At 68.8% G+C, this 57671-nt stretch carries 50 protein-coding genes and 1 riboswitch (2 of these 51 running past the window's edge); of the genes, 19 read left to right on the top strand and 31 right to left on the bottom strand.

Annotated features, from left to right (window positions below; genetic code table 11):
- The 4 genes from G3I71_RS16905 to mnmA form a co-directional block, all read right to left on the bottom strand.
- Window positions 1–1213 carry the 5' end (the start) of a class I SAM-dependent DNA methyltransferase gene (locus G3I71_RS16905; RefSeq protein ID WP_164315580.1) on the bottom strand. It extends 1403 nt beyond the left edge of the window, so only the first 1213 of its 2616 coding nucleotides appear in the window; its start codon is at window positions 1211–1213; its stop codon lies beyond the left edge, outside the window.
- Between the two features lie 120 nt (window positions 1214–1333).
- Window positions 1334–2101: an RloB family protein gene (locus tag G3I71_RS16900; RefSeq protein ID WP_164315579.1), complete on the bottom strand. Its 768-nt coding sequence runs from the start codon at window positions 2099–2101 to the stop codon at window positions 1334–1336.
- Between the two features lie 22 nt (window positions 2102–2123).
- Window positions 2124–3413 (bottom strand): ATP-binding protein, encoded by a 1290-nt coding sequence (locus tag G3I71_RS16895; protein WP_164315578.1) that lies wholly within the window; start codon window positions 3411–3413, stop codon window positions 2124–2126.
- 119 nt (window positions 3414–3532) lie between these two features.
- Window positions 3533–4660, bottom strand: coding sequence for a tRNA 2-thiouridine(34) synthase MnmA (gene mnmA, locus G3I71_RS16890; RefSeq protein WP_164315577.1), 1128 nt, complete (start codon window positions 4658–4660; stop codon window positions 3533–3535).
- Window positions 4661–4720: 60 nt separating this feature from the next.
- On the opposite strand from mnmA, the gene G3I71_RS16885 reads away from it, so the two are divergent.
- Window positions 4721–5386, top strand: coding sequence for an N-acetylmuramoyl-L-alanine amidase (locus G3I71_RS16885; protein WP_164315576.1), 666 nt, complete (start codon window positions 4721–4723; stop codon window positions 5384–5386).
- Window positions 5387–5610: 224 nt separating this feature from the next.
- Window positions 5611–7086 (top strand): multicopper oxidase family protein, encoded by a 1476-nt coding sequence (locus G3I71_RS16880; RefSeq protein WP_164315575.1) that lies wholly within the window; start codon window positions 5611–5613, stop codon window positions 7084–7086.
- Window positions 7087–7231: 145 nt separating this feature from the next.
- Here G3I71_RS16880 and G3I71_RS16875 read toward each other — a convergent pair whose 3' ends face one another.
- The 3 genes from G3I71_RS16875 to G3I71_RS50350 all read right to left on the bottom strand — a co-directional run bounded on the left by G3I71_RS16875 (window position 7232) and on the right by G3I71_RS50350 (window position 9058).
- Window positions 7232–8395: a cysteine desulfurase family protein gene (locus G3I71_RS16875; RefSeq protein ID WP_164315574.1), complete on the bottom strand. Its 1164-nt coding sequence runs from the start codon at window positions 8393–8395 to the stop codon at window positions 7232–7234.
- Window positions 8396–8624: 229 nt separating this feature from the next.
- Window positions 8625–8900 (bottom strand): DUF4190 domain-containing protein, encoded by a 276-nt coding sequence (locus G3I71_RS16870; RefSeq protein WP_164315573.1) that lies wholly within the window; start codon window positions 8898–8900, stop codon window positions 8625–8627.
- Window positions 8901–8905: 5 nt separating this feature from the next.
- Window positions 8906–9058, bottom strand: a complete 153-nt coding sequence (locus G3I71_RS50350) for a hypothetical protein (protein WP_203730513.1) — start codon at window positions 9056–9058, stop codon at window positions 8906–8908.
- 125 nt (window positions 9059–9183) lie between these two features.
- Here G3I71_RS50350 and G3I71_RS16865 point away from each other — a divergent pair, with 125 nt between their 5' ends.
- The gene (locus tag G3I71_RS16865) at window positions 9184–9810 is read left to right on the top strand and encodes a TetR family transcriptional regulator (protein ID WP_164315572.1); all 627 of its coding nucleotides are present in this window, start codon (window positions 9184–9186) and stop codon (window positions 9808–9810) included.
- 95 nt (window positions 9811–9905) lie between these two features.
- Here G3I71_RS16865 and G3I71_RS50345 read toward each other — a convergent pair whose 3' ends face one another.
- The gene (locus tag G3I71_RS50345; protein WP_203730511.1) at window positions 9906–10277 is read right to left on the bottom strand and encodes a hypothetical protein; all 372 of its coding nucleotides are present in this window, start codon (window positions 10275–10277) and stop codon (window positions 9906–9908) included.
- 200 nt (window positions 10278–10477) lie between these two features.
- Window positions 10478–11365 (bottom strand): thioesterase family protein, encoded by an 888-nt coding sequence (locus tag G3I71_RS16855; protein WP_164315570.1) that lies wholly within the window; start codon window positions 11363–11365, stop codon window positions 10478–10480.
- A gap of 144 nt (window positions 11366–11509) precedes the next feature.
- Between G3I71_RS16855 and G3I71_RS16850 the strand changes: the two genes are divergently transcribed.
- On the top strand, window positions 11510–12769 hold the full coding sequence (locus G3I71_RS16850; RefSeq protein WP_164315568.1) for an esterase family protein: 1260 nt from the start codon (window positions 11510–11512) through the stop codon (window positions 12767–12769).
- Here the strand turns inward: G3I71_RS16850 and G3I71_RS16845 are convergent.
- The 10 genes from G3I71_RS16845 to G3I71_RS16800 form a co-directional block, all read right to left on the bottom strand.
- Window positions 12666–13334, bottom strand: coding sequence for a trimeric intracellular cation channel family protein (locus G3I71_RS16845; protein WP_164315566.1), 669 nt, complete (start codon window positions 13332–13334; stop codon window positions 12666–12668). The genes G3I71_RS16850 and G3I71_RS16845 overlap by 104 nt on opposite strands.
- Before the next feature lie 63 nt (window positions 13335–13397).
- Window positions 13398–14789 (bottom strand): M1 family metallopeptidase, encoded by a 1392-nt coding sequence (locus G3I71_RS16840; RefSeq protein WP_164315564.1) that lies wholly within the window; start codon window positions 14787–14789, stop codon window positions 13398–13400.
- 101 nt (window positions 14790–14890) lie between these two features.
- A complete protein-coding gene (locus G3I71_RS16835; protein ID WP_343242978.1) occupies window positions 14891–16090 on the bottom strand; it encodes a dipeptide ABC transporter ATP-binding protein in 1200 nt (399 codons plus the stop codon).
- The gene (locus tag G3I71_RS16830; RefSeq protein WP_164315562.1) at window positions 16087–17178 is read right to left on the bottom strand and encodes an ABC transporter ATP-binding protein; all 1092 of its coding nucleotides are present in this window, start codon (window positions 17176–17178) and stop codon (window positions 16087–16089) included. Before G3I71_RS16830 ends, G3I71_RS16835 begins: the two co-directional genes overlap by 4 nt.
- Window positions 17175–18182, bottom strand: coding sequence for an ABC transporter permease (locus tag G3I71_RS16825; protein WP_164315560.1), 1008 nt, complete (start codon window positions 18180–18182; stop codon window positions 17175–17177). The genes G3I71_RS16830 and G3I71_RS16825 overlap by 4 nt, the downstream gene beginning before the upstream one ends.
- A gap of 71 nt (window positions 18183–18253) precedes the next feature.
- Window positions 18254–20005, bottom strand: a complete 1752-nt coding sequence (locus G3I71_RS16820; protein WP_239149176.1) for an ABC transporter substrate-binding protein — start codon at window positions 20003–20005, stop codon at window positions 18254–18256.
- A 56-nt stretch (window positions 20006–20061) separates the two neighbouring features.
- Entirely contained in the window at window positions 20062–21060 is a 999-nt protein-coding gene (locus G3I71_RS16815) for an ABC transporter permease (RefSeq protein ID WP_164315556.1), read from the bottom strand.
- A gap of 422 nt (window positions 21061–21482) precedes the next feature.
- Window positions 21483–22295, bottom strand: a complete 813-nt coding sequence (locus G3I71_RS16810) for an enhanced serine sensitivity protein SseB C-terminal domain-containing protein (protein ID WP_164315611.1) — start codon at window positions 22293–22295, stop codon at window positions 21483–21485.
- A gap of 208 nt (window positions 22296–22503) precedes the next feature.
- On the bottom strand, window positions 22504–23304 hold the full coding sequence (locus tag G3I71_RS16805) for an enhanced serine sensitivity protein SseB (protein WP_164315554.1): 801 nt from the start codon (window positions 23302–23304) through the stop codon (window positions 22504–22506).
- Window positions 23305–23397: 93 nt separating this feature from the next.
- On the bottom strand, window positions 23398–24084 hold the full coding sequence (locus G3I71_RS16800) for an AAA family ATPase (RefSeq protein WP_164315610.1): 687 nt from the start codon (window positions 24082–24084) through the stop codon (window positions 23398–23400).
- A 213-nt stretch (window positions 24085–24297) separates the two neighbouring features.
- A riboswitch (glycine riboswitch) is annotated at window positions 24298–24398 on the top strand.
- Window positions 24399–24560: 162 nt separating this feature from the next.
- Here G3I71_RS16800 and gcvT point away from each other — a divergent pair.
- From gcvT to G3I71_RS16770, 6 genes are all read left to right on the top strand, one after another.
- The gene (gene gcvT / locus G3I71_RS16795; protein WP_164315552.1) at window positions 24561–25679 is read left to right on the top strand and encodes a glycine cleavage system aminomethyltransferase GcvT; all 1119 of its coding nucleotides are present in this window, start codon (window positions 24561–24563) and stop codon (window positions 25677–25679) included.
- Between the two features lie 113 nt (window positions 25680–25792).
- On the top strand, window positions 25793–26170 hold the full coding sequence (gene gcvH, locus G3I71_RS16790) for a glycine cleavage system protein GcvH (RefSeq protein WP_164315550.1): 378 nt from the start codon (window positions 25793–25795) through the stop codon (window positions 26168–26170).
- A 64-nt stretch (window positions 26171–26234) separates the two neighbouring features.
- Entirely contained in the window at window positions 26235–27497 is a 1263-nt protein-coding gene (glyA, locus tag G3I71_RS16785; protein ID WP_164315548.1) for a serine hydroxymethyltransferase, read from the top strand.
- 64 nt (window positions 27498–27561) lie between these two features.
- Window positions 27562–28929 (top strand): L-serine ammonia-lyase, encoded by a 1368-nt coding sequence (locus G3I71_RS16780; protein WP_164315546.1) that lies wholly within the window; start codon window positions 27562–27564, stop codon window positions 28927–28929.
- A 245-nt stretch (window positions 28930–29174) separates the two neighbouring features.
- Entirely contained in the window at window positions 29175–29567 is a 393-nt protein-coding gene (locus tag G3I71_RS16775) for a CPCC family cysteine-rich protein (RefSeq protein WP_164315544.1), read from the top strand.
- Between the two features lie 28 nt (window positions 29568–29595).
- Window positions 29596–30321, top strand: a complete 726-nt coding sequence (locus tag G3I71_RS16770) for a HEAT repeat domain-containing protein (protein ID WP_164315541.1) — start codon at window positions 29596–29598, stop codon at window positions 30319–30321.
- 64 nt (window positions 30322–30385) lie between these two features.
- Here the strand turns inward: G3I71_RS16770 and G3I71_RS16765 are convergent, their stop codons facing one another.
- Together G3I71_RS16765 and G3I71_RS16760 are read right to left on the bottom strand one after the other, a co-directional pair.
- Complete coding sequence (locus G3I71_RS16765) at window positions 30386–32425, bottom strand: PE-PGRS family protein (protein WP_164315540.1); 2040 nt, start codon at window positions 32423–32425, stop codon at window positions 30386–30388.
- 420 nt (window positions 32426–32845) lie between these two features.
- On the bottom strand, window positions 32846–33535 hold the full coding sequence (locus G3I71_RS16760) for a serine protease (RefSeq protein ID WP_164315538.1): 690 nt from the start codon (window positions 33533–33535) through the stop codon (window positions 32846–32848).
- Window positions 33536–33975: 440 nt separating this feature from the next.
- Here G3I71_RS16760 and G3I71_RS16755 point away from each other — a divergent pair, with 440 nt between their 5' ends.
- Both G3I71_RS16755 and G3I71_RS16750 read left to right on the top strand, forming a co-directional pair.
- Window positions 33976–35184, top strand: coding sequence for a phospholipase D-like domain-containing protein (locus G3I71_RS16755; RefSeq protein WP_164315529.1), 1209 nt, complete (start codon window positions 33976–33978; stop codon window positions 35182–35184).
- Window positions 35185–35226: 42 nt separating this feature from the next.
- A complete protein-coding gene (locus tag G3I71_RS16750) occupies window positions 35227–36291 on the top strand; it encodes an MFS transporter (RefSeq protein WP_343242977.1) in 1065 nt (354 codons plus the stop codon).
- A gap of 266 nt (window positions 36292–36557) precedes the next feature.
- Here G3I71_RS16750 and G3I71_RS16745 read toward each other — a convergent pair whose 3' ends face one another.
- Entirely contained in the window at window positions 36558–37916 is a 1359-nt protein-coding gene (locus tag G3I71_RS16745) for an MFS transporter (RefSeq protein WP_164315526.1), read from the bottom strand.
- A 654-nt stretch (window positions 37917–38570) separates the two neighbouring features.
- Here G3I71_RS16745 and G3I71_RS16740 point away from each other — a divergent pair.
- Complete coding sequence (locus tag G3I71_RS16740; protein ID WP_164315524.1) at window positions 38571–39323, top strand: thioesterase II family protein; 753 nt, start codon at window positions 38571–38573, stop codon at window positions 39321–39323.
- A gap of 32 nt (window positions 39324–39355) precedes the next feature.
- On the opposite strand, the gene G3I71_RS16735 is transcribed toward G3I71_RS16740, so the two are convergent.
- Genes G3I71_RS16735 through G3I71_RS16705 form a run of 7 tightly spaced genes read right to left on the bottom strand, consistent with a single transcriptional unit; the run spans window position 39356 to window position 44961 of the window.
- On the bottom strand, window positions 39356–40213 hold the full coding sequence (locus G3I71_RS16735; RefSeq protein WP_164315522.1) for a PhzF family phenazine biosynthesis protein: 858 nt from the start codon (window positions 40211–40213) through the stop codon (window positions 39356–39358).
- On the bottom strand, window positions 40210–40497 hold the full coding sequence (locus tag G3I71_RS16730) for a DUF1330 domain-containing protein (protein WP_164315520.1): 288 nt from the start codon (window positions 40495–40497) through the stop codon (window positions 40210–40212). Before G3I71_RS16730 ends, G3I71_RS16735 begins: the two co-directional genes overlap by 4 nt.
- A gap of 43 nt (window positions 40498–40540) precedes the next feature.
- Window positions 40541–41530, bottom strand: coding sequence for an ornithine cyclodeaminase family protein (locus G3I71_RS16725; protein ID WP_164315519.1), 990 nt, complete (start codon window positions 41528–41530; stop codon window positions 40541–40543).
- Between the two features lie 37 nt (window positions 41531–41567).
- Complete coding sequence (locus G3I71_RS50340; RefSeq protein WP_203730492.1) at window positions 41568–42167, bottom strand: hypothetical protein; 600 nt, start codon at window positions 42165–42167, stop codon at window positions 41568–41570.
- Complete coding sequence (locus G3I71_RS16715; RefSeq protein WP_164315517.1) at window positions 42164–43210, bottom strand: aminotransferase class IV; 1047 nt, start codon at window positions 43208–43210, stop codon at window positions 42164–42166. Before G3I71_RS16715 ends, G3I71_RS50340 begins: the two co-directional genes overlap by 4 nt.
- A complete protein-coding gene (locus G3I71_RS16710; RefSeq protein ID WP_164315515.1) occupies window positions 43207–44628 on the bottom strand; it encodes a phenylacetate--CoA ligase family protein in 1422 nt (473 codons plus the stop codon). Before G3I71_RS16710 ends, G3I71_RS16715 begins: the two co-directional genes overlap by 4 nt.
- A gap of 36 nt (window positions 44629–44664) precedes the next feature.
- Entirely contained in the window at window positions 44665–44961 is a 297-nt protein-coding gene (locus G3I71_RS16705) for a Dabb family protein (RefSeq protein ID WP_164315514.1), read from the bottom strand.
- Between the two features lie 586 nt (window positions 44962–45547).
- Between G3I71_RS16705 and prcB the strand changes: the two genes are divergently transcribed.
- Together prcB and G3I71_RS16695 are read left to right on the top strand one after the other, a co-directional pair.
- A complete protein-coding gene (prcB, locus tag G3I71_RS16700; RefSeq protein WP_164315512.1) occupies window positions 45548–46399 on the top strand; it encodes a proteasome subunit beta in 852 nt (283 codons plus the stop codon).
- 555 nt (window positions 46400–46954) lie between these two features.
- Window positions 46955–48022 carry a ketoacyl-ACP synthase III gene (locus tag G3I71_RS16695; protein ID WP_343242976.1) on the top strand — a complete coding sequence of 356 codons (1068 nt, stop codon included), beginning with the start codon at window positions 46955–46957 and terminating at the stop codon, window positions 48020–48022.
- A gap of 189 nt (window positions 48023–48211) precedes the next feature.
- Here the strand turns inward: G3I71_RS16695 and G3I71_RS16690 are convergent, their stop codons facing one another.
- Entirely contained in the window at window positions 48212–50005 is a 1794-nt protein-coding gene (locus G3I71_RS16690; RefSeq protein WP_203730491.1) for a 3-hydroxyacyl-CoA dehydrogenase family protein, read from the bottom strand.
- Between the two features lie 9 nt (window positions 50006–50014).
- On the bottom strand, window positions 50015–51358 hold the full coding sequence (ccrA, locus tag G3I71_RS16685) for a crotonyl-CoA carboxylase/reductase (RefSeq protein ID WP_164315510.1): 1344 nt from the start codon (window positions 51356–51358) through the stop codon (window positions 50015–50017).
- Window positions 51359–52085: 727 nt separating this feature from the next.
- Between ccrA and G3I71_RS16680 the strand changes: the two genes are divergently transcribed.
- From G3I71_RS16680 to G3I71_RS16665, 4 genes are all read left to right on the top strand, one after another.
- Entirely contained in the window at window positions 52086–53963 is a 1878-nt protein-coding gene (locus G3I71_RS16680) for a non-ribosomal peptide synthetase (RefSeq protein ID WP_343242975.1), read from the top strand.
- Between the two features lie 279 nt (window positions 53964–54242).
- Window positions 54243–55547, top strand: a complete 1305-nt coding sequence (locus G3I71_RS16675; protein WP_164315508.1) for a cytochrome P450 — start codon at window positions 54243–54245, stop codon at window positions 55545–55547.
- Window positions 55544–55738, top strand: coding sequence for an MbtH family NRPS accessory protein (locus G3I71_RS16670; protein WP_164315506.1), 195 nt, complete (start codon window positions 55544–55546; stop codon window positions 55736–55738). The genes G3I71_RS16675 and G3I71_RS16670 overlap by 4 nt, the downstream gene beginning before the upstream one ends.
- 58 nt (window positions 55739–55796) lie before the next feature.
- Window positions 55797–57671, top strand: partial view of a type I polyketide synthase gene (locus tag G3I71_RS16665; protein ID WP_164315504.1) — the 5' portion only. 4098 nt of this gene lie beyond the right edge of the window; 1875 of the gene's 5973 nt are visible here — the first part of the coding sequence; its start codon is at window positions 55797–55799; the stop codon falls past the right edge of the window.

Here is a 57671-nt window from a genome sequence, read left to right as displayed (position 1 = left end):
CCGCGCCGTAGAACAGGTTCGGGCCGAGGCCGATGACGGCCTCGACGCAGTCGTCCTCCAGCATCCCGATACGGATCTCGCGTTCCTTGCCGCCCCGGAAAAGCACCCCGTACGGCATGACGACGGCCGCCCGTCCGCCGTCCTCCTCCAGAACCGACACCATGTGCTGGACGAACATCAGGTCGGCCTTCTTGCCGCTGCCGGGCGTCCAGCCCCAGTGCATCCGCTTGCCGTGGTCCTCGTCGGCCTCGGCGACGGCGTCCTCGTCGTACGGGAGCGAGAACGGAGGGTTGGACAAGATCGCCGAGAACTTGCGCAGCCGCCCGTTCTCGTCGAGGTGGAGCGGCTCGGCGAGCGTGTCACCGTGCTGGAGGTCGAAGGTGTGGATGCCGTGCAGGACCATGTTCATGCTGGCCATGGACCAGGACGGGCCGTTCTTGTCCTGCCCGTTGACCGACAGTTCCTCAGGGTCGCCGCCGTGTTCCTCGACGTGCTCGCGGGCCGCGACCAGCATGCCGCCGGAGCCCGCGCACGGGTCGTACACCGACTCCCCGGGCCGCGGGTCGACCAGGCGCACCATCATCCGTACCACCGAACGCGGCGTGAAGAACTCGCCGCCGCGCTGGCCGGCCGTGTCCGCGAACCGGCCGAGAAGGTACTCGTAGGCCGCACCCAGCATGTCGGGGAACTCGAAGTCCTCGTTGCGCAGCCGGTAGAGGCTGAAGTGCCGGACCAGTGAACGGAGTTCGGGATCGGTGAAGCGCGGCTTGGTGCCGACCACCTCGTTGAAGCTGATGTGCGAGGCGATGCCCGCGAGCAGGTCGTTGCCCTCCTGCAGCGCCACCAGAGCCTCGTCGAGGCCCTGGCCGACCTTCTCGGTGAGGGCCATGATGCCGGGCGCCGGGCTCTGCGGCGTCTCCGGGTCGTGGTGCGGTCCACGCCACCAGCGCGCTCGCGGCGGCACATAGAAGACGCGCGGATAGGCGGCCGGGTTGTTCGCCTTGGCCAGCGCCTTCTCCTCGTCGCCGCCGGTCTGCGCGAGCCGCTCCTCGTACACCCGCTTCCACTCCGGCTCGAACTCGTCCGAGGCCCGCTTCAGGAAGAGCATCCCGAAGATGAAGTCGCGGTACTCGGAAGCGTCCATCCGACCGCGCAGGATGTCGGCGGCCGAGAAGAGATGGCGTTCGAGCTCGGGCAGGGTGATTCTGGCCACGCGCTGATCCTTCGTAAGGAAATGGAGGTGCTACGGCAGATTAGACGGCCCGCCGGTGCGGGAGTTAACCCGCGCGGAACCGGACAACCGCCGCTGTACACCGAGGCGCACGACCGTCGCTCAGACCTCGACTATGCCCAGACTCACCAGGAGTCGCCACACGTCCGTGGACGGGTCGCGGGTCAGGACCTCGCAGCTCTTGGCGTGCCCCGAGCGGGCGGCCCGTTCCTTGTCCGAGCGACCGTACTTCGGAGCCTCGAACGTGGCGTTGGCGGGCTTGCACGAACCGTGCTCACACTGACCGACCAAGGCTCGCGCGTGCTGCACCGCCGCCGCCTCATTGTCCTTCAGCGCCTTGGTGCGGGCGTCGCCCAACCCCTTGTCGGGCTTGTCGAACCGCTTGTACGCGGGGTCGGCCTTGCGCAGCTTCTCCAGGACGTACGTGTTCTTCGCAGCGCCCTGGGCGCCACCGAACGGCTGGAAGTGCAGCAGCAGCCACAGCTCGAACGAGGGGTGGGAGAAGCAGACCTCGGTGTCCGAGTCCGCTGCGGCCTCGAACGCCTCGGGGATGTCGTGGTGGCTGTCCCGGTCGAAGAGCACCCAGGTCTCGTCCTCCCCCTGCGCGGCCTCGACCACCGCCTTGACGGTACGGGACGGGATCAGGCCGTCGGCCTTGCGGACCGGCTTGATGGTGAAGGCCGGTCGGCCCGTCTCACTGTCCCCGCTCCCGAACTGCTTGTTGAGGTACCGCAGGTAGTCGTACTCGGTCACCTCGCCCTCGCATCCCACGTACAGCACCCGCTCGCGACGTGAGTACCGCGAAGGAGGCGCCTGCGGCGGCATCACCGTGCTCGCCGCGTCCTTCTTCGACCTGCGCTTGCTGCTCATGCTCCGTGCCCACCCCGCCCGCTCACGCCGTCGCTGCCGCCTTCTCCTCAAGCCAGGACACCTCGCGGGCGATCTCGCCCGGGGTCACCCGAGGCACCCCTCCGTACCGGCCACGCAGATAGCCGCGCTCCAGGTCCTCGCCCTCCTCCGGATGGGCGGCGACCAGCGGATACAGCTCGCTCACGCCGGACTTCGTCTTCGCGGTGAGCCATACCTGATCGCGGCCGAGCGGACGGTCCAGCACCGCGTTGCCGAGCAGCGTGGCGTCGTGGGTGGTGAAGATCAGCTGGGCGCCCTTGGTGTTGGCCCTGCGGTCCTGGAAGAGGCGGACGACCTCGGCGGCCAGCGTGGGGTGGAGACTGGAGTCGAGCTCGTCGACCAGCAGCGTCGTCCCGTTGTCGAGGACGGTGAGCATCGGGCCGAGGAAAGCGAACCAGGCGTGCGTACCGAAGCTTTCCTCGGTGAGGAAGTCCAGGGCCACCGCTTCCGCCCCCTCCGTCCCGTGCCGAAGAGAGACCGCACCGGTGTCCGGGTCGAGGTCGAAGCCGGTGACGCCCAGGTCGGCGGCGGCCAGGAGCTGGACGAGTCGTTCGCGGTAGCCGGTGTTGTCGTGGAGTTCGGTGAGACGGCGCTTGGTCCAGTCGGTACGGTGACTGATGTCCTTGCCCGGGGTCATCAGCCACAGGTTGTTCAGGAACCAGCGGTGCAGGGCGGACAGTTGAGGGTCGTTGAGGGTGGCCGCGGTGGAGAGGAAGAGGGCGTTCGGCCGGGTGAGCGCGACCAGGTCGTCTCGGCGGCCTGTGAAGGCCGGGCTCTCGAAGAGGTACTCGTCGCCGTCCTCCGCCGGGCGGTCCGCTTCCCTGTCGAACCAGACCTGCCGGACGCCGCCCGGATAGGCGTGCAGCCATTCGGCCTCGACCCGGTCGTCGGAGAGTTCGAAGCCGTACGTGTAACGGACGGGGGTGCGGGCGCCGAGGACCAGGTCGACCTCGAAAAGGGTGGTCTCCTCGGCGCTGGCGGCGTCCAGCTTGAAGGGCTGGCGGTGGGGAACCCCGGGATACTTGGCCCAGTCGGCGAAGGAGGTACGCACCGCCTGCCGCATGTCGTCGAACGCGCTGAGCAGGTTGCTCTTGCCGGAAGCGTTCGCACCGAAGATCCCGGCCACCGGTAGCACCGACACGGACTCGCCACCGTCCTGAGCGATCCCGCTGTCACGCGCGATGCTGTCGGCACCGGCTGCTGCGGCGACAAGTGTCAGCTCGGCCTCGCCCCGGATCGAGCGGTGGTTCGCGACTCGAAAGCGCAGGAGCACCGTCCACCTCCCGAAGGGGCGGGGAGGTCCCGCCGCCGGCTCACACTGTGCGGACCTTCCGCGACGGCCAGCCTATGCCGAGTAGTCGGACGGTGCCAGCTCCTGCGAGCCCTCGATGATCACGCCGTGGCGCCCGCCGCGGCCCGGTTCGTCGTGGCGATCGTCGCCGAGCCGACGACGCGGGTGCCGTCGTACAGGACGATCGCCTGGCCCGGCGCCACCCCGCGCACGGGCTCGGTGAACGTGACCTCCAGGGTGCCGTCGACCAGTTCGGCACTCACCTCGGTCTCGCCGCCGTGGGCGCGCAGCTGGGCGGTGTAGGTGCCGGGTCCGGTGGGGGCCGCTCCGCACCAGCGGGGCCTGATCGCGGTGAGGGCGTCGACGTCGAGGGCGGCGGCCGGACCGACCGTCACCGTGTTGTCGACCGGGGAGATGTCGAGGACGTAGCGCGGCTTGCCGTCGGCTGCCGGGGTGCCGATGCGCAGGCCCTTGCGCTGGCCGATGGTGAAGCCGTACGCGCCCTCGTGCGAGCCGATCTTCGCGCCGGACTCGTCGACGATGTCACCCTCGGCGCGGCCGAGGCGGCCCGCCAGGAAGCCCTGGGTGTCGCCGTCGGCGATGAAGCAGATGTCGTGCGAGTCGGGCTTCTTGGCGACCGCGAGGCCGCGCCGCTCGGCCTCGGCGCGGATCTCGTCCTTCGTGGTGACGGTGTCCCCGAGGGGGAACATCGCGTGGGCGAGCTGCCGGTCGTCGAGCACCCCGAGGACGTAACTCTGGTCCTTGGCCATGTCGGAGGCGCGGTGCAGCTCGCGCGTGCCGTCCTCGTGGACGATCACCTGCGCGTAGTGGCCCGTGCAGACCGCGTCGAAGCCGAGGGCGAGGGCCTTGTCGAGGAGCGCGGCGAACTTGATCTTCTCGTTGCAGCGCAGGCACGGGTTCGGGGTGCGCCCCGCCTCGTACTCGGCGACGAAGTCGTCGACCACGTCCTCGCGGAAGCGCTCGGCGAGGTCCCACACGTAGAAGGGGATGCCGATGACGTCGGCCGCGCGGCGGGCGTCGCGGGAGTCCTCGATGGTGCAACAGCCACGCGCGCCCGTGCGGAACGACTGCGGGTTCGCCGACAGGGCGAGGTGGACGCCTGTGACGTCATGGCCGGCTTGTGCCGCGCGGGCGGCGGCTACGGCGGAGTCCACGCCGCCGGACATGGCGGCCAGTACGCGGAGGGGCTGCTGCGAGGTGTGAGTCATAACCCCTCAAGGGTACGGGGCGCCGGGAACCGGGGCGCGCGAGTATCCGTTCACGCTGACATGGAGGAAACACAGTCTGCGCGGGACGGCGACCGGCGGATCGGACGGCGCTCCCTGCTCATCGGCGGGGCGGTGGCCGCCGTCGCGACCGGCGTGCTCGCGCGGGACGAGCTGACGCGGCTGTGGTGGCGGATGCCCGGGGTGTCCAAGCCGCGCAAGGAGGGCGACGTCGACTACGCGGGGGCGCGCTGGGTGGCGGCCTCGTCGGCGAACTGGCGGATGGCGGACCGGCCCGACGACTACGACGTGGACCGGGTGGTCATCCACGTCACGCAGGGCAGTTACGCGAGCGCGGTGAAGGTCTTCCGGGACCCGGCGCACGGCGCGGCGGCGCACTACATCGTCCGGAGGAACGGGCAGGTCACGCAGCTGATCCGCGAGCTGGACGTGGCGTACCACGCGGGCAACCGGGAGTACAACGAGCGGAGCGTCGGCATCGAGCACGAGGGCTTCGTGGAGAAGCCGGAGGACTTCACGGACGCGATGTACGCCGCCTCGGCGCGGCTGACGGCGAGGGTCTGCGCGCGGTACGGCATACCCGTCGACCGGGAGCACATCATCGGGCATGTGGAGGTACCGGGCACGGACCACACCGACCCCGGGAAGGGGTGGGACTGGAAGAGGTACCTGCGGCTGGTCGAAGAGGCCTCCACCAGCACCACCTGAAGATCATCGTGATCTATGTCACAGCCACGTAGATCGTGAGCGATTGATGAGCGCCGGCCGCCCGAAGTGTCCCGTCCCCCGATGCTGACCAGCCCGACGCCAACTCGCATTCACTCTCATGCAGTTGAGGATCGGACAGAGGCTTCCGGTTTCCACAGGTTCCAGGGGAACTTCCCAAGTTCGGCCCAGTCTTTACACAGCCCTTAGCCCAAAGCTCCGCTGCCATGAGCGAATCGAAGAGCAAGGGTCTGCACCGGCGGAAGTTCCTCGGCGGAATGGCCGGGGCGGCGGGGCTGGCGGCCGTCGGCGCGGCGGGGGCGACCTTCGCCCTGCTGACCGACGGCAACGCCTTCAAGGCCTCGGCGGCCGGCACCACCCTGAACATCCCGGACCTGCTTGAGGGCACCACCTCCGACGGCACCACCACGTTCACCCTGACCGCGCAGACCGGGACGCACGAGGTGGTCAGCGGCGTCAGCAGTACGTCGGCCGGCTACAACGGGTCGTACCTCGGCCCGACCATGAAGTGGACCAACGGCAGCACCGTCCTGCTGAACATCACCAACGACCTGGGCGCCGACACCACCGTCCACTTCCACGGCGCCCACATCCCGCCGAAGATGGACGGCGGCCCGCAGAACGCCTTCGCCGACGGTACGACCTGGTCGCCCACGTTCGAGATCAAGGACGAGGCCAAGACGCTCTGGTACCACCCGCACGCCCTGGGCACCACGGCCGAGCAGGTCGTCCACGGCCTGGCCGGGATGATCATCGTCGAGGACGACTCGGACGCCTCGGCCGCGCTGCCCAGCGAGTACGGCGTCGACGACATCCCGCTGGTCCTGCAGTGCCTGGCCTCCAGCACCTCGGGCGACGTCAAGTACGACCTGGCCGGCTACCTCACCTCCGGCCTGGTCTATCCGGTGCTGTGCAACGGCACCAACGTCGACGCCACCACCCTCAGCTTCACGGCCACCAAGACCCGTACACGGTTCCGGGTGCTCAACGCCTCACCCTCCGACATCATGACCATCCAGCGCAGCGACGGCGGGACCCTCACCCAGATCGCCACCGACCAGGGCTACCTGACCACGGCCGCCGAGGTGACCTCCATCCGGCTGGTGGCGGGCGCCCGCGCCGAGTTCGTCCTCGACCTCAGCGCCGCGGTGACCCTGCAGACCGTCGTCACCACCGGCTGGGTGCGCGGCGGCAGCGGCACGTACAACTTCCTGACCGTCACGCCGGACGCCTCCGACACCCCCGCCGACCTGCCGAGCGCGCTCAACACGATCACCCGCTACGACACGACCGGCTTCACCGCCCGCACGATCACCCTGGGACAGCAGGGCACGACGATGCTCATCAACGGCAAGGCCGGGACCACCATGGCCGGGATGGCGATGATCTCGACCACCCTCGACGCCGAGGAGATCTGGACGGTCACCAACTCCACGCAGCTGGAACACTCCTTCCATCTGCATGACGTGCCGTTCCAGCTGATCTCGATCAACGGAGTCGCGCCCACCGGCACCGACCTGGGCTGGTTCGACACCTACGAGGTGGTCGGCGGCGGCTCCATCAAGATCGCGATGAAGTTCACCGACTTCACCGACTCCACATACATGTACATGCTCCACTGCCATCTGCTCCAGCACGAGGACGAGGGCATGATGGCCGCCCTCATGGTGCTGGACAGCTGACGCCGGCCGGCGGCCGTCACGCGTCTGCCGTCGCCGTCGCCCAGCGGCACGCCCAGGGTGTCGGCCCCGCCGGGAGAGGCCGTCGGCCCACCCGGTCACTTCAGCGGCGCCACCTGACGGACCCGTCACCGAAGTGGCCCCCCGGCTAGCTCAGCCCGGCCGCCCGCGCCCGTTCCACCACGGGGCCGATCGCCTTCGCCACCGCCTCCACATCCGCCTGCGTGGAGGTGTGGCCGAAGGAGAAGCGGAGGGTGCCGCGGGCCAGGTCGGGGGCGACGCCGGTGGCCAGGAGGACATGGCTGGGCTGGGCCACACCGGCCGTGCAGGCGGAGCCCGTCGAGCACTCGATGCCCTGGGCGTCCAGGAGGAGCAGCAGGGAGTCGCCCTCGCAGCCGGGGAAGGTGAAGTGGGCGTTGGCGGGCAGCCGGTCGGCCGGGTCTCCGCCCAGAACGGCGTCCGGCACCACTCTGCGCACCTCCTCGATCAGGGAGTCGCGCAGGGCGCCGATCTCGTGCGCGAACCACTCCTGCTGCTCGGCGGCGATCCGACCGGCCACCGCGAAGGACGCGACGGCCGGCACATCGAGGGTCCCGGAGCGTACGTGCCGCTCCTGCCCACCGCCGTGCAGCACGGGTACGGGGCTGTACTCGCGGCCCAGCAGCAGCGCGCCGATGCCGTACGGGCCGCCGACCTTGTGGCCGGAGACGGTCATCGCGGCGAGCCCGGAGTCGGCGAAGGAGACGGGCACCTGACCGAAGGCCTGTACGGCGTCGGCATGCAGGGGGACGTCGAACTCGCTTGCCACATCGGCGAGTTCACGGACCGGCATGATCGTGCCGATCTCGTTGTTGGCCCACATCACGGTGGCCAGGGCCACACTGCCGGGGTCCCGGGCGATGGCCTCGCGCAGGGCGTCGGGGTGGACCCGGCCGTGCGGGTCGACCGGCAGGTACTCGACGACTGCGCCCTCGTGCTCGCCGAGCCAGTGCACTGCGTCGAGGACGGCGTGGTGCTCGACAGGGCTGGCCAGGACACGGACGCGGGCCGGATCGGCGTCCCGCCGGGCCCAGTACAGCCCCTTGACGGCGAGATTGTCGGCCTCGGTGCCGCCGGAGGTGAACACGACCTCGCTGGGCCGGGCGCCGAGCGAGTCGGCGAGCGCCTCCCGGGCCTCCTCGACCGTGCGCCTGGCTCTCCGGCCGGCCGCGTGGAGTGAGGAGGCGTTACCGGTGACGCCCAGCTGCGCGGTCATTGCCTCGACCGCCTCCGGAAGCATCGGGGTGGTCGCGGCGTGGTCGAGGTATGCCATGGTCCCGTGATTCTACGGCGCCCCGATGACGGGGCCGGGGGCGCGTAGGGCTTGAGGCGCTACGGCGGGTGCGCTCCGGCCGTCTCGTGGTCGCGCGGGGCAGTCCGTGTGGCCGGAACCGGTCATCGGGGCGAACGTCGGTTCCGGGTGCCCAGCAGTCGTACGACGTCCACGACCCGGTGCGCCGCGAACCTGCTGCCCGCTCCCGCCCGGCTTCCCCCGACGTCGGTCAGAAGCTCCACGAGACGGTGTTGTCCACCTGCATGAGGGTGACCAGTACGACCAGGTCGGCGATGCCGAGGCCGAGGCCGAGCCAGGCGCGGCCGGGCCTCTTCGTGCCGCGCCAGAGGGCGACGACGGCCAGCGCGATGGCGACGGGGCCGAGGAAGATGTTGAGGACCAGCAGGCCCAGCAGTCCGAGGACGAAGGACGCGACGGCCATGCCGTCGGCGTCGCGGGGGGCGGTGCGCTCGGTACGGCCGGTGGCCGATGCGGTGAGTTGCATGGTGATCAGCTCCGACGGGCGAGGCGCTCACGGAGCGCGAAGACGGCGAGCCAGGCGGCGATGCCGGCGGCGGCCAGGACGGTGAACGAGACCGGGAGATGGGCGACGGTGCCCAGCACCATGCCCAGCAGCAGAAGGACGGCCACGAGGAAGAACATGGGAGGAGATCCCTTTCGTTCGTTACAGTTCAGTGAACGCTTGTAGTAACACTTGTTCACTGACTCTCGAGTCTAGCGCGTCTCCCGGCTTTTCAATTACAGAGAACAGTTGTTAACTGCATGGCATGAGTCACACTCTCGGCATCCGACAGGTCCAGAAGCAGAAGACCCGGCAGGCGCTCCTGGACGCGGCGCTCGGCCTGTTGGAGGACCAGAGCCTGAGCAGCCTCGGTCTGCGCGAGGTCACCCGCGCCGTCGGCGTCGCCCCGACCGCCTTCTACCGGCACTTCCGCTCCACCGCCGACCTCGGCGTCGCCCTCGTCGAGGAGGCGCTCGGCAGCCTCCACCCGATGATCGGTACGACGGTGTCCGGATCCGGCGACAGCGAGGACCGCATAGTCCGCGCGGTCGACCTGATCGCCGGTCACGTCCAGGCGCAGCCCGCCCACGTCCGCTTCATCGCGCGCGAGCGGCACGGCGGGGTCCTGCCGGTCCGCGAGGCCATCCGGGACCAACTGGCCCGGTTCGCCGAGGAGGTGCGGGACGCGCTCGCCGAACAGCCCGAGTCCGAGGGCTGGACGGAGGAGGACCTGCTGATGCTCGCGGGCCTGTACGTCGACCAGATGCTGGTGACGGCCTCCCAGTTCCTGGAGACGCTGGACGCCACGGCGGCGCGACGCGAGCAGGTGGCCCACCTGGCAACCCGTCGGATGCGCCTCATCGCCATCGGCCGCGGACACTGGCTGGCCTGACCTGCGCGGAACCCTCCCGGAACACACGTGGGCGGCGCGCCCGTCCGTCGAGCGCGCCGCCCATGTCGTACCCGCGAGGCCCCTGGGGCCTGTCGTCAGCCCTGCTGCTGAGCCTGCTGACCCTGGCCGCCGCCGGGGCCACCACCACAGCCACCGCCGCCGCCCTGGCCGCCACCGCCACCCTGGCCACCGCCGCCGGGGCCACCGGACGGCATACCCGAGGGCGCACCGGACGGAGCCGCGCCGGTCGGAGCGCCCGATGGAGCCCCTGAGGCACCGCTGGTCGGCGCACCTGACGGGGCACCACTGGGCGCACCCGAGGGAGCACCGGAGGGGGCCTGGCAACTCTGCCCGGAGGTACCGGAGTTGCCGCTGTTCGAGGACGACGAGTCACCGGAACCGCAGGCGGCCAGCAGCGGGGACAGCGCCAGCAGGGCCACGGCGGGGACGAGACGCACACGGTTCATGAGAAACAACTCCAGGAAGATGAAAGAGTTTCGAGGCGGGCATCGAATCAACGACACCTAGTGCTTCCTTGAGTGCGCCCTGTTCCCTGCCTGTGCGCCAGGTAAAGCACGCCTATAGAGACGCGCCTGACCTGGCCCTTCTCTCCGGAGAGCCAACTACCCGCTGATACAGGTCCGTGACAGAAGCCCCCGCGCGGCCCTCATCCGAGCCGTACGCTCGCCAACTGCCGTGACTGGGCGACGAGTCGGTCCGCGCTGTCCCAGACCTCGGCGTCCTCCTCCAGGAAGCCGCCGGCCAGGTTGCGGGTCGTTATCGACACGCGCAGCGGACCCGGGGCGGGCCGGCAGCGCACATGCACGGTCAGTTCGACCGTCGGGACCCAGCCGGACAGGCCGATCTCGAACGCGGTCGGCGGCAGCGCGTCGACGGCGAGGAGCAGCGCGAGCGGGTCGGCGTCACGGCCGTCGGCGAGCCCGAACCAGGACCGCATCTCCCCCTTGCCGGAGGGCGCGCCGAGCGCCCAGCCGAGGGTGGACGGGTCGAGCTTGAGCATCAGCCGGTCGGCGATGGCGGAGCCGCCGGGGACCGGGCCGGGGCCACCCGACGGCAGTCGGATATCAGATGCAGTCTGCGGGCCGAAGCACTGGTCCATGGGCGGCAGCGCGGGCGGCTCGGCGGTCGTGCGGACGTCGTCGGGGAGGGCGTCCAGGTCACCGTAGGAGGCGAGGACGCGGATCCGCTCGACCTCCTGGCCCTGGTCGTCGTACTGGAAGAGCGAGGCCGTGCCGGTCGACAGCGACCGTCCGGTGCGGACCACGTCCGTGCGCACGACGGCCGGACCCGGGCGGGACGCGGTGAGGTAGTGCGCGGAGACACTGAACGGGTCACCGTGCGGGAGGGCGTCCGCGAGCGCGCGGCCCAGCACCGCCAGCAGATAGCCGCCGTTGACGGCGCCGAGGACGGTCCAGCCGGCGGAGAGTTCGGTGTCGTAGACACCGGGCGCGCGACGGATGACGGCGGTGTCGCGGTCGAACTCGCTGTCGCCGATGGTGGCTCGCGCGGTCTGCGCGGTAGCTGCTTCTGACATGCGTGAACGGTACAGTAAGAAAATACTAAGCGGTAGCTTATTTCTGGACGGGCGAAATCACCCCTTGGTAAGTGCCCGGAATGTCTTGGGTAAGGGTTCGTCCGCAGCCGTGACCTCCAGCGCCGGATCGGCCTCCTCCCAGACATGAGCCTCACCGGTACGCCGTTCCTCCTCACGACGATCGCGCTCGTCGCCGTCGCCGTTCTGCTGCCCCTCGCCCTCTGGTCCCGGGTGCGCGGGCCCGCGCTCGTGCGTGGCGCCGCCCGGCTGCTGATGGTGCTGTTCGCCCAGGCCACGGCGGTCACCCTGGTGTTCCTGCTGGTGAACAACTCCAACAACCTGTACGACACCTGGGGCGACCTCCTCGGCACCGGCAACCACGTCCAGGCCGCCGCGAACCTCGGTCCCGACGGCACCGGCGGTATCTCGCTGCGCAGGCTGCCGAAGGTCAAGCAGACGTTCCACCTGGCCAACGGGCCGGGCATGCACGCGGCCGGCGGCGTCGACGTCACCGACCTCAAAGGTCAGGTCTCGGGCGTCGACGCCGAGGTCTACGTCTGGCTGCCACCGCAGTACCACGAGGCCGCCTACCGGCACCGCAAGTTCCCGGTCGTCGAGCTGCTGCCTGGCTACCCGGGCTCGGCGAAGTCCTGGTTCGGCTCGCTGCACGCGCCCCAGCAACTGCTGCCGCTGATGAAGAGCGGCCAGATCACGCCCTTCATCCTGGTGTCGCCCCGCACGACTCTCATCGCCGACGCGGACACCGGGTGCGCCAACATTCCGGGCCGGGTCAACGCGGACACCTGGCTCAGTGTCGACGTACCGAAGATGGTCACGGACAACTTCCGCGCCGAGGGCGGGCCGGGCGGCTGGGCCGTCGCCGGGTATTCGGCCGGAGCGCACTGCGCTGCCAAACTCGCCGTCGCGCACCCCGACCGCTACCGGGCCGCGGTGTCCATGTCCGGCTACAACGACCCGGCCGGCGAGCCCCTCTCGCTGGCCGCCCGGACCCCTCAGCTGAGGGCCGCGAACAACCCGTACGTGATCCTCAAGCACGACCGCGTCCCGCCCGCCGTCGCGCTCTACGTCTCCGGCGAGTCCGGTGACGGCTACGAGGCCGGCATGGCCCTGCAGAAGGTGGCGAAGGCGCCGACGGCGGTGGACGTGGTGTATCTGCCGCGCAGCGACGGCGGGCACAACATGGCGCTGTGGCGGCCCCAGATCACCACGGTGTTCCGCTGGCTGACCCAGCAGTTCGACGCGGGCGGCCGGAAGGCCGACGGCGGCTCCGCGACCGGCTCTACCCGGCGGACTCGTCGTCACGAGCCGTCGACCGCCGGTGCCACGCGCGCGGAGCTCGCCAGTGGAACCGCATCGCGAGCAACCGCGGTACGAAAGCCGTGACGACCGCGAACCCGCTGGTGTACGGGTTGAGAACGTCGTAGCGGATACACAGGACGGCCAGCGCCGAGCCGACGATCGCCGGGACCGCGTACAGGTCGCGGTCCCAGCGCAGCAGCGAGGGGACCTCGTTGGCGAGCACGTCACGCAGCACTCCGCCGCCCACGGCGGTCGCGAGACCGAGGGCGGCGGAGGCGGTGAGGCCGAGACCGTAGTCGTACGCCTTCACGGTGCCCGTGACACAGAACAGCCCGAGCCCCGCCGCGTCGAACACGTTCACGCCCGCCTGGATGCGCTCCACCTCCGGGTGGAGGAAGAAGACCAGCAGGGCGGCGAGCAGCGGCGTCAGGAAGTACCCGAGATCCGTGAACGCCGCCGGGGGCACCGCCCCGATGACCAGATCCCGCAGCAGCCCTCCGCCCAGCGCGGTGACCTCGGCGAGTACGGCGATCCCGAACACGTCGAAGTTCTTCCGGACGGCGAGCAGGGCGCCGGAGATCGCGAAGACGAAGATGCCTGCGAGGTCCAGGGTGTGCTGGACGGAGGGACTGAAGAGCTGCTGAATCACCCCCACATTCTTACCCGGAACCGAGCGTGCACCTTACAAAACAAGGCCAGATGGCCTGACTGCTTAGATGACGGGCTTGCCGGTCGTGAAGAGCCACGTCTGGAAGAGGTCGTCGAGCTGCTTCCCGCTGATCTTCTCCGCGAGCCGGACGAAGTCGTCCGTGTTCGCGTTGCCGTACCGGTGGAGTTTGGTCCAGGTGGGCAGGAGCTTGAAGAAGGCGGCGTCGCCGATGCGTTCGCGGAGCACCTGGAGGGTCATCGCGCCGCGCTGGTAGACGGCCGAGGCGAACATGGTGTCGCGCTGCGGGTCACCGACGACGGTCTGCCAGAAGGCGCTGGTGTCGGGGCGGGCGTTGTACCCGGCGAGGAAGGAGTCGTGCGCCGAGCGGGTGCCCTTGTGTTCGGCCCACAGCCACTGGGAGTAGGTCGCGAAGCCCTCGTTGAGCCAGATGTCCTTCCAGCGCTCGGTCGACACGGAGTCGCCGAACCACTGGTGGGCCAGCTCGTGCACGATGGTCGTCTCGCTGCGCACGGCCGAGTACACCGGCTTCGTCTGCGTCTCCAGCGAGAACCCGGCCGCCGGCATGTCGTCGACGATCGCGCCGGCCTCCTCGAACGGATAGGGCCCGAAGACCTGCGACCAGTAGTCGGTGGCCTCGGCCGTCACCGCGTACACGTCGACGCTGTTGCTGCCCGCGAGCACCGGGTCGATGGCCACGTAGATCGGCGTACCGCCGGGCGTGACGCCCGTCCTGACGTCGAACTTCCCGATGGTCGCGGTGGCGAGGTAGGTCGCCATCTGCTTCTTCTCGCGCCAGTGGGTGTACGTCGAGCCGCCCTTGTCGTACGTCGAGACCAGCCGGCCGTTGGAGACGGCGGTCAGCCCCTTCGGCGCCTTGATCCGGATGTCGAAGGTGGCCTTGTCGGCGGGGTGGTCGCTGGACGGGAACCAGGTGGAGGCGGCGTTGGGCTCGCAGGCGACGAAGACGCCGTCGTCCGTCTTCATCCACCCGTAGCTGGAGCCGAAGACGATGGGCCCGCCCAGCGGTTCGGGCACTCCGCCATAGGTGACGGCGACCTCGAAGTCCCGCCCCTTGGACAGGTGACCGCGGGGCGTGATGCGGATCTCGTCGCCCTCGCGCGTGAACTGGGCGCGTCTGCCGTTCACTTCGACCCGCGTGACCTCCAGCTTCTGGAGGTCCAGGTCGAAGGAGGAGAGGTTCTGGGTGGCGCGGGCCGTGATGGTCGTACGGCCGTCGAGACGGTCGGTGTCCGGGTTGTACGCGAGGTCGAGGGTGTAGTGGCGGGCGTCGAAGCCGCCGTTGCCGAGCTGCGGGAAGTAGGAGTCACCGATGCCGTCGGCGCCGGGGGCCGGAGCGGAGGAAGCGGCGATGACAAGGAAAGAGGCCGCCGCGGTAGCGAGGGCCCCTAAACGTGCCGAACGGGAGAGCGCCATGAGTCGTCCCTTTCGAGCGTGTACCAGTCGGATAAGACGGACACGTACGACCCTGCGCTCTCCCGTTCAGGCATGTGCATGACTTTGCCAACTCGTCATGCCTACTTGCCGGTCGACTCCTGCGGATCACTCGGAGCGGTGTCGGCGGGGGCCTCGGGTGCCGGCTCGCCGGAGGGGGCGTCAGCCACCGCCGCCGGTGTCACCAGCTCCACCGCCTCGCGGGCCGCCGTCAGCAGTTCGGTGTCCTGCGGGGCCTGGTCCGCCGCGTTCTCCGGGTGGTGGCAGGCGACCTGCTGGCCGGGCTTCAGCTCCAGGAGCGGCGGCTCGGTCGTCCTGCAGATCTCCGTCGCCTTCCAGCACCGGGTGTGGAAACGGCAGCCGCTCGGCGGCGAGATCGGCGACGGTACATCGCCCTTGAGCAGGATGCGCTCGCTCTTGGCGCCCCGGCGCTTGGGGTCCGGTACCGGCACCGCCGACATCAGGGCCTTGGTGTACGGGTGCATCGGCGCCTCGTACAGGGAGGACCGGTCGGCGAGTTCGACGATCTTGCCGAGGTACATCACCGCGATGCGGTCCGAGACATGGCGGACGACGGACAGGTCGTGCGCGATGATCACGTAGGTCAGGCCGAGTTCCTTCTGGAGGTCGTCCATCAGGTTCACGACCTGCGCCTGGATCGACACGTCCAGCGCGGACACCGGCTCGTCCGCCACGACCAGCTTCGGCTTCAGGGCGAGCGCGCGGGCGATGCCGATGCGCTGGCGCTGCCCGCCGGAGAACTCGTGCGGGTAGCGGTTGAAGTGCTCGGGGCTCAGGCCCACCAGCTCCAGGAGGCGCTGGACCTCCTTCTTCACCCCGCCCTCCGGCTCGACGCCCTGGAGCCGGAAGGGCGCCGAGACGATCGAGCCGATGGTGTGACGCGGGTTCAGGGAGCCGTACGGGTCCTGGAAGATCATCTGGATGTCCCGCCGCAGCGGACGCATCCCGGCCGCGTTCAGCCGTGTGATGTCCTGGCCCTCGAAGTGGATCGAGCCGGCGGTCGGTTCCTGGAGGCGGGTGATGACCCGGCCCATGGTCGACTTGCCGCAGCCCGACTCGCCGACCACGCCGAGGGTCTCGCCCTTGCGCACCTCGAAGTCGATGCCGTCGACGGCCTTCACCGCGGCGACCGTACGCTGCAGGATCCCCTTCTTGATGGGGAAGTGCTTGACCAGGCCCTCGACCTTGAGCAGTACCTCGCGCTCGTCGCGCTCGGCTGCGGAGGAGGGGGCCGCCGCCTCGGGTTTCGTCGTCTCACTCACAGCTTCGGCGCAATCTCTTCGGTCCAGATCCGCGTACGGTCCTCCGGCGAGAGGTGGCAGGCGGAGAAGTGTCCGCCGACGACCTGCTGGAGCTCCGGGCGCACGGTACGGGTGACGTCGCCCTTGGGGATGTCCGCGTACGGGCAGCGCGGATGGAAGGCGCAGCCCGAGGGGACGTTGATGAGGCTCGGCGGCTGCCCCTTGACGGGGATGAGCCGCTCGGAGGTCTCCCGGTCGATGCGGGGCATGGAACCGAGCAGACCCCAGGTGTACGGGTGCTGCGGCTGCTCGAAGATCTCGTCGACCGGACCGCGCTCCACGCACCGGCCGCCGTACATCACCAGGACCTCGTCGGCGATCTCGGCGACCACGCCGAGGTCGTGCGTGATGAGGACGACCGCGGAGCCGAACTCCTTCTGCAGGTCCCGGATCAGGTCGAGGATCTGCGCCTGGACGGTCACGTCGAGGGCGGTGGTCGGCTCGTCCGCGATGAGCAGCTCGGGGTTGTTGACCAGCGCCATCGCGATCATCGCGCGCTGGCGCATACCGCCGGAGAACTCGTGCGGGTAGCCGTCGACGCGCTTGTCGGGTTCGGGGATGCCGACGCGGTCGAGCATCTCGATCGCGCGCTTGCGGGCGACCTTCTTGCTGACGTCGTTGTGGACCCGGTAGGCCTCCACGATCTGGTTGCCGATCGTGTAGTACGGGTGCATCGCGGACAGCGGATCCTGGAAGATCATCGCCATCTCGCGGCCCCGCAGCTTGCGTACCTCGTCCGGGGCCGCGCCGACCAGTTCCTTGCCGTCGAGCCAGATCTCGCCGGACATCTGGACGTTCTTGCCCCGGGCGCCGAGCCGGTGCAGGCCCATGATGGCCAGCGAGGTGACGGACTTGCCGGAGCCGGACTCGCCCACGATGGAGAGGGTTTTGCCCTTCTCCAGCTGGAAGCTGAGTCCGTCGACGGACTTGACCAGGCCGTCGTCGGTCGGGAAGTGGACCTTGAGGTCGCGGACTTCGAGGAAGGCACTGGGCTCGTTGGAGGGCGAGGGTTCGCCCACCGCGGCACCGGTACTGGACAGTTCGGTCACGAGAGCCTCACCCGCGGGTCGGCGGCAGCATAGAGCAGGTCCACCAGAAGATTTGCGACAACGACGAAGAGGGCGGCGAGCAGGGTGACGCCGAGGATCGGCGGCAGGTCGTTGTCCTTGATGCCCTGCACCGCGTACTCACCGACGCCATGCAGCGAGAACACCGTCTCGGTGATCAGCGCACCGCCGAGCAGCAGGCCCAGGTCCATGCCGAACACGGTGATGATCGGCGTCAGCGCGGCCCGCAGTCCGTGCCGGACGACGACCTTGCGTTCCCGCAGGCCCTTGGCGCGGGCCGTGCGGATGAAGTCCTCGTTCATCGTCTCCAGCATCCCCGAGCGGGTGAGCCGTGCGTAGATGGCGGAGTAGAGGAGGGCGAGTGAACACCAGGCCGGGAACAGCGTGTTGGCCCACTGCGCCGGATTCTCGGTGAACGGCACATACGTTCGACCGAAGATCGGCCATTGGTACGTGAAGAGAAGCAGCGCCAGGTTGCCGGTGAAGAACATGGGCAGCGAAACACCGGCGAGGGCGACGCCCATGAAGGACCGGTCGAAGAAGGAGCCGGGCTTCAGCGCGGAGATGACACCGATCGCCACACCGGACACCAGCCACATCACGGCCGCGCCGGCGGCGAGCGAGATCGTCACCGGAAGACGGGAGGTGAGCTGCGGCCAGACCTCGACATGGGTCTTGAAGGAGTAGCCGAAGCACGGCGCGTTGCACTGTGTCGTGGTGGGGCCCAGGTCATAGGTGGCACCGGACACGATCCCCTTGATGAAGTGCCAGTACTGGAGGTACAGGGGGTCGTCCAGACCGAGGTTGCGCTTGACCGCAGCGATGTCCGCCGCCGACGGGCTCTTCCCGATGTACTGCTGGGCCAGCTGGTCGGCCGTCTGACCGGCGAACCGTGGCAGCAGGAAGAAGATGGCGAAGGTCACCGCGGTGACGACCAGCAGCAGGATCACTGCCGCGAACGTCCGACGGAGGATGTACGAGATCACGGGGATCGGCCTGGTGCCCGCGGGCTGCGAAGCCCGCGGGCACCAATGCCTTCACCTGCCTTCCGGGGCTGCTACTTCTTCGTGGTGCCGATGTTGAGGTAGTCGTACTGACCGCTGAAGGCCGACGTGGACACCAGGTTGGTGAAGTTGGCCGGGCGGTAGAGCAGGACCTTGAAGTAGGTCAGCGGAACGAGCGCGGCCGCGTCCATCGTCTTCTTGTCGATCTCGGCGTACATACCCTCACGCGTGGTCTTGTCCTCGGTGCCGATCGCCTTCCCCAGCAGGTCGTTGACGCTCTTGTCGTCGAACTGCGAGAGGTTGGTGTTGCCCGAGGCCCCGATGGCGGAGCCGTTGAGGATCTGCTGGAGGAAGCCGAAGCCGGCCGGCCAGTCGGCACCCCACTGCATCATCATCAGACCGACGTTGTTCTCCGCGTCCCACTTCGGGACACCCGCGTAGTCGGTGAAGTACTTGCCCGACGGGAACTGCTTCAGGCTGGCGTTGATGCCGGCCTTCTTCAGCGAGTTGATGATCGCGGTGGCCGCGTCGATCTCGGCCGGACGGTCACTGCGCGCGGTGATGCTGGTGTTGATGGTGGTCTGGCCACAGGCCTTGAGGGCGTCCTTGGCCTTGGTCACGTCACCCTTGTTGTCCTTGGTGGCGTAGACGTCCGACTTCACGTAGCCCGGGATGTCGGGCGGGAGGACGGTCGTGGCGATGTCACCGCGGATCGGGCCGCCCTCGGCGGTCTGCACCGAGACCTTGTCGATCGCGTACTGCACGGCCTTGCGGCAGTCGACGTTGTCGAACGGCTTCAGCTTGGTGTTGATCGCCATGTAGACGAGACGGCCACCGTAGGTGTTGTCGGTGCTGGCCTTCTTGTCGGCGTTGCTGACGACGTCGGCCTGGGTCGCGGCCTGGACACCCGTACCACCGAGGTCGATCGCCTTACCGGCCTGGACGTCCTGGTCGATGGTCTCCGGGTTGACCTTCAGGTTGACCACGATCTTGTCCGGGTACTGCTTGCGCAGCGGGTCGGTCGCGGCGTCCCAGTTCTTGTTGCGGACGAGGACGGCCGACTTGCCCTCGTCGTAGCTCTCGAACTGGTAGGAGCCCGAGGACACGATGTTCTTGGCGTAGTCGATGCCCTTGTCCTTGGACTGGGGCACCGGCGCCGTCTGCGGCTGCGCGGTCAGGTAGTCGAACTCCTGGAAGGCGCGGTTCAGCTTGAAGACGATCGTGGTGTCGTCCGGCGTCTGGATGGACGCGAGGCCGTCGGCGCTCTTGTCCTTGTACGGACCCTTGTACTTGTCGCCGCCGTCGAGGAACTGCTGGAAGTAGTTCGGGCCGAGGGAGAGCACGTCACGCGCGAAGTTGGAGCGCTCGACGGCGTACTTGACGTCCTTCGAGGTGATCGCGGTGCCGTCCTGGTACTTCAGCCCCGAACGGAGCTTGTACGTCCAGGTCTTACCGCCGTCGCTGGGCACACCGGGGCTCTCGGCGAGGTCCGGGGCCAGCTCGTTGCCCTTCTCGCCCGGACCGGGCTTGTAGGTCATCAGCGAGCGGGCGTACAGCCGGCTGAAGTTGAGCATGTACCCGTAGTACGTGTTGCCGGGGTCGAAGGAGTCCGGGACGTCGGACAGCTCGTAGGTGACCGTGCCCCCCGTCTTGTCGGACACGTTGACGACGCCCGTGGTCGCCGCGTTGGCGCCGGCCGCCTTGGTACCGTCGTCCGTCTTACCGTCATCGGCTTTACTGCAGCCCGCGAGCAACAGGCTCGCAGATCCGATCGCCGCAACCGCGGCCAGCGCTGACCTTCGCATGATGGTCTGCTTCTCCTCCATTAGTGGAAACTTGCTGAACTCCCGACACGGCCGCATCAGCGGCTGCGCGGGTCGAGTGCGTCCCGGAGACCGTCGCCGAGCAGGTTGAACGCCAGAACGGTCACGAAGATGGCGAGGCCGGGCACGATCATGAACTGCGGGTCGACCTGGTAGTAGGTGACCGCCTGGTTGAGCATGCCGCCCCAGGACGCCTGCGGGGGCTGGATACCGACGCCGAGGAAGCTCAGCGAGGCCTCGAAGAGGATGTTGGTCGGGATGAGCAGCGTCGAGTAGACGATGATCGGGCCGACCAGGTTGGGCAGCAGCTCCCGGAAGAGGATGTACGGCCCCCTGGCGCCCATTCCGCGGGAGGCGTCCACGAACTCGCGCTCACGCAGGGCCAGCGTCTGGCCGCGGACGATGCGTCCCAGGTACGGCCAGTTGAAGAAGCCGATGACGAAGATCAGCACGCTGATGTGGAGCGGGAGCCCTTCCAAGCCGAACGCGCCGCCCTGCAGCGTGGCGGAGATGGCGATGGCGAACAGCAGGAGAGGGAAGGCGAGGAAGGTGTCCATCATCCGGCTGATGATCGTGTCGACCCGTCCGCCGTAGTAGCCGGCGACCACACCCAGGATCGTGCCGATCACGTTGGACAGGATCGTGGCGCCGAAGGCGACGACCAGCGAGACCCAGGAGCCCTCCAGGATGCGGGTGGCGATGTCGCGCCCGAACTTCGGTTCGACACCGAGCGGGTGGTCCCAGGTCATGCCGCCGAAGCCGCCCGTGGGGAGGGAGGTGTTGGGGTCGATCAGATCCTGGTTGAAGGCATTGGGGTCGAGGCCGAACAGCGCCTGGATGGGCCGGGAGAGGATCGCGAGCAGAACCAGCAGGATGACGATGACGCCGCCGGCGACCGCCACCTTGTCCCTCTTGAACCGGGACCAGGCGATCTGCCCCAGGGAACGGCCCTCGATCTGCCCCTTACCGGCGCCGGCGAGCACAGCCTCCGGCTGTACCTCGGCTGCCGCTGCGGTGGTCTCGATCGGTGCGGTCACAGGACCCGACCCCTCTCGCCGGTGGTGACCGGCCTACGCCTGCCGCTGTCTGCGGCTTGATTCACTTGCTCGCCGGGTACGGGCCGCAGATGGTGCGGCCCGGATAACCGGCTGTTCGTTCCTGCTGACGATCCGTGCTGATTAGTCGACTTAGCCATGCGCTGCCGACTGCAGGATCGGTGACCCCATCGTCTGACAGGCGAGTCTTCAGTGATTCGGCGATCACGTGAAAGGTCTGTCGGCGAAAGTATGCGCAACCGTGATGCTGTCCTGTGGATTCCGTTATCCGAACAGCGGGTAACGACCCTCGGACGCGGGGCAGTTGGTGCAGAAGGAACATCCGCACACTATCGCGACTATTCGTCGCTATCTACGCGCGAAGACAGTGGCGCGCAAATTCGGCCGTACGTGTGAAACTCCGCTCAGTAACGACCCCGCGCGGGCGGATACCCGTATCCGCCGGCCGGGGACTGCGGAGCCTGGGCCGGGGCGGCGATCGCGTGGGCCTCCCGGTCGTAGAACGGCCGGGCGTTCGCGCGCAGCCACATCACGACCGGGTCCTGCTCGTCCGACATCGCGACCGTCGACACCGGCAGCCCGTCGGGGACCGCCCCGATCGACTGCTGCATCATCGCGCGCACCGAGTCCACGGCGGGCGGCGACGTGTCGTACACGTCCAGCCCGATGGCCAGATACGGCGCGCCGAGCGCGGGCTGCACCCAGGCGCGGCGCAGCGAGCGGACCGCCGGGGTGCGGTGGGCGTTCTGCGAGAGGAGGGCGTAGAACTGCGGGATCTCGATGCCGGGTTCGGCCAGCCGCAGGGGGCCGGCGGGCTGGCGTTCCAGGCCCGCCGCGATCCGGCGCAGGTCGAGCCAGGGAATGCCGACGCCGCCGCCCGGGGAGTGCGGGTTGAGCCAGAGGCCGTACTGGTCCGGGTAGAGGGTGCGGGCCACGTCGAGACCGTCGACCACCTCGTACGACCTGTTCCAGCCACTGACCGACAGCTCCTGGGCAGAGGTCACACAGGGCGCGTAGCCGTACCCGTCGACCTGCATGTTTCCGTACTGCGCGTCGGGGGAACCGGCCTGGCCGTGCCAGAGCAGCATCCAGATCTGGCCGGAGGACGGGGTCGCGAGGGCGCGCAGGAGCGCCTCGTAGGCGTCGTAACGCCCGGGCGTGACTTGGCGCAGCATGTGCTCGACCTGACCGGCCGCGGCCGTGCCCGACGCGCTCACCATTACCGCCCCTTCGTAACCCTGACCGAGTTGTGCGTTCTAGTTTATGCGGCGCCACTGACAGAGACGGTCCGTGGAAGCCGCCCAAGAGCTCGGAACTCACTGATTTTCGGCGACTGCGGGCCATTGTGGCCGGTCGCGTCCCGCGGCGGAGCCGCACCGTGCCCCGGCCCCGCACCCCCAGGAGGCCGCGCCTCAGGCAGGTTCATCAGTAACCGTGCTGGTAGAAGGGCCGGACCCGCTCCCGCAGCCAGTCCGTCACCGGGTCCTGGGCTATGTCCAGGAAGACCAGGTTCACCGGCCAGGGGGAGGGTGTGTGGCCCAGTGCTCTGGCCAGGGCGTCCATCGGGATGGTGCGGGCCAGCGGGTCCCAGGGGGAGAGCTCGACGCCGACGAACATGACGGGGGCGGCCGTTTCGATCGCCGCCAGGCAGCGGCGGGCCGTCCGGACCACGCCCGTGCCCGCGAACTCCACCGCCGCGGCGGTGAGGAAGTCGACCGGGTCCTCCTGCCAGTTGGGCTCGTAGAGGCGGACGCGTCCGCCGCCGACGCCGTCGAGGACGGTGCGGCCGGAACGGCAGAGCTGGGCCACGGCCTGCGGGGGCAGGGGGACGCCGACCATGCCGTCCGGGTTCACGGCGATGCCGACCTGGGGCTGCAGGCCCCGGGCGAACTCGACGGCGGGGGCCACGGTGTACGACACATGGCCGCCGACGACCTGCCGGAACTGTTCCTCCGAGCTGAAGACCGGTACGTACGCCTGGCCCTGGATGTCCATCGTGGGCAGGTCGAGGGGGCCGGTGTGGGGGCCGCCGCCGGACGGGAGGGGGACCCAGACGAAGCTGCGGCCGAGGACCTCGACGATGCGGGCGCCCGCGCCGGGGACGCCGAGGGATGCCGAGAGCACCTCCTCCAGCTCGTTGCCGGGCCAACCGCCGTGCGAATACGCATGTGCCTGTGCGGGGAAGCCCCCGGGAAAGTCCGGGGGGAGGTCCGCCGGGATGTCCATCTGCCTACCGCCTGCTGTGAACCGCTGCCCTGAGCCCCTGGGTGGGAGTCCCTTAATGGGCAAAACCCTAACCGGCCCCGGCGCATACGTCGGTCAGTCCGCGAAGTCGATCCTGCGCAGGATGTCCGCCGCGTCCCGGTCGATCAGCACCGCCGAGCCGCAGCCCTCCGGCAGATTCCCCTTCTCCACCGAGCGCAGCAGCCGCGAGGCGGCCTGACGGTGGCGCAGGAACGCGTACCGCGAGACGCCCCGGCCGCGTTCGCGCTGGCCCTCCAGGGCCTCGTCCGGGGTGACGTCGAGGAGGAGCAGATGCATGGTGCCGCCCCGGCGGCGGGCCTCGCGGGCCAGCCAGCCGCGCACCCAGGCCTGCGTACCGCAGTCGTGCACGACGACGCCGGCGCCGGAGCGCAGGGCGCGGCGCAGTCCGGCGTAGTGGGCGAGGCGGACGAGGGGGCGGTAGACGGCGTAAGGGAGGAAGGAGGGCGTACGGGCGTCCCACTGGTCGCGGGTGTTCTGGGAGTCGATGCCGGTGGCGCGCACCGCCCGGCGCATCAGCGTGGACTTGCCGCTGCCGGGCAGGCCGGTGACCACGACGAGGTCGCGGGCGCCGAAGGTGAGGCCGTGCGGGCTGTGGCCCGAGCGCTCCCGCAGGTCGCGGATCACGGGTTCCGGGTGCGCGGCGCGCGTCTCCCGGGCCGGGGCGGCCGGCTGCTTGGGCAGCGCTTCGGTCAGTACGAGGGCCGAGGTCGTCGCGTACGCCGTGGTCCTGTTCACCGTGATCGTCCTCCCATGGGGTCGGGAAGTACCGTCCCCGTCGAGTGTAAAGAGAAGGTAATACGCGGTGGCTCCCGATTGGGTCCGCTTACTGCAACAGGCCTGCTACAGGCCGGTATGCGCATGCGTGGCGGGCCTGTGTCCCCTCTGTGAAGGGTCCCCCTGCCGTGCCGAAGCAATGCGTGCGATGATGTGCCCGCCAACTGCATACCGGCCGCTTGAATCCGCGCGGGAGAGTTCCGGGCACCTATGGGTACCCGGACGCCGAAGGAGCAAGTCCCTCCCTTGAATCTCTCAGGCCCCGTTACCGCGCGGGCGAGGCACATCTGAAAAGCGGGCCGCCGGTCGTCACGACCAGTGGCTCCACCCAAGGTGCAAGTCTGTGACCTGCGTTTTCACGCTTCCGGTCACGATGAACCTCTCAGGTTCCGATGACAGATGGGGAGGAACGACCTCGCCGTCATGCCCTGGGAGCACTACCGATGAGCAGCACCCCTCCGCGTCTGACCGCCCTCGATGCCCTGCATCGTTCGCTCGGCGCCACCATGACCGACTTCGCCGGCTGGGACATGCCCCTGCGGTACGCCTCCGAACGCGACGAGCATCTGGCCGTGCGCACGAAGGCCGGCCTCTTCGACCTCTCCCACATGGGTGAGATCACCGTGACGGGGGCCCAGGCCGCCGCCCTTCTCGACCACGCCCTTGTCGGCAACATCGGGTCCGTCGCCGTCGGGCGCGCCCGCTACACCATGATCTGCCGGTCCGACGGCGGCATCCTGGACGACCTGATCGTCTACCGCCTGGCCGAGACCGAGTACCTGGTCGTGGCCAACGCCGGTAACGCACAGGTGGTGCTCGACGCCCTGCTGGAGCGCGCCGACGGCTTCGACGCGCTGGTCCGCGACGACCGGGACGCCTACGCGCTGATCGCCGTACAGGGCCCGGAGGCCCCCGGCATCCTGGCCGCCCTCACCGACGCCGATCTCGACGGCCTGAAGTACTACGCGGGCCTGCCCGGGACGGTCGCCGGCGTCCCCGCCCTGATCGCGCGCACCGGCTACACCGGCGAAGACGGCTTCGAGCTGTTCGTGGCGCCGGGTGACGCGGAGAAGGTGTGGCAGGCGCTGACCGACGCGGGCACGCCCGTCGGGCTCGTCCCCTGCGGGCTGTCCTGCCGGGACACGCTGCGCCTGGAGGCGGGCATGCCGTTGTACGGGCATGAGCTGACCACCTCCCTCACCCCCTTCGACGCCGGGCTCGGCCGGGTCGTCAAGTTCGAGAAGGCGGGCGACTTCGTGGGCCGCGCGGCCCTGCGCGAGGCCGCCGAGCGCGCTTCGTACGAGCCGCCGCGGGTACTCGTCGGCCTGATCGCCGAGGGCCGTCGTGTCCCGCGCGCCGGGTACGCGGTCGTCGCCGGCGGCCGGGTGATCGGCGAGGTCACCTCGGGCGCCCCCTCCCCCACCCTCGGGAAGCCGATCGCGATGGCGTACGTCGACGCCGCGCACTCGGCGCCGGGTACGGCGGGCGTCGGCGTGGACATCCGGGGCAGCCACGAGCCGTACGAGGTCGTGGCGCTGCCCTTCTACAAGCGCCGGAAGTAACTCCGGCAGCGTCACCGACGATCCGTCCGTGTCCTGCCTGCTGACGGGCAGGCACTTTCCCCGCGTAGTACCCCATGCAGGACCAGTCCCCCGCGTACAGGAGAATTCAGGCCATGAGCAACCCCCAGCAGCTGCGCTACAGCAAGGAGCACGAGTGGCTGTCGGGCGCCGAGAACGGCGTCTCGACGGTCGGTATCACCGAGCACGCGGCCAACGCGCTCGGCGATGTCGTGTACGTCCAGCTTCCCGAGGTCGGGGCCACGGTGACCGCGGGTGAGACCTGCGGTGAGCTGGAGTCGACCAAGTCCGTCAGCGACCTGTACTCCCCGGTCGCCGGTGAGGTCACCGAGGTCAACGAGGACGTCTCCAACGATCCGTCACTGGTGAACTCCGCCCCGTTCGAAGGCGGTTGGCTCTTCAAGGTGCGTGTCACGGACGAGCCGGGCGACCTGCTCTCCGCGGACGAGTACACCGCGTTCTCCGGCAGCTGAGATCCCCCGGCCGAGATTTCCAGGCACAAGGCCAGTCACAAGGACGTAAGGACGTACTGACCCCATGTCGCTTCTGAACACTCCCCTGCACGAGCTCGACCCCGACATCGCCGCCGCCGTCGACGCCGAGCTGAACCGCCAGCAGTCCACCCTGGAGATGATCGCCTCGGAGAACTTCGCTCCGGTCGCGGTCATGGAGGCCCAGGGCTCGGTCCTCACCAACAAGTACGCCGAGGGCTACCCCGGCCGCCGCTACTACGGCGGCTGCGAGCACGTCGACGTCGCCGAGCAGATCGCGATCGACCGGGTCAAGGAGCTGTTCGGCGCCGAGTACGCCAACGTGCAACCGCACTCGGGCGCCTCCGCCAACCAGGCCGCCCTGTTCGCGCTGGCCCAGCCCGGCGACACCATCCTCGGCCTGGACCTGGCCCACGGCGGCCACCTCACCCACGGGATGCGGCTGAACTTCTCCGGCAAGCAGTTCGACGTGGTCGCCTACCACGTGGACGAGGCCGGTCTGGTCGACATGGCCGAGCTGGAGCAGCTCGCCAAGGAGCACCGCCCGAAGGTGATCATCGCGGGCTGGTCCGCGTACCCGCGGCAGCTGGACTTCGCGGAGTTCCGCCGCATCGCGGACGAGGTCGGGGCCTACCTCTGGGTCGACATGGCGCACTTCGCCGGTCTGGTCGCGGCGGGCCTGCACCCGAACCCGGTGCCGTACGCGGACGTGGTCACCTCCACCACCCACAAGACGCTGGGCGGCCCGCGCGGCGGCATCATCCTGGCGAAGAAGGAGTTCGCGAAGAAGCTGAACTCGTCCGTCTTCCCGGGCTTCCAGGGCGGCCCCCTGGAGCACGTGATCGCGGCGAAGGCCGTCTCCTTCAAGGTCGCGGCGAGCGAGGAGTTCAAGGAGCGCCAGCGTCGTACGGTCGAGGGCGCGCGGATCCTCGCCGAGCGTCTGGTGCGCGCGGACGTCGGCGAGCACGGTGTGTCCGTCCTGTCCGGCGGTACGGACGTCCACCTGGTCCTCGTAGACCTGCGCGACTCCGAGCTGGACGGCAAGCAGGCGGAGGACCGTCTCCACGAGGTCGGCATCACCGTCAACCGGAACGCCATCCCGAACGACCCGCGCCCCCCGATGGTGACGTCGGGCCTGCGGATCGGCACCCCGGCGCTGGCCACCCGCGGCTTCACGACCGAGGACTTCACGGAGGTCGCGGACGTGATCGCCGAGACCCTGAAGCCGTCGTTCGACGTCGACAGCCTGAAGGCCCGCGTGAAGGCGCTGGCCGACAAGCACCCGCTGTACCCCGGTCTCAACAAGTAGTGCCCCTGGGGTGAGTGGGCTCCGCCCGGTGCGGAGCCCACCGCCCCCGTTCTGAGGAGTTCCCGTGGCCATCTCGGTCTTCGACCTGTTCTCGATCGGTATCGGCCCGTCCAGCTCCCACACGGTCGGCCCGATGCGCGCGGCCCGGCTGTTCGCCCGCCGGCTGCGGGGCGAGGAGGTCCTCGGGGCGGTGGCGTCGGTCCGCGCGGAGCTGTACGGCTCACTCGGCGCGACCGGGCACGGCCACGGCACCCCCAAGGCGGTGCTGCTCGGCCTGGAGGGCGCCTCACCGCGCACGGTGGACGTGGAGGGCGCGGACACCCGCGTGGAGCAGATCAAGGAGTCGGGCCGGCTGAGGCTCCTCGACGACCACGAGATCGGCTTCTCCTTCGACGACGATCTGATCCTGCACCGCCGTAAGACACTCCCCTACCACGCGAACGGCATGACCCTCTGGGCGTACGACGCCTCGGGCGCCGAACTCCTCTCGAAGACGTACTACTCGGTTGGCGGCGGGTTCGTCGTCGACGACGACGCTGTCGGCGCCGACCGCATCAAGCTCGACGACACGGCCCTCAAGTACCCCTTCCGCACGGGCGACGAGCTGCTGCGCCTGGCCAAGGAGACAGGCCTGTCGATCTCCGCGCTGATGCTGGAGAACGAGCGGGCCTGGCGCACCGAGGACGAGATCCGCTCCGGGCTGCTGGACATCTGGCGGGTGATGCAGACGTGCACGTCACGCGGTATGTCCCGCGAGGGCATCCTGCCGGGCGGGCTCCGGGTCCGCCGGCGCGCGGCCATGTCGGCGCGTCAACTCCGGGCGGAGGGCGAGCCGTTGGCGCGCGCGATGGAGTGGATCACGCTGTACGCGATGGCGGTGAACGAGGAGAACGCGGCGGGCGGCCGGGTCGTGACGGCCCCGACGAACGGGGCCGCGGGCATCATCCCGGCGGTCCTGCACTACTACATCAACTTCGTCCCGGGCGCCGACGAGGAGGGCGTGGTCCGCTTCATGCTCGCCGCCGGCGCGATCGGCATGCTGTTCAAGGAGAACGCGTCCATCTCCGGCGCGGAGGTCGGCTGCCAGGGCGAGGTGGGCTCGGCCTGCTCGATGGCGGCGGGCGCACTGGCCGAGGTGCTGGGCGGCAGCCCCGAACAGGTCGAGAACGCGGCCGAGATCGGCATGGAACACAATCTCGGCCTGACCTGCGATCCGGTCGGCGGCCTGGTCCAGATCCCGTGCATCGAGCGCAACGGCATGGCCGCGGTGAAGGCGGTCACGGCGGCCCGGATGGCGATGCGGGGGGACGGCTCGCACAAGGTGTCCCTGGACAAGGTCATCAAGACGATGAAGGAGACGGGGGCCGACATGAGCGTCAAGTACAAGGAGACGGCCCGGGGCGGGCTTGCGGTGAACATCATCGAGTGCTGAGGGGATGGGCTCTGAGCAGCGCGTTCCTGTCTTTCAGCGCTGTCAGGGCGTTGCCTGCCTACGCGGCGGAAGGTCCCCGAAAGGTCCCGGGGAAACCCCACGAGGCGGGTGCCTGACCCGAGAGTTCGTGGCACCCTCGATCACTGTTCCGATCCGCCCTGACCGCCGACCGTCGTGCGCCTCCCCTGGTGGTGAGCTCGGAAACACAGTGGTGAGGTGGGTGATTCGTCGTCCACACTGCGCCGATGAGCAGCCCATTACCATGTCCGTGCTGCGGGCATCTCGTCCTTGATGAGATGCCCGGCTCCTACGAGATCTGTCCCATCTGTTTCTGGGAAGACGATGGTGTTCAATTCCGGTGGCCGACGATGGCAGGCGGAGCCAACCGCGTCTCCCTGGTCGAAGCCCAGCAGAACTACCGGGAATTCGGCGCCTGCGATCACCGTGGCCAACAGTACGTACGGCCGCCGGCGCCGGACGAGCCGCTCGACCCGGCGTGGCGCCCCATCGATCGGTCCCGCGACTCCTTCGAGGACTGGGAAGCCGCGGAGCGGGCCCCATGGCCCGAAGACCTCTCAGTGCTGTGCTGGTGGCTGCCGACCTTTTGGCGCCGAGTCACCTCGCCCGAACCGGAGTGAGCCGACCCACTACCGAGAGGAACCGCGTATGGCATCCCGAATCGCAGCCCTCGTCCAGCAGATGGATGGCGCTGCGGACGAGTCCATGGATGCCCGCACCGAGCTGATCCACATCGGACACCCCGCGGTCCCTGTCATCATCGACGGCCTACCGTTCCTCGGCAGCTTCGGCCAGCTGACCGCCATTGAGGTCTTCGAGGAGGTCGGAGACCTGCGCTGCGGCCCCGCACTGATCGAGCTGTTGGCCAGTGACAACAGCACCGTGCGGGAGTGGGCGGCGCTGGCCCTCGCGGACCTGGGGATCAGGGACGCGGTTGAGCCCCTGTGGCGCGCGTACCGCGCCTGTATGGAGCGGGCGATTCCGCCGGACCGGAGCGAGCCGGGCGGTTTCCGCTGGGCTCTCACAGAACTCGGCGCCCGCCGAGCAGTCACGCCCCCGTCGACGGCGGCGCTGCGCACCATGAGGGTGGGCGATGTCCCCGCGTGGCCATCGATCCACTACGGCGACATCGTGAACGACCTCGCCGACCATGAACAAGTCATCCTCTGCGGCCAGTTCTGGAAGAACGACGGCGACAGCACCTGCTTGGTCTCCGGCCCCGAGCTGGACCGGCAACTCGACTGGACAGCGCCCTGGCCGGAGTTGGTCGAATCGGCGCGTGAATGGGCACTGCTCGAAGCCACCGAAGCTCCCGCCGGTGAGAACATCGTCGTCACCATCGAGTGGATCGACCACACGGACCTCCACCCGTGACCTGCCGACGGACGGCCGTCCTGGTGTGCCCCGACCTCACCAGAAAGGCCCGGTGGGGCCGGGCTCACCGTCCTGGGCCGGCGTCGGCCGGAAGGTGGATCCGCTGGAGCATCTGTTCCATGACGGGTACAGGCAAGGCTGGATGCCGGGCCGCGGTCTGTGCGGTACCGGCGTCGGTGTCCCGCAAGAGCCGGACCAGCACGCGCGCGGGCAGTCCGGGGTGCCGGGCCGCCGCGTCGCGCACGCTGTCGTGCGGGTCGTCGAGCAGCCGCAACGCCGATGAGGGCGTCAGCCGAGAGTCCTTCGCGGCACGGTGTCGTACTTCCTTGTTGCTGTCCCGACTGAACCGCTCGACCAGCTCAGCTGTTGACTCCGGGGCGTCCAGGGCCAGTTGGCGCATCCGTGGGTTCGGGTCGTCGGCGTAGCGGAGCAGGCCGACGCGGGGGAAGTTCGGATGTCCGTGGGGGCGATCGGGGGTGCTGAGGCTTCCTGTCCACCACTGCCACACCCGCAGCAGCATGTCCGCGGGTGCGTCGTCGCAGGATTCCGCGAGGAAGAGCTGTACGACACGGTCTTCGTCAAGGGCAAGGACTTCGATGACGTCCGGCGGGAGATGACGGGCCCGGGCGACGCTTCTGCGTACGAGGGGGTGGGAGGAGGCGGCCAGGCGGCGCATGGCGACGGGGTCCTCGTGCAGCGCAACGACCCAGTCGAGCGGGTTGAGGTGAATGTGCGGGTCGAAGTCGATATCGATGTCCGCCCGCTGTTCCTCGTTGAGGTCGGCGCGTAGGGCCATCACATAGCGGACCTGCTCGTCGGGGTCCTGGGCGAGGATACCGACCAGGTCCGGGTCCAGGTGCGGGTTGCCCGCGAGAGAGCGTCGCTGGGCCTGATCGCCGTGGTGAGCCAGATGTTCGGCGAGGGAGCGCTCCAGACGGCAGGTCTTCACCGCGCGGCATCGAAGTTCGGCGGCGTCAAGTCCTGTGGTGTCAAGTCCTGTGGTGTCAAAGGCGGATCGTGGCATCGGGTGTTCTTGGTGGTGCTGGAGCAGTGCCTCGATGCGGACCTTCCCGGAGGGGTCGTCGAGAAGCGCCCGCCGAGCTGCGGTTCCCAGATGGGGCCAGGCCCTATGACAGACCGCGGCACGCACGGACCATTCGGCGTCGGCGGCCAGAGCGGTAAGCATTCGTTCGGGCAGCCCGGCAAGGCGAGCGGCCTCTACGCGGATCCGTGCCGACGGATCCGCCACGAGCTGTTCGTACGCGGCGTCGGTGAGCTCGACCTGCCGGTCCGCCGCGAGCAGTGTGAGGATCCACCGGTTCCGGGGTTCCTCTTCGCCCAGGATCAGGCGCGCCCACTGATCTGTCGTGATGTTCGGCTGGACCTCGGCCAGATGCTGCCGCAGCTTAGGATCCGGGTGGACCATGGCCGCCTCGACGGCTGCCGTCGGCAGTGGGCGCCACATCACGTGGTGCGACAACCCCAGGAGCCGGGCGCGGAGGTCGTCGGGTGTGGCGGGGTTGAGCGCCAGACCGTGCGCCCACATCTGGCGCAGCCGCTCCGAAGGTCCTGGGCCCCGAAAGAGCGCCCCCCACGCGGCTTCTCGCTCCTCGGAGGTCTCCTGCGCCGACGCCCGCGCGGTTGCCTCCTGCCACTCTCCGATACGGTCGAGGACGATGAACCAGACCTCGTCCTCCTCGGTGGTCACCCCGATCAGGGTGTCGCCATCCGTCGAGAGGCTGAGGAACTCCGGCTGCCCCGGCCGCTCGCCGAGCACTCCGGCGAGGTCCCATTCGCCGGAGAGCTTCACCCGAGCCCAGCGCCTGGGCGCACAGCCCGTCCAGTTGCCGGTGACATCGATGAGGAACACGCCGTCCTCGCCCACGATCCCGTTGCTGCCGGCAAGGCGGTGCCACTGTGCGTTGAGTTCAGCGACCAGGTCGGGCTGATCCGCCGGCACAGCCACGAACGGCTTGGCTCTGCCCGAAATGACGGAACGCCAAGCGGCGTGAGGCGGCAGCACCTCCTCGATGTGCCAGTCCCCCACGACTTCCAGCCCCGCATGCTGAAGCAGCTCTACGAGCTGGTCTCTCCCACCCGCCATGGGACCCCATCCTGCCCGAAGCGACGCTCGACCTTCCTACCTGCTCCGCAGCCCGCACGCGGCCACTGAATCCGGACCGGCTCGCGAGCGCCTGCCCGCAGCGCGAAGGCGGCGACCTCCTCCCCGGTGTCCGCTGCCCCCGAAGACCTGACGGTGAGGCAGCAGCAGAAGCCGTCTCCGAGGCCGGTGTGGACACGCTCTCCGCCGGCCGGTGACACGGGGTCTCGGTCCCGGCGGGGAGGCCGGGGAACTGCCGGCGAAGAACGGGCCCGCTGTCGGGTGACCCCGCGGGACCCCGGGTGACCATCGCCGTCCGACCTGGCGGCCGGTGGCCGAGGCAGTCGCTCTCTCACCTGCCTCGGCCACCGGCCTTCGTGCACCCGCTCACGGTCACCGCGAGTCAGACGGACCCACCGGGTCTCAGAAGTCGGCCATGACGCGGGTGATCCAGTCGAGACTCTCCGGGGTGCTCGCGTAGCTGTCCGGCTCGCCGTACTCGCAGTAGGGGTTGTTGTCCCCGGACAGGACGCCGACCTGGTAGCGAAGACCGTCGACGAGTTTGAACAGCGGGCCGCCCGAGTCTCCGAAACAGGCGACGCCGTTGATCCCGGTCACGTCGATGGCCCGACCGCCGTAATAATCGACCCCGTTGTTGCTCACGACCTTCAGCTCCGCCCGCTTGAGCACGGAACTGGCCCCGCCGCCAAAGGTGGTCGAGCCCCATCCGAACGCGTACGTGGTCACTCCGACCACCGGATGGGCCGTCGCCAGCCGCACCGGCTCCGCGTTCGCCGACCGGCTCAGCTTCATCATGGCGATGTCGTTGTCGGCGCGCGCCTTCGTGAAGGCGACGTCGACAACCCCTCCGCCGCTGCTGCGGTTGAGGCTCTTGACCCGGACGGTGAACTTGTCGTCGTCGAGCCGGCTGCCTTGGTCGTACAGACAGTGCTTGGCGGTCAGAATCCAGTAATTGTCCACGATGGACGCACTGCATCTGAAGACGCCGTTGTAGTGGACGGCTGCCATACCGTCGGACGAGGTAGCCGCCTCGCCGTCGATTATATTGGCGCTCACTCCTCCGTCGCCCTCGTCCGCAACGGCTGCCTGCACCGAAAAGAACGAAAGGGACAGAACGGCCGCAGCCATCAGAGAGAAAACCCGGTTACGCATCCCCCACCCGCTTCCTTGATCACTGAAGTGCGCAACGTACTCAGCGTTACTGGACAGCCGCAAGGGACACATTCCAGCCAGTCATCCGCCGAAAGAGCAAGATTGGCGCGAATCGTCATTGCAGATGGCACGGCAGGGCTCCTGCCGAAAGTGGAGCGATAGTGCCATGCAGACGGCGACAAGAATTGCAAGCGAATAAGTACCGGACGGCGCCCTGCGTCAGCGAGGCGGTCTCAATTTCGTCCGCAGGTCCGTTCTCGTGCTGAAATCTGGCTATGCTCGTGCCGCTGGACCACGTCCAGCGGCTTCGCCTGTCCGCGAAAATGAGCCCAACGCCCTCTTCCGGGCTACCGGTAAAGGAATAGACTTTGCGTAGAACCGTGCGCGTTCGCTTTTCGCATCTGATCCTGGCCCTCGCGATATCCCTGGGCGCCGTTCTAGGCTTCGGAGCACCGAGCCAAGCAGCATCCGCCCTGTCCAACAACGCCGTCTTCAACAATCCGAACGACGCGACGGGCAAATATGCGCTACAGAATTACCTCACCGGGCTGATCAACGGGACTCCGGCGGGCGCGACCATCCGCTTCTCCATCTACGCATTCAACTCTCAGGCCTACTACGACGCTTTGGTGAACGCCTATCAGCGCGGCGTCAAAGTGAAGATTGTCGCGGATGACTACGCCCCGACGTCCAATATCCAGAAGACGACCGCCGACCTTGAAGACGTGCTCGGGAACGACCCCGCCGCCGGCTCCTACGTTCTGCTGTGCCATGGCGGCTGCATCGAGCACAACACAGCCAAGGACATCATCAACCACAACAAGTTCTACCTGTTCACCAGCACGTCCGGCAGTTCCGACGTGGTGGTGCAGTCGTCGGCCAACATGATCTCCGCGACCTCGGGCGTGAACGGAGGCGTCAACGCCTGGAACAACGCGCTCACCCTGGTCGACCAGCCCGACATCTACCAGGCCTACATCGACCGCTTCACGGCGATGAAGGCGGCCCAGATGTCTGACGCCGCGTCAAGCGTCGGCTACACCACGGTGACGGCCGCCAACGCGACGACCGGCACCAGAGCGAAGGCGTACTTCTTCCCGCAGCAGGACACCAGCAAGAACGTCATCCTCGACATCCTGAACAACGTCGACTGCTCGGCCGGCGGCAGCGTCCACATGGCCATGTATGACATCAAGGACACGGCTGTCGCGCAGAAGCTGAAGAGCCTCGACGACGCCGGATGCACCGTGCACGCCGTCTACACCGACCAGGGCGCGTCCGACGACACCACGATCTCTGCGCTCAGCGCCTGCGGCCCGCACAACGGCGTCGCCGTCTACCGCTTCGACAAGACGGCCCCGCCGGCCGCCATGCTGCACTCGAAGTACCTTCTGGTCAACGCCGGTTATGAGGACTCGGTGCAGCAGATCGTCTGGACGGGGAGCGTCAACTACACCTCCCAGTCCCTGCACGCCAATGACGAGGCGCTTCTGAAGTACAGCGGGACGCCGACGGTCTTCGACGCGTACGAGTCGAACAACACCACGCTGGAGCAACTCGGCGCGTACAGCCGTGCGGGGACCTGCTAGCTGTCGTCAGCGAACCAGTCCTCGATCGTCTTCCGGATTCGCTTGCCCTCACTCGTTCCGACGCCGCCACCGAAAGCGCTCCCACCGAATTTCGCCGCGAAGATCGTGGGCACCGGGCTGTCGGCCGCGACGTACGCGATGAGCCTGCCCGGCCGGTCCGGCGGCCTCACCCACGCCGGGTTCTACGGCCCGCTGCTCCCGGACTGCGCCGCGCCGGCCGCCTTCGGTGTGCTCGGCCGCAGGAGTGCCGCGCCACTGCTGAACACCGGGTTGTTCGCCGACAAGGTGTTCAGTGCCACGGCCGCATCCAGCTTCCTGGCCGGTGCGATCCAGTTCGGCGCGCTGGTCATCCAGGCCCTGTACTTCCAGCTGGTGCGCGGCTACGACGTGATCGACACCGGCCTGGCGATGGTGGGCTTCGCCGTGGGGGCCGCGGTCCTGCCCGTCTCCGGCAGGCTCACCGACCGCTTCGGCGGCGGACCCGTGTCTCTCGCGGGTTCACTGATGACGACCGTGGCGTTCATACCGGCGGCGCCGCTGCCGACGGACGCCCCGCTGCTCGCCCTGGAGGCGTGCCTGCTGCTGCTCGGCATCGGGAACGCGCTGTCGGTGCTGCCCTCGTCGACAGCCGCGTACGTCACGGTGGACCCGGTGACCCGGCCCGAGCCCGAGGCCCACGGCCGGCTGCGACTGGCGGGCCTCGATCCGAGGACCGCGCCGCAGTTGGACCTCGGACTGCTGCAACATCCGCTGGACGTCCGGAAGATGATCGAAGCAGTCGCTCTCGGCCGACGGCTCGCCGCCACCGCGCCGATGCGCGCGCTCGGACTCCGCGAGATCGCACCGGGTCCGGCGGCTGCCTCCGGCACAGAACTGGCCGCGTATCTCAGAGCTCACGTCAAGCCGTATCCGCACCTGTGCGGCACCGCGCCGATGGGTTCCGCGGACGATCCGACGGCCGTCGTCGACAACCTGGGCCGCGTGCACGGAGTGCCCGGGCTGCGGGTGGTCGACGCCTCCATCCTCCCGGACGCGCCGTCCGTGGCCACCAACCTCACCGTCATGATGGCCGCCGAACTGATCGCCGACCGCTTCGGCCACAGCTGACAGGAAGCGCCTCCAGCGGGTGACTGCCCGGATCCCGCAACCCCTCGCCCACAGCGGAACGGACCACCCGACCACATCACCATCGTGAACAAAAAGCCCAGGCCAGATCCCCATCAGTGCACAGCCGCCACTGATGTCCAGGGGACATGGCCGCGGTGCCGTAATCCTGGCCCGGGCCTCCTGGCAGCCCTGCGGCGACGAGTGGCTCGCGGGCCGACCGGGCCGGGTGGCTTGTCGTCCCGCGAGCCGTTCCACAGGAGAGTTCGTCAGGCAGTGCTCGTCCGGCGGCCCGCCATGGCGATGATCACCGCGCCGAGTGCACAGCCGATGCCTGCTGCGAGGTAGGCGAGGTGGTAGCCGGTGAGCTGGTCATCACTGGTCGCCGCGATCAGGACCATGACCGCCACTCCGATGCTGGCGCCGATCTGCTGTGCCACGACGTTCACCGCCCCGGCGACCGCGTGTTGCTCCGGCTGGATGCCGGTGAGCGCGGCGGACGTCATCGCGGGGAAGTTCAGGCCCTGGCCGATACCGCTGATCACCATGCCGGGCAGGACATGCAGCAGATAGTCGCCGTCCTGCGGTGTACTCATCCACAGGGCTGTTCCTCCGCCGATCAGGACGAGCCCGCCGGCCATCAGCATGCTCGGCGTGTACTTGGTGAGCAGGCGTCCGGTGACGAAGTTGGCGGTGAGGAACACACCCGCCGACATCGGCACCAGCGCGAGACCGGACTCGAGCGGAGAGTAGTCCAGCATCCCCTGCAGATACAGCGGCGCGAAGAACAGCATCCCGACGGAGGCCATGTACTGGAGGAACGCCGCCAGACTCGCCGCCCGTACCGATGCGACCCGGAAGAGGTCGAGAGGAAGTACCGGGTCCTCGGTGCGGTGCTCGCGCACGACGAAGAGCAGCAGGAACACCACTGCGAGGCAGAGTGAACCCCATGCCGTCGCGCCACTGCTGCTCGCGCCGACGACCAGCAGAGTGAGGCCGATCGTGCCCGAGATCGCACCGGGCAGGTCCAGGCTGCCGCCGCGCCCGGCACCCGAGGGCAGCCCGGCGCGCGTCGCGGCCAGCACGGCCACTCCCACCACCACCGAGAACCACAGCACCGACCGCCAGCCGAGGAACTGGGTCAGCACACCGCCCAGCATCACCCCGCCGCTGAAGCTCGCCGCGCCGACGGCCGCGTACACGCCGAATGCCCGGTTGCGTGCGGGGCCGGCCGGAAACACCTCGGTCAGCAGAGCCAGCGCGGCCGGACCCGACAAGGCCGCTCCGATGCCCTGGACCGCCCGCGCGCCGAGCAGCACCCCGATGCCCGGCGCCACGGCCCCGACCAACGCGGCCACCGTGAACAGGGCCACACCGAGTTCGAACACCCGCCGACGGCCGAACACATCGGCCAGGCGGCCACCCACCAGCAGGAAGCCGGCGAACGTCACCGCGTAGGCAACCATGACCCACTGGAGCGTGGTGTCGTCCAGGTCGAAACGTGTTCCGACGGACGGCAGGGCCGCATTGAGCACTCCGAGACCGCTCACATCCAGTGCGAGCGCCCCGGCCAGCACCCCGAGTGCCAGTCCCGACCTGTGCCGTGGCGTCACCTCGGTACTGGTCATGCGCGCCTCCCGAGGAACTCGGCACCGGCCGACCCACCGTCACGTAACCGGCCGACAGCGGCTGCCGGAAGGCGGTGGTGGCCGAGCACTGATCGGGCGAACGCTTTACCCGCTGCGGGCGTGCCGGTCGGCGCGGCCACAAAACGGTGTGGGGAATATTCGGACAGGGCGGCGCCGGTACCAGCCGAAAGCCGCTGCTGTGTTGTGGCGAGTTCCAACCGCCCAATACTCGCTGCCAGGTCGAGAGGGCCCGGAAGTATGGGCTCGTGGTGCGCGATTTTCATACCGAGTACTTTTGCAGTGCCACTCCCCGACTGTCCAGGCCGCCTGTCTCGCTTACCGCATTGTCGCCGCCGATTTACGCTGCGAGCGAAAGCAATGGGTTATCAATTTAAGCCAGCACCGCGTCGGGGTTCATCTACCAATGGCCATTTCCCCAGGTGTTCGACAGCCCGTCGACATACGCGAGGGCCCGCATTGGATCATCGGCCGATCCATTCACGCCAGACCGTGCGTATTCCAGCGCCCTTCCCTGGACTCGGGGCACGGGAACCGGGCTTCGCATCGTACGAGCTGGGAATCATGATCTCGCGGAGGCGTACGGCATCGCCGTGCAGGCCCCCGCCTGACACCCCGACAAGGAGAGCCGATCCCATGCAGACAGTCGACCCCGGCCTGTGGATCCGTCGCTTCCACCCGGCGGGCCCCGCGTCCGCCCGACTCGTCTGCCTGTCGCACGCCGGCGGTGCGGCAAGCTACTACGTGCCCATGTCGAAGGCGCTCTCACCGGACGTGGAAGTGCTCGCGATCCAGTATCCGGGCCGTCAGGATCGGCTGTCGGAACAGCGCCGGGAGACGGTCGCCGAACTGGCCGACGAGATCACCGAGGTGATCCGGCCGCTGGCAGCGGACCGACCGCTGTATCTGTTCGGCCACAGCCTCGGCGCGACCGTGGCCTTCGAGGTCGCGCGCCGTATGGAAGCGGCCGACGTCAAGCTCGCACATGTTTTCGTGTCATCGCGGCCGGCCCCCGACCTCAACCGCAACGGGCGTGTCCACGCGCGCGGCGACCAAGAACTCGTCAAGCACATCCGGTCGCTGACCAGCGCCGCGCCCGACGTCTTCGACGACCCCGAGATGACCGAGATGGTGCTCCCCGCGATCCGCAGTGACTACAAGGCCGCGGAGACGTACGTATACGCACCCGGGCCGAAACTGACCTGCCCGGTGACGGCGTTGGTCGGCGACGCGGATCCGATGGTGTCGGTCGAGGAGGCCACCGCCTGGAGCAGGCACACCGACGGTGCCTTCGAACTGCGGATCTGGCCGGGCGGGCACTTCTATCTGGAGGCGCACGCCGCGGACGTCATCTCAGTGATCTCGGCGGAGATATCGGCCCGAGCCTGAGCCTGGCGCTGTCGGGGATCCCGGAGCTTTCCTCACACATCGACGGTGCCACGCACACAGGTGCTGGAGCGGCCACCGACCCACACCTCTGTGTCGTGGGCCTCGATGGTCACGACACCCTGGCGACGGAGACGACTGCCCTGACCGGCGCGGTAACAGCGAGGGGCGACGCCGGAGCGGATGAGCCACTGGGCGATTCCGGCGTGCAGGCTGCCGGTCACCGGATCCTCTCGCACGCCCGCAGGCATGGCGAAGGCTCGGACCTCGAACGCGACGGGTGAGTCCTCGGGGTGGGCGCCGACCACGCCGAGCATCAGGTCGCCCATGTGACGGTCGTCCGGATCCAGCGCCAGGACCTCCTCGGCGGTGGCCAGTTGCACGGCGGCCCAGCCCGGCCCGTTGTCCACCCACTGATGGGCGACGATCCGCTCCCGGCCTATTCCGAGCCCCCTGGCGATCCGGTCGAGATGCGTCGAGTCCAGTGGGCCGTCGCGCTTGAGGTCGGGCGCGCGGAAAATCAGACCGTTGCCGGACCTCCGTACGTCGATCAGCCCGAGCGGACACTCCTGGACAAGTCTCCCCGGCGACCTCGGGACGCCACCCGCTTCCAGCCATGCGTGGGCGGAGCCGAGCGTGGGGTGGCCGGCGAACGGGATCTCGCCGCCCGGGGTGAAGATGCGCAGCCCGTAGTCGGCCTCGGCGGAGGAGGGCGGTACCACGAAGGTGGTCTCGGAGAGATTGGTCCAGTTCGCGAGCCGGGCCATGTCCCTGTCGGTGATCCCGTCGCCGTCGAGGACAACCGCAACGGGATTACCGAGAAAGGGCTCGTCGGTGAACACGTCGACCTGGGAGAAGGCCCGGGTGCGCGGGCCGACCGCGGCTGCGGTCATTCGCCCTCGACCAGGATCAGGTCCATATGGGTGCCTTCACGCAGCGGGACGATGGCACGGTATTCGGGGGAGGTGTACCACTGCCGGGCCTGATCCGATGTCGGGAACACCATGACCGACAGATGGGCAGGCGTCCAATCACCTTCCAGCACCTCGAACCGGCCACCACGAATCGAGAATCCGCCGCCGTAGAGTTCCAGCGTCCCGAGCACCTTCGCGCGGTATTCCGCCATATTCTTCTCGTCGCCGATGACCCCGACATTGCCGATCAGTAATGCGGTCATACGTTGTCTCCGTTGTCTCCGTTGTCCCGTTGCCGCCAGAGGGTCAGCAGGTGAAGTCGGTCACCGTACCGATGCCGAGGCGCCGGGCGGCCCGTACGACGGCGAAGCCGGACGCGACGTCCTGGGCCGCCATCCCGAGCGACTTGTAGAGCGTGCGCTCGGCCGGATCCGTACGGCCGGGCTGCTTGCCGAGCAGCACCTCACCGATCTCGGTCAGCGGCCGGTCGGCCGGTACAAGGCCCTCCTCGACCGGGGCGGCCAGTTCCGAGGACTCACGCAGAGCGCCTTCCCTGCTGTCCACGAACACCGTGCAGGACGCCACCGCCGCCGCGTCGAGTTCGCGCTTGCCGGGCACCGAGGAACCGACCGCGTTGACATGCGTTCCCTCGGCCAGGTGCCCGGCTTTCACCACCGGCTCGGCGGTGTCCACCGTCGTGCACACCAGGTCCGCGCCGTACAGCGCCTCGGCAGGGGTGTCCATCAGCTCGACGGTGATGCCGGCCTTCGTACGCGCCCATGCGACGAACTCCTCGGCGCGCGCCGCACCCCGGTTCCACAGCCGTACCCGGCGCAGCTCCCTGACCTCGGAGAGCGCGAGGAGGTGCCCGCGGGCCTGGGTGCCGGCGCCGATCAGAGCCAGGTCACCGGCGTCGGGCAGGGCCAGCGCGTCGGTGGCGACGGCGGACGCGGCGGCCGTACGCAGAGCGGTCACCGCGGCACCCTCCAGCATGGCCAGCGGCTGACCCGTCTCGGGGTCGAACACCACCACCACACCCACGTGCGTCGGCAGTCCCCGCGCCGCGTTGCCAGGCGCGTGCAGCACGGCCTTCAGTCCGTAGCCGGAGTCGGATTCGCCGCTGACATGACAAGGCATGGCGGCGAACAGTGACGTGTCACGTCCTGACGACAGGACCGTGCGCACGGGCTGGACGACTTCGCCCCCGCTGTAGCGGCGCATCACATCGGCCACCACCCGGTACGCCTCCGCCACCGGGAACGCCTCTCGTACCTGGTCTCCACTCAGCAGCAACATGGAGTCCCCTCCTGACTCGTCTCGTATGCCATCGCGCTCATGCCGCCCGGGCGGTCGGCTCGGCCCGGGTGAATACCGACCAGACCATCAGGATCGGTCGGGTGTCGGAGATGAACTCCAAGCCGTGCAGCTCAGCCGATGGAACGGTGGTGAGCGCGAGGTCGGCGATGCCGTCGGTGACCGCCTGGGCGGCGGCGCTGGTCGAGGCGGAGTGGATCACCTTGTAGGTGGTGTGGCTGCTGGACAGCAGCTGGCCGATGATCGGTTCGGGCGCGGGGTGCGTCGCGATGGTGGGAGAGTCCGGCACCGTGCCGTTGCGCTGCACCGCGATGCCGTACAGCGGAGTGTCCATGACGAACACGTTGGCCAGTGCCAACTCGCAGTCCATGTAGAACTGGTTGACCGCGCTGTAGGCGTTGGCCACGATCAGGTGCGTGACCTGGCCGTCGCGGAGTGCGGCTCCCGCCTCCTCGTAGGTGCCGAAGAGCTGGATGGGGGGCTGGGCACTGTCGGATCCGGAAAGTCGTATGAAGTGTCTCGCGGCGGCCTCGCTGCTGGTGCCGTGCGGTCCGAGGGTGCCCACGGCCGACACCCGCTCCGAGTCGCGCAGGAGGGCTGTGAAGCTCAACAGCGTCATGCTTTGCTCCTTGAGGGCTGGCGATGTTCCAGGGCGGGAGTACTGCGGGCTTCCGGAAGGTCCACGGGAAGACGCCACGCGGAATGGGGTCCGTCGGAATGCCGTGTGGCCGCGTCGTAGAGGGCGGCGAGCCGGCGGGTGACCTCGCCGACGGCGCCGTTGCCGATGTCCCGGCCCGCGAGACCGACCACGGGGACCACGCCCTTGCCCGTGGAGGAGAGGAAGACCTCGTCAGCGGTGAACACGTCCGACGGGCTCAGCTCACGCTCCAGGACCTCCGTACCGGATTCCCGGCACAGTGTGATCAAGGTGTCCCTTGTGATGCCGGGGAGTATGTCGCTCGTGCCGGGCGGGGTGAGGATCCGGTCCGCGACCACGGCGAAGACGTTCGCGGTGGTCGCCTCGGCCACGTGTCCCGAGCCGTCCAGGAGCAGCGCGTCGTCGTACCCGGCGGCACGGGCTTCGTCGGAGGCCAGCGCGCTGGTCACGTAACCACCGGTGATCTTGTGCTGGGTGGGCAGGGTGTCGCGGGGCGGACGCCGCCAGCTGCTGAGTCCACAGCGCGCGGCCTTCGCGATCCCGTAGGACGGGAAGCCGAAGGTGGTGATGGACAGCCCGTCGGAGACGCCAGACAGCGAGACGCCGGGAGGCGCGTCGGGCAGCAGGGAGAGCTTGTGCGCCAGCGGCCGTACGTAGACGTCGCCGTCGTGGTCGTTGCGCCGGATCAGCTCGACGGTGATGTCGATGAGGTCCTCGACCTCGGTGGGGATGTCGGTGATGCGCAGGATCCGGCAGGCACGCAGCATGCGTTCGTAGTGCTCGCGCACCCTGAACAGCTGCAGAAGACCCCGGTCGGAACGGTAGGCGCGGATGCCCTCGAAAGTGCCGGTGCCGTAGTGCAGCGCCTGCGTGGACAGTGGCAGCCGCGGCCCGGTCGCCGAGACCAGCTCGCCGCGGTCGTAGGCCCATGCCCCGAGTTCGATCCCGGACGACGGGCGCCTGTCCGGGCCGGTCGCGGTGCGGTCCGGGTGACGGGTGGTCATCGGGCCCGCACCGCCGCGATGCGCTCGGCCGCCGTGTTCTCGATCGAGGACTCGGCACGCAGATCCACGACCCGGGCGGCTTTCCAGCTCACCATGGCACCGGTACTCGTAATGGGGCCGGGAGAACCGGACGTGACCATCAGAGGGGTGTCCAGCTCACGGTGGCAGTCCTCGACGGCGGCTCCGGCGGCATCCCAGAGGCTGCCGTCAGGGCCGGCCTTCAAGGTCAGCGACAGCACGTCTGTGCCGAGGCCGTCCTGATCCACGGTGATCTGGTAGTCCAGATAGCCTCGGAACCGGCGCAGCAACAGGTCTTCGAGGTCGTATCCGTTGACGAGACGCCCGTTGAGGCGGAGCCGGTCACCCACCCGTCCGATCGCCTCCAGCGCGGGGGCCGGTACGGCGGCTTCGGGACCGGGGCCGGTCATCCGGACCATGTCACCGGTGCGGTACCTGATGAGTGGTTTGGCTCCCGCGTAGAGGTTCGTCACGACGAGTTCGCCGCATCGAACGCCGTCCGCGTCCGGGGCCACCGGTTCGGTGCCCTCGGGCTCGATCACCTCGTAGTGGTTGATCAGGGGGGCGGTGCGCAGCGAGCCGTCCGCGGTGGCCGCAGCGAGCACCGACGCCTCCTGCGAGGCGTAGAGGCAGTTGCGCGCCTCGGCGCCCCACACCTGACCGATGTTCGCCAACAGACTGGGCGACATCAGCTCACCCGTGAGCATCACCACGTCGACCGAGAAGTCCCGCTTGAGGTCGAGCCCCGCGTTCACCGCTTTCTGGGCGAGGCTCATGGCCATGCCCGGAGTGCAGAACAGCCCGGTGACGGGCAGCGAACGCATGAGCTCCAGCGCTCGGTCGAAACCGATCAGCGGGGAGTGCGGCCACATCTTGGCGACCCCGTGGCCCAGATTGCGGCAGACATCTCCGAAGGTGTCCCCGGTCGCGTGCAGTTCGGTGGGCCCCAGTACCCCGATGACCTGGCGGTCCCCGTACAGAGCGAGGATGTCGCGGTAGTACGCGGTGAGAACGGTGTTGTTGTGAATGGAGTCGGAGTTCGTGCGCGGGCACGGCGTCGCCGCTCCGGTCGTGCCGGTGGTCTCGTAGAAGATCCAGGCCTGGGAGACCGGCAGAGACAGAATGTCGAACTGGGCCTTCCTCAGGTCCTCCTTGGTCGTGAACGGAAGGGTCCGCAGGTCGTCGACGCTCAGTGCGGAGATGTCGTCGTCCGTGAGAGCCGCGAGTCTCGCCCGGTAGAAGGGGGATCGGGCCCGTACGTACGCCACGACTTCGCGCAGCCGCCGCGTCTGATGGGATCTCAGCCTCGCCGCATCCCACTCCCCGGTGACGAAGGAGTCGAACTGGTCGCGCAACTCGCTTGTGAGAGCCCCCGCTTCGGGGTCGTACTGGGTGAACATCCCGGTCTCCAATCGCTCGACTCGTAAAGAAGCCGTTCACGCGTCGTTCAGATCGATTACCACCCAGTCGGAGATGAGACGCCACAGCTCCACCGAGGCAAGATGAAAACTGTTGACCTGATATTTTTCCAGGGCCGCCAAATGAGGCAGGACGCCGATGACGGCGAAGTCGTAGGAAATATCCCGGTCGACTGTGTTCCAGCCCGTGCGCCAGGTAAGGAGCTCAGGGACGTGGCGTCCGACATCCCTCGCGAATTTCTCGGCCTCGATGACAGCCGGCGAGGACCGCTCGAAACCGTCCTTGAGTTTGAAGAGAGCTATGTGCGTGATCATCGACACCCTTCACGCAAGCCCCCCGCAGGACACTTGGGGAGTGTGCGGTTTGGTCGCTGTGGAGCAAGGACCCGACGGTACTTCCCGTGAATTCCCGTTGCGGCGATCATGCCGACACATCCGGTGCCAATCAATCGCACGTTGTCGATGGTGTGGATCGAGGGATTGGGTACAGGGCTGATGCACGCACCGCCGGCGGGACCCGTCCGGAGCCGGAGCCTCCGCGGTTCACCGCCCCAGCCGGGTTCCGGGGCCGGGCACCCGGCCTCCGGCGGGGCCCCAGGACTCCAGGACCCCGGGCCACCGCTACCGTCCGAGTCGCCTGTGCCGCGCGCCGCATCCCTGGTCGGCCTCTCCCCTGTCGGCGCAAAGACCTTGGCCGCAGGGGAAGTTGTGAGCCGTGGTGGGCAAGGGCCGGCGCGGGAGGCGTCACCCGCTCGTGAGCGTGCCGCCGGTCACGTACTCCGCCGGAGAGGGCGGGAGGGCGGTCCGTGAGGGGTTGGTGACTCCGGTACCCGAACAGCGTTTTCGGGCGGGCAGTTCATGGTAGTAGTTGATCGTCCGCAGGGGTTTCGGGAGGGGAAATATGACTGGACATGAGTCCGCAGGCCGCCTGGACGCGGAGTTCTTCGCTCCTGGAAGCTCCTTTATCCAGTTTGTCCAAGCACACCGGCCGGAGCTGCTCAGCTTAGAGCGGGTCATTCCTGAGGAAATTCGGGTGGCACAGGACCAAGTGCCGCACGGCACGACAGTATTGGCCCTCACCTACGGCGACGGAGTGATGATCGCCGGCGACCGCAGGGCGACGATGGGGCACCTCATCGCCCAGCGCGACCTGGAGAAGGTCCACGCGACGGACGACTACACAGCCGTCGCGTTCGCCGGCACGGTTGGCCTCGCGATCGACCTGGTGAAGCTGTACCAGGTCGAGTTGACGCACTTCGAGAAGATCGAGGGTGTCCCCATGACCCTCAACGCGAAGGCGACCAGGCTGGCCACAATGGTGCGGCAGAACCTCGGCCAGGCCATGCAGGGGCTCGCAGTGGTTCCCCTGCTCGCCGGGTACGAGCCGTCCGCCCCCGAGGGACAGCGCAGCCGCATCTTCAGTTTCGACGTCACCGGCGGTCCGTACGAGAAGCGCGACTTCTACGCCGAGGGCTCCGGGTCGCCCTACGCCCGGGGCTCGCTGAAAAAGCTGTACCGTCCGGGAATGTCCCGCCGTGAGGCGGCCCTGGCCGCACTCCAGGCGCTCTACGACGCGGCCGACGACGACTCGGCCACTGGTGGCCCGGACCTGAGCCGCCGGATCTTCCCCATCATCTCGGTGATCACCGAGGATGGCTTCGAACGCCTTTCCGAGCAGGAGACGGAGAGCTTGAGCCGGGAGATGGTCGAACAACGCTGGCGCCGGCCGGACGGCCCTGTCGCGACTCTGTAAACCCTCCCGCCCGGGGCGTGGGCGTCCCCGAGGCCGGCCACTCGCCTCGGCAGTGTCAGGTCCCAGGTGGTGTGGAGACGTTGGTCGTGCGGCCCGGCCTTCGCGATCGGTCCGGGCCCGTGTTTCCTTGATGATCCGTTCGAACACGCGGGGGCCGGCGGCTTGCCCGCCTCTCCCCCGCAGGCCGAATGCGGCCCCGACTCGGCAACGGTGTTCTGCGTCACCGGCCAGTCCCCCTCCCGGAGTTCCAGCGTGACCCTCGGAGCGCCGTACGTCCGCCCGGTCTCACGCCTCGTCGGCTCGGACGGCCGACGGCGCCACTTGTGAAACCCCGCCTCCGCTGCCCCGAACATCCGGCAAGCGGTGCGGTGCGGAAGGCTCTCCCCGGTCCCGCAGCCGCTGAGCGCGCGGTCACGAAGGCCGGTTCCTGCGCGCGCCTGCCTCCTTCAGCTGTGCCTTCTCCCGGACAAGCCACGCGAGCCGCTCGGATGCGGCCACCGGCCGCGCCCGACGCACCCCCTGTCCCAACCCACTGACCCAACGGGAGTGATATCCGTGAACAGTCACGACCCGGCACACCCCGGCGACCGCCCCGCGGGCGGGACCGTGTACGCGCCCGCCGTGGGCGTGCTGGGCATCCTGGGCACCGGCTCGTACCTTCCCGAACAGGTCGTCACCAACGAGACCGTGGCGGAGCGGGCCGGGGTGACCGCCGAATGGATCGAGCGGAAGACGGGGATCGTCGAGCGGCGGTACGCCGCCGCCCACGAGGCGGCCTCCGACCTGGCGGCGGAGGCCGCTGCGCGTGCCCTGGCCGACGCGGGGGCCGGACCGGACGACGTGGCGTGGATCGTTGTGGCCACCTCCACCCCGGACCACCCCCAGCCGGCCACCGCCGCGTTGGTGCAGCACCGGCTGGGTGCCCGGCGTGCCGCCGCGTTCGACGTCAACGCCGTGTGCGCCGGGTTCGTCGCCGCCCTGCACATCGGGACCCGGCTGCTGGCCGCGCCCGAGACGGACGGCGGCCGCAGACTGGCGCTGGTCATCGGCACCGAGGTGTACTCGCGGATCCTCGACCTGGGCGACCGCAGGACCGCGCCGTTGTTCGGCGACGGCGCGGGCGCCGTGGTGGTCGGGCCGGTGCGCGAGGGCCGTGGCTTCGTCGGCACGGAGATGCGCACCGACGGGCATCTGCACGACCTGATCGGCGTCGCGGCGGGCGGCAGCAGGATGCCCGCCTCCGAGAAGACCCTGACCCACGGCGACCACTTCTTCCGGATGCACGGGCGTGCGGTACGGGAGTACGTGGAGCGGGAGCTGCCGGAGGCGGTCGCCGGCACACTCGACGCGTTCGGGGTGGCCGCGGGGGACGTGGCGCACTTCGTGCCGCACCAGGCCAACGGGGAGATGCTCCGGTCGGTCGCGGGCCGGCTCGGCCTGGACGCGGTCCGGACCCACCTGCCGGTCGACCGGCACGGCAACACCGGCGCCGCGTCCGTCCCTCTGGCCCTGGACCACGCGCGACGCGGCGGCGACGGCCCGGCCGACGACGAGCTGGTCCTGCTCGCCGGATTCGGCGGAGGCATGACCGTGGGAACGACCCTGCTGCGCTGGGGCCACTGAGCTCGCCTCGCAGCGTGTCGCAGGTGGGCCTACGGCCGTCCTCGGCAGCGGCAGCGGCAGCGGCGCATGCCGTGCCCCTGGGTGAACCAGGGGCACCAGCGAGTTCCTCGTAGGCCGGGCCGGGAGAAACGAACCGAGCCCCGACGGCCCGGCCGGAGCCGGGTCATCGGGGCTCGGTAGCGGCTCCGGTCACAAGGTGGAGGAGCGGCGTCGGTCCGCGGTGCGGAAGCCCTTGCGGTTCTTGCGGCCCAGTGCGCCGGCGGCGACGAGACCTTCCAGGAGGAGGGCCGGTTTGTGTTCGGGGTCTGCGAGTTGGTCGTACAGGCGGTGCTGGATCGTCAGTGAGACGTCCAGGCCGATCGTGTCGAGGAGTGCGAAGGGGCCCATGGGATAGCCGTAGCCGTCCTGGATGGCGGTGTCCGTGGCCCTGATGTCGGTGCCGGGGCGTTGCAGCAGGTCGACCGCGGCGCCGAGGTAGGGGAAGAGCAGACAGTTGACGATGAAGCCGGCACGGTCGGGGCAGGTGACCGGGGTCTTGCCCAGAACGGTGGCGAAGGCACGGGCGCCGGTGAACGCGTCGTCGGAGGTTTCGTCGGTGCGGACCAGTTCGACGAGTCGCAGCGCGGGCGCCGGGTTGAAGAAGTGCATGCCGACGACGTCGGCGGGCCGTCCGCTCGCTTTCGCGCAGGCGGTCACGGACAGGCTGGATGTGGTGGTCGCCAGGATGGCCTCCGGTTTGGCCACCGTGCCGAGCCGGGAGAAGAGGGGTCGCTTGACGTCGAGGTCCTCCGCCACGGCTTCGATGACCAGGTCGCGGTCCGCGACGGCTTCCAGGTCCGCGGCGGGGGTGAGCAGCGGCAGGGCCGCGGCCTTCTGCTGGGCGGTGATCCGGCCGCGGCGGACGGAGTGGGTCAGGGATTCGGCGATCGCCGCGAGGGCGGCTTCGGCCTTCTCCCGGCTGCGTGCCACCAGCACCGTGGGATGACCCGCCGTCGCCGTGACTTCGGCGATACCGCGGGCCATGACACCGGAGCCCAGGACGGCGACGGTACGCACCGGGCGGCGGACGGTCGTGGACCGGTCCACGGGCTCGTCCGTGATGTGGCGCCCCTCGTTGTCGTACGCGTAGAAGCCCTCGCCGGCCTTGCGTCCCGACCGGCCGGCGTCGACCAGGCGGGTCAACAGCGGGGCGGGGGCGAAGGAGGCGTCGCCGGTCTGCTGTCGCAGTCGCGTCAGCGTGGCGTGGGCCGTGTCCAGTCCGATGATGTCCAGCAGCTGCAGCGGCCCGGTGGGCAGACCGCAGCCGAGTCGCATCGCCGTGTCGATGTCGTCACGCGTGGAATGGCCGGCGTCCAGGAAGGCCACGGACCTGTTCAGGTAGGCCAGCACAAGTGCGGTGGCGTCCGCCGCCGGTCCGGCGCCGATCTCGACCCGTGTCAGGCCCAGTTCGGCGATCAGCGCGTCGACGGCGTTCGTGGTGGACGGGGAGGTCAGGGCGGTGGGTACCGGCTCCACCGTGCCCGCGGGGCCGGGAGGGACGAGGAAGCGCAGACCCGAGACCGTCTCCGGACGGCCGGACGCGATGGCGAGATGAGGGACGGAAAGGGTGGACGTCGTCGTGAGGACCGGGGCCTGGGAGACCTCGCCGATACGGCGCAGTACGTCCGTCTTGACGGCCAGGTCGTCGGACACGGCCTCGATCACCATGGTGGCGTCCGCGAGAGCCGCCACGTCGTCCGTGAGGACGACCGGCGGCTCCTCCGTGTCCTTGGCCAAGGCCTTGAGGCGGTTGCCGACCCGCGCGAGTACGTCGAGGTCGCTGTCGACGGCCACGATGCGATGGCCGGCCCGCCGGGCCAGATACAGGAATGCCTCACCGACCGTGCCGAGGCCGACGATGCCGGTCACCGGGACGAGGTCGGGGTCCGGGTCGGGGCCGGGGCCGGGGTCGGAGTCGGTGAGGGTTCGTGAATCGGTCGTCATGACGTTTCCTCACACCTTCTGCTCGCGGAAGCGGTTGATGGCGTCGATGTGCCGGGCGCGCAGTTCGTGATCGCGCACACCGAGACCCTCCCGCGGGGCCAGGCAGAGAATGCCGACCTTGCCCTGGTGGAGGTTGGCGTGGACTTCGTACGACGCCTGCCCGGCCTGCTCCAGTGGGTAGACCTTCGACAGCGTGGGGTGGATCCTGCCCTTGACGACGAGCCGGTTGGCCTCCCAGGCCTCCCGGTAGTTCGCGAAGTGCGAGCCGACGATGCGCTTCAGCGACATCCACAGGTAGCGGTTGTCGTACTCGTGCAGGAAGCCGGAAGTGGACGCGCAGGTGACCACGGTGCCGCCCTTCCTCGTCACGTACACCGACGCACCGAACGTCTCCCGGCCCGGGTGCTCGAAGACGATGTCGACGTCCTCGCCGCCGGTGAGCTCCCGGATACGCTTGCCGAACCGCTTCCACTCCTTGGGGTCCTGGGTGCGTTCGTCCTTCCAGAACCTGAAGCCCTCGGCATTCCGGTCGATGACGGCCTCGGCACCCAGGGAGTGGCAGATGGCGGCCTTCTGCGGCGACGAGACCACGCAGACGGGGTTCGCGCCGCCGGCGAGCGCCAGCTGGGTGGCGTACGAACCGAGCCCGCCGCTCGCGCCCCAGATCAGCACGTTGTCGCCCTGCTTCAGCTGCGCGCCGTTGCGGGAGACCAGCTGCCGGTAGGCGGTGGAGTTCACCAGTCCCGGAGCGGCGGCCTCCTCCCAGGTGAGGTGTTCCGCCTTGGGCATCAGCTGGTTGGACTTCACCAGCGCCAGCTGCGCGAGACCGCCGAAATTGGTCTCGAAGCCCCAGATCCGCTGCTCGGGGTCCAGCATCGTGTCGCCGTGGCCGTCGGGGCTCTCCAGCTCGACGGACAGACAGTGCGCCACGACCCGGTCGCCCGCGCGCCACCGGTTCACACCGGGCCCGGTGCGCAGCACCACCCCCGCCAGGTCGGATCCCAGCACGTGATAGGGCAGGTCGTGGCGCTTGGCCTGCTCGCTGAGGCGTCCGTAGCGTTCCAGGAAACCGAAGGTCGGCAGGGGTTCGAAGATCGAGGACCACACCGTGTTGTAGTTGATCGCACTCGCCATCACCGCGACCAGGGCCTCGCCCGGCCCCGGCTCCGGTGTCGGAACCTCCTGCACCTGGAGGGACTTGCGAGGATCCTTCTCCTTCGCGTCCATGCCCTCGAACATCGAGGTGTCCGCCCGGCGCACCACGTTGCCCCGGTAGTACTCCGGGAGGCGCAGACCCGTCACCTCTTTCGAAGTGATCTCCTCCGAGAGGAGGGCGCCGATGATCTCATCCATATGCCATCCCGTGACGTGTCGAATGGATCGAGCCGCGACCGTCGGATCTCCTCTTGCTTTCGGACGGAGAACTCGCGGCCGGTCATGTCTCGCAAATTTCCTGGCTTCCACGACGGATCAGCGGGCACCGCTCGAAACGGTGGAGTTCCCTTGCGGCGATCATGCCGACACAACCCGCCCCGATCAATCGCACGTTATCGATGATATGGATCGAGGGACTGGGTGAACCGGCCTTCCCCTCGTGCTGCCCGAAGGGCCGGACCGGCCGCGCGCGCCTGTCCGACCTGTGCCGTCTTCGGGGCCGGCGCCACCCGCCGCCGTACGTCCTGGCCATGGGCGCCTGCGGGATCCCGGCCGGACGGCGAAGCGCCCGACGCGGTGATCGGCGATCGGCTCACCGCCCGCGCGGAGACCTGCCGCCATTCACCTGACGGATCAAAGATCACATAAGGCGTTCCTGTGCATCGACAAAGCACGTTTGGAGATCGACTCCGGCTGTCGGATAGTGGATGGGCCAGCCCTCATTTGTTTTTGACCTAAGAAGCTGCATGGCTGCTGTTTCTGACGAGGCAGTTGCTCATGTCCAACACAGGCCTAGCGTCAAGGAAAGGGAGACCGTGGCTGCATTGCCCGAGCATTTCCGTTCCGTGCTCTTTCAATCGGTCGGCAGTCCGGATTTCGAGCTCCGTGGGGTCACCGCGGAGTCCGGGCAGGAAGGGATCGAGCTGTGACGGCCGGCGCGGGCACACTGCACGGGAGGCTGCTGGAGCACGCCGCCCTGGCTCCGGACACGCCGGCGGTCTACTCGGACACGGGTGTGATGACCTACGGGGACCTCGACCAGCGATCCGCGCTGCTGGCCGAACAGCTGGTGGCGGAGGGCGTGCGGCCAGGGGTACCGGTGGGTATCTGTGTCGAACGTACGCCGGACCTGCTTGTCGCTGTTCTCGCGACCCTCCGCTCGGGCGCCTGCTATCTGCCGCTCGATCCCAAGTACCCGAGCGAGCGGCTGAACTTCATGGTGGAGGACAGCGGCACTCGTCTGCTCTTGTCCACGCCCGCCTCGGCGGACCGCTGCCCAACCGGCTCCAGGGTGCTCGTCCTTGGTGGATCCGGCGCCGCTGAGCCGCGTTCCGGCGCGGTGCAGGCACCTGCCGCCACGGCCCCGACCGACACCGCGTACCTCATCTACACCTCCGGTTCCACCGGCACGCCCAAGGGTGTGCCGATCAGGCACAGCAGCTGCGCGGCGATGCTGTCCGAGGCCGACCGGATCTTCGCGGAGTGCGATCTGAGCGGTGTGGCCGCCGTGACCTCGATCTGCTTCGACCTTGCGGTCATGGAGATCTTCGTACCGCTCTCGCGGGGTGGCGCCGTGGTGTTGGTGGACAGCGCGGTCCACCTCTTGGAGAGCCCGCATCTGAACCGGGTGACGCACATCAACTCCGTACCGTCCGTCATGGCGAGCCTGCTGGACGGGGGCAGCATGCCGGCCGGGCTGCGGTCCGTGGTCCTCGGAGGGGAGGCGGTGCGCCGCCGCCTCGTCGACCGGGTGTACGCCGAGACGAAGGTGGAGCAGGTCTTCAACGGGTACGGCCCCACCGAGGGAACCGTCTTCTGCACCTTCAAGCTGGTCCCGCGTGACGAGCCCGGCGAGCCGTCGATAGGCAGCCCCGCCTCCACCGCCCGGGTCTACGTCCTGGACGACAGGCTGCGGCCCGTGCCGGAGGGGGAGGCCGGGGAACTCTATCTCGGTGGCGAGGGCCTGGCCTGGGGCTACCTCAACCGGCCGGGACTGACCGCGGAACGCTTCGTACCGGATCCGCACCTGGACGGCGAACGCATGTACCGCACAGGTGACATCGGCCGTTTCCTGCCCGGCGGCGAACTGGAGTTCATCGGCCGTGCGGACCACCAGGTGAAGGTGCGCGGATACCGCATCGAGCTGGAGGAGGCCGAGTCGTGGCTGGCCGGATGCCCCGAGGTGCGCGAGGCGGCGGTCGCGGTGCAGGCGCGCGACGAGCAGCCGCACACGGGTTCGCTGGTGGCGTACGTCGTGTCGGACGAGCCCCGGCCGGCGGATTCCGAGGGCGAGGACCTCTGGTTGGACGAGGCGCTCCAGGCCCGTATCACCAAGAGGCTGGGCGCGTTGGTGCCCGACTACATGGTCCCCGAGAAGGTGGTGTTCCTCGCCGGGCTTCCGGTGTCACCCAACGGCAAGCTCGACCGGGCGGCGCTGCCCGAGCCACCGGCGTCGGTCGTACCCGTGACGAAGGAACCTGCGAGCACCCCGACCGAGGCAGCTCTCGTCGAGCTGTGGGCGCAGCTTCTCAAGCGTGATCCGCAGACGATCGGCATACACGACACGTTCTTCGACCTCGGCGGAGACTCGTTGCTCCTGATACGGCTGGCCAAGCAGATGACCCGGCGGTTCGGGACGAGGGTCGGGGTGTCGGATCTCTTCCGGTTCCGCGAGATCACCGCGCTCGCCGGCTGGCTGGACAACGGTGACGGTGCGGAGCCCGACGCTGTCACAGAGGCGAAGCGTCGCGCGATGACCCGCCGCTCCATGGTCCGCGGCCGGGGCCGGCAACAGGCCGGCTGAGCCGGCCCTGCCGGGTTCTCGGCCCGGCGTACAGCCGTGTACGACGCTCGGAGGAACTGACGGGTTCGTTCTTGCGGTTCTCGGAACCCCGGACCGGACTGCGCCGGTGATGTCGTTCGAGCACCGCTTCTACAGGGAAAGCAGCTGCGACGTGTTTGAGGACTCTGGCTCCCGCCCGGACCGGGCTGGGGACGAAGTGGGCATCCGCAGGGAAGTCGGTACGCGGACACCAATGACGGAACACCCGTTCGCGGGTCGCCACTTCCGGCGGACGGACCGGTGAGCGCCGAACGCGTCGGCTCGTCCCCGGCCCGGGCCGGCCGGAGAGCCGGAACAGACCCGACTGATGTCGACCTCGACCTCGGCGACCCCGCCACGTTCGCGGAACACGAACTCTCCGGGTTCTGGCGCGGACTGAGGGACACCCGCCCCGTTCACTGGAACCCGCCCACGGAACACCGCCGCGGTTTCTGGGTCCTGTCACGCCATGAGGACATCATGGCCGTCCACCGCGACGACGAGGCTTTCACTTCGGAGCGGGGCAACGTACTCGTGACCCTGCTGGAGGGCGGCGACGCGGGCGCGGGCAAGATGCTCGCCGTCACCGACGGCCCGCGGCACGAGCAGTTGCGCAAGATCCTGCTGAGATCCCTGGGCCCGCGTGTGCTCAAACCCGTGGCGGACGCCGTGCGGGCGAACACGCGTCAGCTGGTCCGGGAAGCGGTCTCACGTGACGAGTGCAACTTCGCACTGGACATTGCCAGCCGAATTCCCATGACCACCATCTCCAATCTGCTGGGCGTGCCCGAGAGCGACCGCGACTTCCTCCTGAAACAGACGAAGACCGCGCTGAGCGCCGATGACGACGACGTCGACGAGACGGAGTCTGCGATGGCCCGCAACGAGATCCTGCTCTACTTCATGGACCTGGTGGAGGAGCGCCGAAGCGCCCCTGGCGACGATCTCATCAGCACGCTGGCCTCCAGCACGGTCGAAGGGGCCGTACTGAGCGACGAGGACGTCGTGCTCAACTGCTACAGCCTGGTCATCGGTGGTGACGAGACCAGCCGGCTGACCATGATCGACAGCGTGTATTCGCTCGCCGCGCACCCTGCCCAGTGGCAGCGGTTGAAGAACGGTGACTGTTCCGTCGACACGGCCGTCGACGAGGTACTGCGCTGGGCTTCCCCCTCGATGCACTTCGGCAGGAGCGCCGTGCGGGACACGGAGATCCACGGTGTCCGCATCGCGAAGGACGACATCGTCACCCTTTGGCACATCTCCGCCAACCATGATGAACGGGCATTCGACCGACCCGAGGTGTTCGACCTTGGGCGTCGGCCGAACAAACACATCTCGTTCGGCTACGGACCCCACTTCTGCGTCGGCTCCTATCTTGCCAAGATCGAGATATCCGAGCTCCTCATGGCCTTGCGGGACTTCGCCCTGGACATCGAGCAGACCGGCTACGCGTTGCGGGTCCGCTCGAATCTCCTGAACGGCTTCCACAGCTTGCCGGTGCGCCTGCGGCCGGACCATGCCGGACTGGCACGCGAAGACGAAACGAACGGAGTGAAGCGATGACCGGCAATCCGTTCGACGCGGATGGTGGCGACTGGCAGGTGGTCGTCAACGACCGGGGAAACCATGCTCTCTGGCGGCCTTTCCTGGATCTTCCGGCCGGCTGGAACATCATCCTCTCCGAGAAAAGCCGAGAAAGCGCACTGAGTTACATCGAGGCGAACTGGACGAGCCTGGGTCCGGTGGAGCGGTAGAGGGTCGCTCCGTTGTCGCTGTGCTCATGCATTCCATCCGTCCCGCTGGGGAGCTGAAATGCCGCAAGAACGCGTAGTGCGAGATTCGCATGCCATAACGGATTTCCTACTTTCCCGTACTGCTGAGCTGCTGGACGTGTCCAAGGGCGAGATGGATCGCTGGATACCGATGCACCAGTACGGACTGGACTCGGCGAGGTCGGTGGCCCTTGCCGTGTCGTTGTCCGAATTCCTCGGCTGGCGGGTCCCGGCCACCTGGATGTGGCAGTACCCGACCATCGACGCCCTGTCCCGTGCGCTCGCCGACGGTCCACGTGCCACCGGCGCCGCCCCGAGCACCGACCGCCGATCGGTACCGCGTGAGCCCATCGCGGTCGTGGGCGTCGGTTGCCGGTTTCCCGGGGCGTCGGACCCGTCCTCGTTCTGGCGGTTGCTGGTCGAGGGCCGCGACGCCGTAGGACCGGTACCGGCCGCGCGGCGCGAGCTCCTGGGCGACAGCGTGCGCTGGGGCGGATTCATCGACGGTATCGACCAGTTCGATCCACTGTTCTTCGGTATCTCACCCCGGGAAGCCGTCCAGATGGACCCGCAGCAGCGCCTGGCGCTGGAGCTGGCCTGGGAGGCGCTCGAGGACGCGGGTGTCGCGCCTCTCAGCCTCGCCGGCAGCGACACCGGCGTGTTCATGGCTTCCTGCTACAGCGACTACGCCGCGCTGGCGCACTACCGCGGCCCCGACCACGACATCACCCCGCACACCGCGACCGGCATGCACGACGGCCTCATCGCCAACCGGGTCTCCTACGCGCTCGGCCTGCAGGGCCCGAGCATGGCCATCGACGCCGCCTGCGCGGGATCGCTGGTCGCGGTGCACCTGGGATGCCAGTCGATCTGGATGGGCGAGAGCGAGCTGGTACTGGCCGGCGGGGTGAACCTGAGCTTCGTCTCCGACTACTTCACCGCTGTGGCACAGCTCGGCGCGGTCTCCCCGGACGGCCGGTGCAAGCCGTTCGACGCCCGCGCCAACGGGATGGTGAGAAGCGAGGGCGGCGGGTCGGTCGTACTGGCCCCGCTGAGCGTGGCGCTCGAACGCGAGCTGCCGGTGTACTGCCTGATCAAGGGCAGTTCGGCCAACAACGACGGGTTCAGCAGCGGCCTGACCGCCCCGAATCCCCAGGCGCAGGAGCTGATGCTGCGCACCGCCTACGCGCGGGCCGGCATCGCGCCCTCTCTTGTGGACTACATCGAGTGCCACGGCACAGGGACACCTCTCGGTGACCCGATCGAGGCCAATGCCATCGGTGCGGTGCTGGGCGGTGACCGGGCGGAGCCCCTGCGGCTCGGTTCGGTCAAGTCCAACGTCGGGCACCTGGAGGCGGCGGCCGGCATCGTCGGCCTGGTCAAACTCGCGTTGTCGATCCGCAACGGCGTACTGCCCGCGAGCCTGCACTACGCCGGCCCGAACCCGCAGATCCTCTTCGACGAGTACAACCTCACGGTCCAGGACCGGTTGACGGCGTGGCCGCGACGGTCCGACGCGCGCCGCGCGGGCGTCAGCTCGTTCGGCTTCGGCGGTGCGATCTGCCACCTCGCCGTCGAGGAGATGCCGCGCCCCGAAGCCGCGCTTCTGCTGCTGGCCGAGGACTCCAGGGAGGCGCTGGCCGCCCGGGTCTCGGCGCTGCGTGACGAGACCGATCGGCGGGCGGTCTGCGGGCGGGCACCCGGCGACGGCAGGTTCCGGCTCGCGGCCGCCGCCCGCGACATGACCGAGCTCCGGGCGCAACTGGACGCCTTCACCGCCGGTACGACGGCTGCCGGGCTGAGTGTCGGGGAGAGCGCCGAACGCAAGCAGCGGGTGGCGTTCCTGTTCTCGGGCAACGGCTCGCAGTGGTTGGGCATGGGCAGGCAACTGCTCGGCGGCATGCCCGTGTTCCGG

This window comes from Streptomyces sp. SID12501, from assembly GCF_010550245.1.
In the GTDB taxonomy this organism is placed as follows: Bacteria; Actinomycetota; Actinomycetes; order Streptomycetales; family Streptomycetaceae; genus Streptomyces.
The sequence above is the reverse complement of the archived record's forward strand: the minus strand, read 5'-3'. Positions and strand labels throughout refer to the sequence as shown.

What these genes read in the sequence shown, in the direction of transcription:
- G3I71_RS16900 (WP_164315579.1), bottom strand. Translation starts at nt 2,101, where the DNA reads ATGAGCAGCAAGCGCAGGTCGAAGAAGGACGCGGCGAGCACGGTGATG.
- mnmA (WP_164315577.1), bottom strand. Translation starts at nt 4,660, where the DNA reads ATGACTCACACCTCGCAGCAGCCCCTCCGCGTACTGGCCGCCATGTCC.
- G3I71_RS16885 (WP_164315576.1), top strand. Translation starts at nt 4,721, where the DNA reads ATGGAGGAAACACAGTCTGCGCGGGACGGCGACCGGCGGATCGGACGG.
- G3I71_RS16880 (WP_164315575.1), top strand. Translation starts at nt 5,611, where the DNA reads ATGAGCGAATCGAAGAGCAAGGGTCTGCACCGGCGGAAGTTCCTCGGC.
- G3I71_RS16875 (WP_164315574.1), bottom strand. Translation starts at nt 8,395, where the DNA reads ATGGCATACCTCGACCACGCCGCGACCACCCCGATGCTTCCGGAGGCG.
- G3I71_RS16870 (WP_164315573.1), bottom strand. Translation starts at nt 8,900, where the DNA reads ATGCAACTCACCGCATCGGCCACCGGCCGTACCGAGCGCACCGCCCCC.
- G3I71_RS50350 (WP_203730513.1), bottom strand. Translation starts at nt 9,058, where the DNA reads ATGTTCTTCCTCGTGGCCGTCCTTCTGCTGCTGGGCATGGTGCTGGGC.
- G3I71_RS16865 (WP_164315572.1), top strand. Translation starts at nt 9,184, where the DNA reads ATGAGTCACACTCTCGGCATCCGACAGGTCCAGAAGCAGAAGACCCGG.
- G3I71_RS50345 (WP_203730511.1), bottom strand. Translation starts at nt 10,277, where the DNA reads ATGAACCGTGTGCGTCTCGTCCCCGCCGTGGCCCTGCTGGCGCTGTCC.
- G3I71_RS16855 (WP_164315570.1), bottom strand. Translation starts at nt 11,365, where the DNA reads ATGTCAGAAGCAGCTACCGCGCAGACCGCGCGAGCCACCATCGGCGAC.
- G3I71_RS16850 (WP_164315568.1), top strand. Translation starts at nt 11,510, where the DNA reads ATGAGCCTCACCGGTACGCCGTTCCTCCTCACGACGATCGCGCTCGTC.
- G3I71_RS16840 (WP_164315564.1), bottom strand. Translation starts at nt 14,789, where the DNA reads ATGGCGCTCTCCCGTTCGGCACGTTTAGGGGCCCTCGCTACCGCGGCG.
- G3I71_RS16820 (WP_239149176.1), bottom strand. Translation starts at nt 20,005, where the DNA reads ATGCGAAGGTCAGCGCTGGCCGCGGTTGCGGCGATCGGATCTGCGAGC.
- G3I71_RS16805 (WP_164315554.1), bottom strand. Translation starts at nt 23,304, where the DNA reads ATGGACATCCCGGCGGACCTCCCCCCGGACTTTCCCGGGGGCTTCCCC.
- gcvT (WP_164315552.1), top strand. Translation starts at nt 24,561, where the DNA reads ATGAGCAGCACCCCTCCGCGTCTGACCGCCCTCGATGCCCTGCATCGT.
- gcvH (WP_164315550.1), top strand. Translation starts at nt 25,793, where the DNA reads ATGAGCAACCCCCAGCAGCTGCGCTACAGCAAGGAGCACGAGTGGCTG.
- glyA (WP_164315548.1), top strand. Translation starts at nt 26,235, where the DNA reads ATGTCGCTTCTGAACACTCCCCTGCACGAGCTCGACCCCGACATCGCC.
- G3I71_RS16775 (WP_164315544.1), top strand. Translation starts at nt 29,175, where the DNA reads ATGAGCAGCCCATTACCATGTCCGTGCTGCGGGCATCTCGTCCTTGAT.
- G3I71_RS16770 (WP_164315541.1), top strand. Translation starts at nt 29,596, where the DNA reads ATGGCATCCCGAATCGCAGCCCTCGTCCAGCAGATGGATGGCGCTGCG.
- G3I71_RS16765 (WP_164315540.1), bottom strand. Translation starts at nt 32,425, where the DNA reads ATGGCGGGTGGGAGAGACCAGCTCGTAGAGCTGCTTCAGCATGCGGGG.
- G3I71_RS16745 (WP_164315526.1), bottom strand. Translation starts at nt 37,916, where the DNA reads ATGACCAGTACCGAGGTGACGCCACGGCACAGGTCGGGACTGGCACTC.
- G3I71_RS16740 (WP_164315524.1), top strand. Translation starts at nt 38,571, where the DNA reads ATGCAGACAGTCGACCCCGGCCTGTGGATCCGTCGCTTCCACCCGGCG.
- G3I71_RS16735 (WP_164315522.1), bottom strand. Translation starts at nt 40,213, where the DNA reads ATGACCGCAGCCGCGGTCGGCCCGCGCACCCGGGCCTTCTCCCAGGTC.
- G3I71_RS16730 (WP_164315520.1), bottom strand. Translation starts at nt 40,497, where the DNA reads ATGACCGCATTACTGATCGGCAATGTCGGGGTCATCGGCGACGAGAAG.
- G3I71_RS16725 (WP_164315519.1), bottom strand. Translation starts at nt 41,530, where the DNA reads ATGTTGCTGCTGAGTGGAGACCAGGTACGAGAGGCGTTCCCGGTGGCG.
- G3I71_RS50340 (WP_203730492.1), bottom strand. Translation starts at nt 42,167, where the DNA reads ATGACGCTGTTGAGCTTCACAGCCCTCCTGCGCGACTCGGAGCGGGTG.
- G3I71_RS16715 (WP_164315517.1), bottom strand. Translation starts at nt 43,210, where the DNA reads ATGACCACCCGTCACCCGGACCGCACCGCGACCGGCCCGGACAGGCGC.
- G3I71_RS16710 (WP_164315515.1), bottom strand. Translation starts at nt 44,628, where the DNA reads ATGTTCACCCAGTACGACCCCGAAGCGGGGGCTCTCACAAGCGAGTTG.
- G3I71_RS16705 (WP_164315514.1), bottom strand. Translation starts at nt 44,961, where the DNA reads ATGATCACGCACATAGCTCTCTTCAAACTCAAGGACGGTTTCGAGCGG.
- prcB (WP_164315512.1), top strand. Translation starts at nt 45,548, where the DNA reads ATGACTGGACATGAGTCCGCAGGCCGCCTGGACGCGGAGTTCTTCGCT.
- G3I71_RS16690 (WP_203730491.1), bottom strand. Translation starts at nt 50,005, where the DNA reads ATGACGACCGATTCACGAACCCTCACCGACTCCGACCCCGGCCCCGGC.
- ccrA (WP_164315510.1), bottom strand. Translation starts at nt 51,358, where the DNA reads ATGGATGAGATCATCGGCGCCCTCCTCTCGGAGGAGATCACTTCGAAA.
- G3I71_RS16670 (WP_164315506.1), top strand. Translation starts at nt 55,544, where the DNA reads ATGACCGGCAATCCGTTCGACGCGGATGGTGGCGACTGGCAGGTGGTC.